The sequence below is a fragment of the Halomonas colorata genome, from assembly GCF_014897985.1.
Lineage (GTDB): Bacteria > Pseudomonadota > Gammaproteobacteria > Pseudomonadales > Halomonadaceae > Vreelandella > Vreelandella colorata.
This window is the reverse complement of sequence record NZ_JABUZA010000032.1, coordinates 1-55,598: the sequence shown is the minus strand read 5'-3', so window position 1 is coordinate 55,598 and position 55,598 is coordinate 1. Positions and strand designations below refer to the sequence as shown.

50 protein-coding genes and 3 pseudogenes are annotated in these 55,598 nt (G+C 56.1%); 18 read left to right on the top strand and 35 right to left on the bottom strand.

The window, feature by feature from the left end:
* The 4 genes from INT33_RS15075 to INT33_RS15060 form a co-directional block, all read left to right on the top strand.
* On the top strand, window positions 1-1,018 hold a 1,018-nt coding region (locus INT33_RS15075; protein ID WP_193063618.1), incomplete at its 5' end, for an ABC transporter substrate-binding protein.
* Window positions 1,015-3,036: an iron ABC transporter permease gene (locus tag INT33_RS15070; RefSeq protein WP_193063620.1), complete on the top strand. Its 2,022-nt coding sequence runs from the start codon at window positions 1,015-1,017 to the stop codon at window positions 3,034-3,036. The genes INT33_RS15075 and INT33_RS15070, both read left to right, overlap by 4 nt.
* The gene (locus INT33_RS15065) at window positions 3,033-4,328 is read left to right on the top strand and encodes an NtaA/DmoA family FMN-dependent monooxygenase (protein WP_192539742.1); all 1,296 of its coding nucleotides are present in this window, start codon (window positions 3,033-3,035) and stop codon (window positions 4,326-4,328) included. The genes INT33_RS15070 and INT33_RS15065 overlap by 4 nt, the downstream gene beginning before the upstream one ends.
* A 4-nt stretch (window positions 4,329-4,332) precedes the next feature.
* Window positions 4,333-5,337, top strand: coding sequence for an LLM class flavin-dependent oxidoreductase (locus INT33_RS15060; RefSeq protein ID WP_192539743.1), 1,005 nt, complete (start codon window positions 4,333-4,335; stop codon window positions 5,335-5,337).
* 310 nt (window positions 5,338-5,647) lie between these two features.
* On the opposite strand, the gene INT33_RS21460 is transcribed toward INT33_RS15060, so the two are convergent.
* The 5 genes and pseudogenes from INT33_RS21460 to INT33_RS15040 form a co-directional block, all read right to left on the bottom strand.
* A complete protein-coding gene (locus INT33_RS21460; protein WP_192539744.1) occupies window positions 5,648-6,241 on the bottom strand; it encodes a GntR family transcriptional regulator in 594 nt (197 codons plus the stop codon).
* A 344-nt stretch (window positions 6,242-6,585) separates the two neighbouring features.
* A complete protein-coding gene (locus tag INT33_RS15050) occupies window positions 6,586-7,587 on the bottom strand; it encodes an IS30 family transposase (protein ID WP_193054202.1) in 1,002 nt (333 codons plus the stop codon).
* A gap of 254 nt (window positions 7,588-7,841) precedes the next feature.
* Window positions 7,842-8,417: pseudogene (locus tag INT33_RS15045) on the bottom strand (ISNCY family transposase); the annotation flags it as partial.
* 34 nt (window positions 8,418-8,451) lie between these two features.
* Window positions 8,452-8,622 (bottom strand): annotated as a pseudogene (locus INT33_RS21190) (IS30 family transposase); the annotation flags it as partial.
* 73 nt (window positions 8,623-8,695) lie between these two features.
* Window positions 8,696-8,971: a plasmid mobilization protein gene (locus INT33_RS15040; RefSeq protein ID WP_225736347.1), complete on the bottom strand. Its 276-nt coding sequence runs from the start codon at window positions 8,969-8,971 to the stop codon at window positions 8,696-8,698.
* Window positions 8,972-9,366: 395 nt separating this feature from the next.
* Between INT33_RS15040 and INT33_RS15035 the strand changes: the two genes are divergently transcribed.
* The 3 genes from INT33_RS15035 (at window position 9,367) to INT33_RS15025 (ending at window position 11,724) form a co-directional block, all read left to right on the top strand.
* Window positions 9,367-9,753: a TraK family protein gene (locus tag INT33_RS15035; protein ID WP_192539748.1), complete on the top strand. Its 387-nt coding sequence runs from the start codon at window positions 9,367-9,369 to the stop codon at window positions 9,751-9,753.
* A 102-nt stretch (window positions 9,754-9,855) separates the two neighbouring features.
* The gene (locus INT33_RS15030; protein ID WP_074211468.1) at window positions 9,856-10,968 is read left to right on the top strand and encodes an RNA-guided endonuclease InsQ/TnpB family protein; all 1,113 of its coding nucleotides are present in this window, start codon (window positions 9,856-9,858) and stop codon (window positions 10,966-10,968) included.
* A 264-nt stretch (window positions 10,969-11,232) separates the two neighbouring features.
* Complete coding sequence (locus tag INT33_RS15025) at window positions 11,233-11,724, top strand: hypothetical protein (protein WP_192539779.1); 492 nt, start codon at window positions 11,233-11,235, stop codon at window positions 11,722-11,724.
* Window positions 11,725-11,761: 37 nt separating this feature from the next.
* Here INT33_RS15025 and INT33_RS15020 read toward each other — a convergent pair whose 3' ends face one another.
* From INT33_RS15020 to INT33_RS14935, 18 genes are all read right to left on the bottom strand, one after another.
* Complete coding sequence (locus INT33_RS15020; RefSeq protein WP_192539778.1) at window positions 11,762-12,691, bottom strand: hypothetical protein; 930 nt, start codon at window positions 12,689-12,691, stop codon at window positions 11,762-11,764.
* 583 nt (window positions 12,692-13,274) lie between these two features.
* On the bottom strand, window positions 13,275-14,414 hold the full coding sequence (locus tag INT33_RS15015; RefSeq protein WP_192539777.1) for a tyrosine-type recombinase/integrase: 1,140 nt from the start codon (window positions 14,412-14,414) through the stop codon (window positions 13,275-13,277).
* Window positions 14,415-15,166: 752 nt separating this feature from the next.
* Window positions 15,167-17,947 (bottom strand): DNA topoisomerase 3, encoded by a 2,781-nt coding sequence (locus INT33_RS15010; RefSeq protein ID WP_192539776.1) that lies wholly within the window; start codon window positions 17,945-17,947, stop codon window positions 15,167-15,169.
* A gap of 509 nt (window positions 17,948-18,456) precedes the next feature.
* Window positions 18,457-18,747, bottom strand: a complete 291-nt coding sequence (locus tag INT33_RS15005) for a hypothetical protein (protein ID WP_192539775.1) — start codon at window positions 18,745-18,747, stop codon at window positions 18,457-18,459.
* Window positions 18,748-18,835: 88 nt separating this feature from the next.
* Window positions 18,836-20,077, bottom strand: a complete 1,242-nt coding sequence (locus INT33_RS15000; protein ID WP_192539774.1) for a DUF7146 domain-containing protein — start codon at window positions 20,075-20,077, stop codon at window positions 18,836-18,838.
* Between the two features lie 135 nt (window positions 20,078-20,212).
* On the bottom strand, window positions 20,213-20,626 hold the full coding sequence (locus tag INT33_RS14995) for a type II toxin-antitoxin system PemK/MazF family toxin (RefSeq protein WP_192539773.1): 414 nt from the start codon (window positions 20,624-20,626) through the stop codon (window positions 20,213-20,215).
* Window positions 20,613-20,855: a hypothetical protein gene (locus INT33_RS14990; RefSeq protein ID WP_192539772.1), complete on the bottom strand. Its 243-nt coding sequence runs from the start codon at window positions 20,853-20,855 to the stop codon at window positions 20,613-20,615. Before INT33_RS14990 ends, INT33_RS14995 begins: the two co-directional genes overlap by 14 nt.
* Window positions 20,856-20,927: 72 nt before the next feature.
* Window positions 20,928-21,221 carry a hypothetical protein gene (locus tag INT33_RS14985; RefSeq protein ID WP_193092296.1) on the bottom strand — a complete coding sequence of 98 codons (294 nt, stop codon included), beginning with the start codon at window positions 21,219-21,221 and terminating at the stop codon, window positions 20,928-20,930.
* A gap of 81 nt (window positions 21,222-21,302) precedes the next feature.
* Window positions 21,303-21,731, bottom strand: a complete 429-nt coding sequence (locus INT33_RS14980; RefSeq protein WP_193067869.1) for a hypothetical protein — start codon at window positions 21,729-21,731, stop codon at window positions 21,303-21,305.
* Window positions 21,732-21,827: 96 nt separating this feature from the next.
* Window positions 21,828-23,909, bottom strand: coding sequence for a VWA domain-containing protein (locus tag INT33_RS14975; RefSeq protein ID WP_193085864.1), 2,082 nt, complete (start codon window positions 23,907-23,909; stop codon window positions 21,828-21,830).
* A 90-nt stretch (window positions 23,910-23,999) separates the two neighbouring features.
* Complete coding sequence (locus tag INT33_RS14970) at window positions 24,000-25,208, bottom strand: DUF3150 domain-containing protein (protein WP_193085863.1); 1,209 nt, start codon at window positions 25,206-25,208, stop codon at window positions 24,000-24,002.
* A 289-nt stretch (window positions 25,209-25,497) separates the two neighbouring features.
* Window positions 25,498-26,541: a YqaJ viral recombinase family nuclease gene (locus INT33_RS14965; RefSeq protein ID WP_193085862.1), complete on the bottom strand. Its 1,044-nt coding sequence runs from the start codon at window positions 26,539-26,541 to the stop codon at window positions 25,498-25,500.
* A 153-nt stretch (window positions 26,542-26,694) separates the two neighbouring features.
* A complete protein-coding gene (locus INT33_RS14960; RefSeq protein WP_193085861.1) occupies window positions 26,695-27,228 on the bottom strand; it encodes a hypothetical protein in 534 nt (177 codons plus the stop codon).
* Window positions 27,229-27,351: 123 nt separating this feature from the next.
* Window positions 27,352-28,296: a RecT family recombinase gene (locus INT33_RS14955; protein ID WP_193085860.1), complete on the bottom strand. Its 945-nt coding sequence runs from the start codon at window positions 28,294-28,296 to the stop codon at window positions 27,352-27,354.
* Window positions 28,297-28,383: 87 nt separating this feature from the next.
* The gene (locus INT33_RS14950; protein WP_193085859.1) at window positions 28,384-28,911 is read right to left on the bottom strand and encodes a hypothetical protein; all 528 of its coding nucleotides are present in this window, start codon (window positions 28,909-28,911) and stop codon (window positions 28,384-28,386) included.
* An 11-nt stretch (window positions 28,912-28,922) separates the two neighbouring features.
* Entirely contained in the window at window positions 28,923-29,957 is a 1,035-nt protein-coding gene (locus tag INT33_RS14945) for an AAA family ATPase (RefSeq protein WP_226940220.1), read from the bottom strand.
* Between the two features lie 171 nt (window positions 29,958-30,128).
* Window positions 30,129-30,482, bottom strand: a complete 354-nt coding sequence (locus INT33_RS14940) for a hypothetical protein (protein WP_193085858.1) — start codon at window positions 30,480-30,482, stop codon at window positions 30,129-30,131.
* A 79-nt stretch (window positions 30,483-30,561) separates the two neighbouring features.
* The gene (locus tag INT33_RS14935; protein WP_193085857.1) at window positions 30,562-31,071 is read right to left on the bottom strand and encodes a hypothetical protein; all 510 of its coding nucleotides are present in this window, start codon (window positions 31,069-31,071) and stop codon (window positions 30,562-30,564) included.
* A 340-nt stretch (window positions 31,072-31,411) separates the two neighbouring features.
* On the opposite strand from INT33_RS14935, the gene INT33_RS14930 reads away from it, so the two are divergent.
* Window positions 31,412-32,164 carry a hypothetical protein gene (locus INT33_RS14930; protein ID WP_193092295.1) on the top strand — a complete coding sequence of 251 codons (753 nt, stop codon included), beginning with the start codon at window positions 31,412-31,414 and terminating at the stop codon, window positions 32,162-32,164.
* Window positions 32,165-32,307: 143 nt separating this feature from the next.
* Window positions 32,308-32,853 (top strand): transglycosylase SLT domain-containing protein, encoded by a 546-nt coding sequence (locus INT33_RS14925; RefSeq protein WP_193085855.1) that lies wholly within the window; start codon window positions 32,308-32,310, stop codon window positions 32,851-32,853.
* A gap of 182 nt (window positions 32,854-33,035) precedes the next feature.
* Here the strand turns inward: INT33_RS14925 and INT33_RS14920 are convergent, their stop codons facing one another.
* The 6 genes and pseudogenes from INT33_RS14920 to INT33_RS14905 form a co-directional block, all read right to left on the bottom strand.
* The gene (locus INT33_RS14920; RefSeq protein WP_193085854.1) at window positions 33,036-33,350 is read right to left on the bottom strand and encodes a hypothetical protein; all 315 of its coding nucleotides are present in this window, start codon (window positions 33,348-33,350) and stop codon (window positions 33,036-33,038) included.
* 93 nt (window positions 33,351-33,443) lie between these two features.
* Window positions 33,444-33,578, bottom strand: coding sequence for a hypothetical protein (locus tag INT33_RS21375; RefSeq protein ID WP_264298942.1), 135 nt, complete (start codon window positions 33,576-33,578; stop codon window positions 33,444-33,446).
* An 89-nt stretch (window positions 33,579-33,667) separates the two neighbouring features.
* Entirely contained in the window at window positions 33,668-33,931 is a 264-nt protein-coding gene (locus INT33_RS14915) for a hypothetical protein (RefSeq protein WP_193092294.1), read from the bottom strand.
* Between the two features lie 74 nt (window positions 33,932-34,005).
* Window positions 34,006-34,128 carry a hypothetical protein gene (locus tag INT33_RS21370; protein WP_264298941.1) on the bottom strand — a complete coding sequence of 41 codons (123 nt, stop codon included), beginning with the start codon at window positions 34,126-34,128 and terminating at the stop codon, window positions 34,006-34,008.
* Between the two features lie 211 nt (window positions 34,129-34,339).
* On the bottom strand, window positions 34,340-34,951 hold the full coding sequence (locus INT33_RS14910; protein WP_193092293.1) for a LysE family translocator: 612 nt from the start codon (window positions 34,949-34,951) through the stop codon (window positions 34,340-34,342).
* 385 nt (window positions 34,952-35,336) lie between these two features.
* Window positions 35,337-36,161 (bottom strand): annotated as a pseudogene (locus INT33_RS14905) (IS1380 family transposase); the annotation flags it as partial.
* A gap of 101 nt (window positions 36,162-36,262) precedes the next feature.
* On the opposite strand from INT33_RS14905, the gene INT33_RS14900 reads away from it, so the two are divergent.
* On the top strand, window positions 36,263-37,642 hold the full coding sequence (locus INT33_RS14900; protein WP_226938610.1) for an IS1380 family transposase: 1,380 nt from the start codon (window positions 36,263-36,265) through the stop codon (window positions 37,640-37,642).
* A gap of 442 nt (window positions 37,643-38,084) precedes the next feature.
* Here the strand turns inward: INT33_RS14900 and INT33_RS14895 are convergent, their stop codons facing one another.
* Window positions 38,085-39,002 (bottom strand): helix-turn-helix transcriptional regulator, encoded by a 918-nt coding sequence (locus INT33_RS14895; RefSeq protein ID WP_193092292.1) that lies wholly within the window; start codon window positions 39,000-39,002, stop codon window positions 38,085-38,087.
* Between the two features lie 285 nt (window positions 39,003-39,287).
* On the opposite strand from INT33_RS14895, the gene INT33_RS14890 reads away from it, so the two are divergent.
* The 7 genes from INT33_RS14890 to INT33_RS14860 all read left to right on the top strand — a co-directional run bounded on the left by INT33_RS14890 (window position 39,288) and on the right by INT33_RS14860 (window position 49,171).
* The gene (locus INT33_RS14890; RefSeq protein ID WP_193073485.1) at window positions 39,288-40,556 is read left to right on the top strand and encodes an MFS transporter; all 1,269 of its coding nucleotides are present in this window, start codon (window positions 39,288-39,290) and stop codon (window positions 40,554-40,556) included.
* Window positions 40,549-42,309: an ABC transporter ATP-binding protein gene (locus INT33_RS14885; protein WP_226940218.1), complete on the top strand. Its 1,761-nt coding sequence runs from the start codon at window positions 40,549-40,551 to the stop codon at window positions 42,307-42,309. The genes INT33_RS14890 and INT33_RS14885 overlap by 8 nt, the downstream gene beginning before the upstream one ends.
* Entirely contained in the window at window positions 42,306-44,129 is a 1,824-nt protein-coding gene (locus INT33_RS14880) for an ABC transporter ATP-binding protein (protein ID WP_193073484.1), read from the top strand. The genes INT33_RS14885 and INT33_RS14880 overlap by 4 nt, the downstream gene beginning before the upstream one ends.
* Window positions 44,126-46,750, top strand: a complete 2,625-nt coding sequence (locus INT33_RS14875) for a TonB-dependent receptor domain-containing protein (RefSeq protein ID WP_193092291.1) — start codon at window positions 44,126-44,128, stop codon at window positions 46,748-46,750. Before INT33_RS14880 ends, INT33_RS14875 begins: the two co-directional genes overlap by 4 nt.
* A gap of 112 nt (window positions 46,751-46,862) precedes the next feature.
* Window positions 46,863-47,147, top strand: coding sequence for a hypothetical protein (locus tag INT33_RS14870; protein ID WP_193073482.1), 285 nt, complete (start codon window positions 46,863-46,865; stop codon window positions 47,145-47,147).
* 187 nt (window positions 47,148-47,334) lie between these two features.
* Complete coding sequence (locus INT33_RS14865; RefSeq protein ID WP_319643935.1) at window positions 47,335-48,585, top strand: MFS transporter; 1,251 nt, start codon at window positions 47,335-47,337, stop codon at window positions 48,583-48,585.
* Window positions 48,586-48,661: 76 nt separating this feature from the next.
* A complete protein-coding gene (locus INT33_RS14860; RefSeq protein WP_193092290.1) occupies window positions 48,662-49,171 on the top strand; it encodes a hypothetical protein in 510 nt (169 codons plus the stop codon).
* Here INT33_RS14860 and INT33_RS14855 read toward each other — a convergent pair.
* The 3 genes from INT33_RS14855 to INT33_RS14845 form a co-directional block, all read right to left on the bottom strand.
* A complete protein-coding gene (locus INT33_RS14855; protein ID WP_193092289.1) occupies window positions 49,145-49,510 on the bottom strand; it encodes a hypothetical protein in 366 nt (121 codons plus the stop codon). The two genes, INT33_RS14860 and INT33_RS14855, sit on opposite strands and share 27 nt — an antisense overlap.
* Before the next feature lie 71 nt (window positions 49,511-49,581).
* Window positions 49,582-49,812, bottom strand: coding sequence for a hypothetical protein (locus tag INT33_RS14850; RefSeq protein ID WP_193092299.1), 231 nt, complete (start codon window positions 49,810-49,812; stop codon window positions 49,582-49,584).
* A complete protein-coding gene (locus tag INT33_RS14845) occupies window positions 49,809-50,489 on the bottom strand; it encodes a site-specific integrase (RefSeq protein WP_193092288.1) in 681 nt (226 codons plus the stop codon). Before INT33_RS14845 ends, INT33_RS14850 begins: the two co-directional genes overlap by 4 nt.
* 151 nt (window positions 50,490-50,640) lie before the next feature.
* Between INT33_RS14845 and INT33_RS14840 the strand changes: the two genes are divergently transcribed.
* A complete protein-coding gene (locus INT33_RS14840) occupies window positions 50,641-51,024 on the top strand; it encodes an RCC1 domain-containing protein (RefSeq protein WP_193085871.1) in 384 nt (127 codons plus the stop codon).
* A gap of 81 nt (window positions 51,025-51,105) precedes the next feature.
* Here the strand turns inward: INT33_RS14840 and traN are convergent, their stop codons facing one another.
* Both traN and INT33_RS14830 read right to left on the bottom strand, forming a co-directional pair.
* Complete coding sequence (gene traN / locus INT33_RS14835; RefSeq protein WP_193092287.1) at window positions 51,106-55,038, bottom strand: conjugal transfer protein TraN; 3,933 nt, start codon at window positions 55,036-55,038, stop codon at window positions 51,106-51,108.
* Between the two features lie 16 nt (window positions 55,039-55,054).
* Window positions 55,055-55,516 carry a TraU family protein gene (locus INT33_RS14830; protein ID WP_226940221.1) on the bottom strand — a complete coding sequence of 154 codons (462 nt, stop codon included), beginning with the start codon at window positions 55,514-55,516 and terminating at the stop codon, window positions 55,055-55,057.
* Window positions 55,517-55,598 lie beyond the last annotated feature (82 nt).

Here is a 55,598-nt window from a genome sequence, read left to right as displayed (position 1 = left end):
AACCGAGTCGCTCTGCGAGCGACGCGCTATCCCTCCCGGCACTAGAAGTACCGGGTATCCCGCGCAAAATCTGATGATGATGTCGAGAAGAAGCTTCGCTTGCGGGCTTGCCGCCTTCGCCGCCTTCGCCGCATCCACGCAAGGGGCTTTTGCGGCGCGCGTCTGTGCGGTGAGCGAACTGGGTGAAACATGCCTGGCGCAGCCGGCGCGGCGGGTGGTGGCGCTTGACCAGCAGAGTGCGGAATTTCTTCTGGCGCTGGGCCTGCAACCGGTCGGAATGACGGGCCCCGCCAATTATCGCCGCTTCACCGGCGATGCCGAGCCCCGGCTTTCGGACGAGGTGACCGATCTCGGTCTGTCTTCCGCACCCAATATCGAATTCATCATGGCGCTTGAGCCGGATCTGATCCTCGGCAGCGCCAACAGCATCCAGAAAAGTCGCACCCTGCTTGGCGAAATCGCGCCGGTGGCGGCATTCCTTTCCTATCCAGCCGGAAAACCCGACCAGATGGCGAATATGGTCGAGACGCTGCGTGCCGTCGCGCGTCTGACGGGACGGGAAGCGGAATGCGGCGATTTCCTCGCGTCTCTCGATGAAACGCTTGCGGAAATGAAGCAAAGTGTCGTCGCGAAAGGGCTGGACAAGCGTCCTGTCGTGCTGGGCAATGTCAATGCCGGCGTCACAGGGGCCGAAATCATGCTCTTCAATCGCAATGCGCTGCCGGCGCAGCTTTTGCAGCGTTGCGGCTTCGCCTATGCCTATGATGACGACCGCTATCTCGAAAAAGGCTTCAACGTCACCACCGCCGAAACGCTGATCGCCTTGCAGGATGCCGATTTTCTCTACATGCCCTTCAATGAGAAGGGTGTGGCCAATCTCATGGCGACGCCGGTGTGGCGCAATCTGCGTTTCGTGCGCGAGAACCGCTTTCAGCCCATTCCCTACCGGCTGATCCACAACGGCCCGCTGAGCGCGCGGCTGTTTCTGCGCGATGTCCGCAAGGCGCTTCTGACGTGAGCGTGCCGCGGCAATGCTTGCGCGAACTGGGCATGATCGGGGCGGGCGTCATGGCGCTCGTCGCCGCTTTCGCGCTCAATATGGCGCATGGCGAGGCCCGGATCGGGGTTGGCGACATCATCCGCTCCTTTGCGTATAATGACGATCTGCTGCGCGACGTCGTCAGCGGCTTTCGCCTGCCGCGCGCCACCATAGGGGTGCTTGCGGGCAGCGCCTTCGCCGTCTCCGGCGCGCTCATGCAGAGCATCCTGCGCAATCCGATGGTGTCGCCGGGCATTCTCGGCATCAGCGCGGGAAGTTTTTTCTTCATTGCGCTGGCCACCATATTCGCACCGGCCCTGATCGTTTTCATGCCCATCGCCGTCGCGGTCTGCGGCGGTCTGGTTGCCGTGCTGATGGTCTATCTGCTGGCGGGCGGGTTTCGCGCCACGCCGCTGCGCATTCTTCTTGCTGGACTGATCGTCGCCATGACGATTTCAAGCATAACCGGCGCGCTGCTGCTGCTCTACGAGAGCGAGGCGCGGTTTCTCATTACCTGGAGTGCGGGTTCGCTGCGGCAGAACGGCTGGAGCAATGTGCAACTCGTCTGGCCATGGATCGTCCTCTGCCTCATTGCGGCTTTCACGCTGTCGCGCGCATATGATATTGCCCGGCTCGGCGAGGATACGGCCAGAAGCCTCGGACAGAAACACGCATTGCTCGTCACCGCGACCCTGATCGTCGTGCTGGTGCTGACGGGCGCTTCCGTCGCCGCCACCGGTCCCATCGGCTTCGTCGGTCTTGTCGCGCCGCATCTGGTCAAGCTTGCGGGGGTCAGACGGCATGCCGCGCTGATACCGGCCGCGGCACTCTGGGGCAGCAGCCTGTTGCTTGCCGCCGACAGCATCACCTACATGCTTGGAAGCCTGACCAGCGCACCGCCCGTGGGGGCCATTACGGCAGCCCTCGGTGCGCCATGGCTTCTGTGGCTCGTCCTGCGCCGCAGCCGGGGCGGGCAGATGAATGCGGCTTCATCGCTCGATTTCGGCCGAGCCGGACATGTTTCCCCCACGATCCTGCTTTTGGCCCTTCTGCTCCTCATCGGCCTCACGCTGCTTGCGGGTCTCATGTTCGTCGGCGGTCTGCCGCTGTCGGGAATGCAGGTCATGCAGGCACTCTCCGGCAAGGCTGCGCCGCTCATGCAGAAGATCGTCTGGGACATGCGTGGCCCGCGTATTCTCGCAGCCTGTCTTGCCGGTGCGGGTTTCGCCCTTGCCGGCGCGCTTTTTCAGGCAGCATTGCGCAATCCTCTGGCGGATTCGTCGATTGTCGGGGTCAATGGCGGGGCGACGGCAGGCATTCTTCTCATGGTGGCGCTGTTTCCCGCAGCAAGCGCGACGGGCATCGGCATGGCGGCACTTGCCGGTGGAATGCTTGCGGCGGCCACCGTCTATATCCTTGCATGGCGCACGAGGCTGACACCGACCTTTCTCATCCTGATCGGCATTTCCGTTTCCGCCCTTTGCGGCGCATTCGTGCAGATACTGGTCATGCAGACCCGCTTTACCGACAATCCGATGGTGTGGCTCATCGGCGGACTTTACGGGGCCAACTGGTCCACGGTGCAGATATTGTTTCCCACGCTTCTTGCCGGTTTCATCTGTGCGATGCTGGTGGCGACGAAACTCGAACTGCTTTCGCTCGGCGACATCACGGCGCGCAGCCTTGGTGCTGCGATCGCGCCCGTCAGGCTCGCCGCCGGAGCGACGGGCGTCACGGTTGCCGCCATCTGCGTTTCGCAGACCGGGCCTGTCGGCTATGTCGGCCTGCTGGCGCCGCATCTGGCGCGGTTTTTATGCGGCCATTCCCTGCGCGCGGTCTTGCCCGTTTCGGTGCTGGTCGGTGCGCTTCTTCTCGGGCTCGCCGATATTGCTGCCCGGCTCGTCATTGCGCCGGGGGAACTGCCCGCAGGCTCCGTCATTGCGCTGATCGGCGCCCCTTATCTCATCTATCTTATCCGCCGGAGTATGCGCACATGAGCCATCCGAACCGACAGCTTCATTTCAATTCCTGTATCGATCATCTCGATCTGGCATGGCGCATTGCGGGGGATATGCCGTCCCGTCTTTTCGATATGCGCCAGCTTGAGGAGCGTGCGCAACTGGCCGAGAAAGGGCTGATGGACGCCATGTTCATCGCCGATTTCTACACCTACCGTCCGGGCTTTTCGCTGGAACCCATAGCCCTTCTTTCAGCACTTTCCACGGTGACCAGGCATATCGGGCTGATCGCCTCCGTTTCGACCACCTATAACGAGCCTTATAATCTCGCGCGCATGTTCGCAGGCCTCGACCGCCTCAGCAATGGCCGCGCGGGCTGGAACATGGTGACGACGGCCATCGGCACGGTCGCCGCCAATTACAGCCGCGACGAACATCTCGAACACGATACGCGATACGAGCGTGCCCATGAGGTGATCGAGGTCGTAACCGCGCTGTGGGACAGCCTCGATGAAGATGCGCTCTCCTGTACGCCTGAGGGCATGCTCCACGCCTCACCCGGGAACGTTCCGGCCCTCGATCATCGTGGAAAATGGTTCGAGGTTCAGGGGCCGCTCGACATACCGCGCCCCATACAGGGCAGCCCGGTGCGCATGCAGGCGGGTTCGTCGCAGGCGGGACGGGATTTCGGCGCACGCTGGGCGGAAGTCATCTTCACCGCCCAGCCGGTCCTTTCCATCGCACAGGAATTTTATGCCGATATTCGCCGCCGCATGGCCGCTTTCGGACGCACGCCCGATCAACTCAATATCCTGCCGGGCCTGATGCCGATCGTTGCGAAAACCCGCACGGAGGCCGAAGCCCTTCTGGCGGCGCGACAGGGCGCGGGTGAAAATGCGGGCGCGCGCATGAAGGAAATGGTCGGCATCGACCTTTCGCAATTGCCGCCCGACGAGCCGATCCCTCTCGATCTGCTGCCCGAGCAGGGATTCACCAACGGAATGCGTGGAAGATCGGATCTTTATCTCGACATGATCCGCAAGCATCGCCTGACCCCGCGTCAGGTGCTGCAACAGGGCGCGCATCTGGCTTTCGCTGGAACGCCGCTTGAGACGGCCGACCTCATCAGCGAATGGTTTACGGGCTTTGCCTGCGACGGCTTCACGCTGATGTGGCCTTCTCTTGAGGCGAATATCCTGTTTGTCGAAGAAGTGGTCCCCATCCTGCAACGGCGCGGTTTCTATCGCACCCGCTATGCGGGAACGACGCTGCGCGACCATTTCGGTCTGGCGCGCCCCGACAACCGGCGCTTCGCTGCAAAGGGACATTGAAAATATGAAACAGCTTCATTTCAATTATATTCTCGGGCCGGAAAGTCTCGCCGCGGTGGATGGCGTTTCCGCGCGTCCCGGCGCTCTCCAAACTCTCCTGACACTGGCGAAACGCGCCGAATCGGGCGGGATCGACGCGCTCGTCTTCAGGGATGCGAACAATGCGGGCCTGGTGCGGGAAGGATGTGCATTCCTTCCATACGAGCCGTTTACGGCTTTTGCGGCGCTGGCGGCTGCAACCGATCGCATCGGTCTTGCCGCCGCCGTCTCCCCGCGCACCAGCCAGCCCTATAACGTTGCGCGGCGGCTTGCGACCATCGATCATATCAGCCGGGGCAGGGCTGGCTGGCACATCACGCCGTCGGCAGATCAGCAACAGGAGCAATATGGCGATTTGAGCCGTCCGCCTGTCGAGGCCGTTGCCGCACGGGATGCGGAATTTCTCGAAGTGGTCCACCAGTTATGGGATAGCTGGTCCCCGGATGCCATCGTCATACGTTCTGACGGGCGAGTGAAAGTCAACGGAGAGGGGAACGGCCCCATCGACCATCGTGGACACTATTTTTCGGTCAAGGGGCCGCTGGACGTTCCGCGCCCGCCGCAGGGCAGGCCGGTCTTGTTTCACAGCGTGGTGACGGAGGATGACATGGATATGGCGGCGCGCTTTGCCGATGTCGTGATTGCCGAGGCGATGGACCTCGAAGCGACCGCAAAATTCGCGGACGAGATGAGCCTCCGCCTGAAAAGCCATGCAAGGGATCGCGCAGACGTGCGGATCATGCCCGTTCTAGGTTCTACCAACACCTGCACCGCGGAAGCTGTGACCGAGAGGATCACCCAGTGGCATGGTGCTGGAATCATTGACGGCTTCAGCCTTGCCGGAACATGCCTGAACGGTTTTATAGACGAGGTCATGCCGCTTTTGCGGCAGGCCGGTATGTTACCGGAAAAGACAGGCCCATCCACCTTGCGTGAGAGGCTCGGTCTGAAAAATTTATACATGGAATAGGTGCACGATCCGGTCCCGGTACCCTCCGCCTGATCCCCTGGCCGATGGGTGTACATAATCTTGCGAAATTACACTCCGACACGCAGCTCTTCCAGAGTCTGTCTGGTTCATTATGACCCAGACAGACTCTGGGTTCTTTTGTTTTCGTTTTTCTTTTCGGGAAAACGGGTTCCACTTTTCCCAGTCTTTCCGTTTACGACCGAAATACACGCCCCTTGCTTCGTATATGTGAGACACGAGGGCGATCATGCAGCGACGGCGGCTGCGCTTGAAGCATGGCCCTTTTCCGTTTCCAAATTTGCCGGTCTCGTTAAATCTTCAGCGCCAGTGAGCGCGCATTGTTGATGTGGACCGTTATCGCATCCATTGCCAATTGCGGAGTGCGCGTTTCAATGGCTTCCAGCACTTTCAGATGCTCTTCCATGACAGGAATGACGCGGCCAGCGATGCGAAAACGCTCCTGATTGATGAGACGCATCTTGATATTGTTGGTCTGATATTTACGCCAAATGATTTCGTTGTTCAGCGAACCGATGATCGTATCGTGCAGGTTCCAGTCGATATGTTCCCTGCGCAGGGACAGCAAGATTTCCGCTGACGCCTCCTGACAGAAAACAGCGACAACTTCCCGCTCAATGAAAAGACGAAATTGAAATGCCTCACGAATGAGATTGAGGTCGACATGCGCGATCTGTAAACCGCGTTGTGGCACCGTCTTGATAAGGCCCTCCACCTCCAAGCGAGGAATAAGCTCCCGTATCGCGCCGAGCGGAAGCCCTGTTATACTGACAAGTTGCCGTTGCGAAACGAACTGGCCGGGATGAAAATCGCCCGCCAGCAAGAGTTTGATGAAACTCTCATATGCCCGATGTCTTGACTGGACTGTCGCGGTCTTATCACTCACTCACGCTTCTCCTGCGGATCGCCAAACATGCACGTCGGCAAAAAATACCTGCCGCCCCATTCAAACCTTGTGCGCAGTAGCCGATTATTCCATACACACAGCATGACATGTTAACGCTAAATCAAACATAGCACAGGTCTGAGTCAGTTTGGCAAACCCATTGAAGAGACTTTTTATATCGTTTTGATCAGCGAGCCTATTTTCCGGTCTGTCTCCTGCAGCAGGATGAAGGCTTCGAATTTGACATCGTGGAACCTTGAGATCTCTCCGCCCTACGGCTCGGGGATTTCCTTGAGGTGGAAAAGTTACCCCAACTGCATTATGCCGGCGGTGAGGGTATCTGATTAAGCTGCTTCCTGCAAAAGTTTAGCAAACACCTCTGCGGGTGTCTTAAATCCAAGACACTTGCGCGGGGTCGCATTGAGCTTATGGGCGAGGGCGGTTAACTGAGCCTGGCTGACCTGCGCCAGATCCGTATTGCTGGGTAAATACCGTCGGATGCGCTTGTTGATGTTCTCAATAGTGCATTTTTGCCAGGGTGAATTTGGATCACAAAACCAGCTTCTTGCCCCCATTCCATCCTCCAAAGCCCTATAACCCATAAACTCGGAACCACGATCAAAGGTAAAACTGCGGCGTGCATGATAAGGCAGCGCTGCAAAGGCCTGAATGATTTTGTTCATGATAGGCTTTGAGTGCCGACTGCTGTTTTTAATGATGACGAAGTAACGACTTTTGCGTTCAACAAGTGTCATGACATTGGCTTCTCCGAGGTCACGATCAAAGATGATCAAATCACCCTCCCAATTGCCGAATTGCAGACGATTGCCAATAAAATCAGGACGTTGATGAATGCGAAACGCTTCTGGAATGCGGGAGCTGCGCGATCTTCTGGTGCCGCGTGGGCAGCGCTTTGTGCGCATCTCGGCCAGATGCTCATACAGCTTTAACCCATATTCTTCCTTTGAGTAAATGAAGCGATAGATCGTTTCTGCGCATAGACGTATCGCGCTCAGACCATGGCTAATCAGTCGGCCGCAGATCTGCTCTGGTGACCAGTGTGCTTCCAATTGTTCAATGACGAACTTGCGCAGCTCTGGGTAACGTCTGAGCTTGCGCAACCGCGTTCTGCGGTCTTTGCTGATGTTGTCGGCAAAAACACTATGATAGCCATTATAGTCTGGAATCTCGGCATCCCAAAAGCTGTTGCGCTTGATCTCGCGATAGATCGTCGAGCGATGACGGCCCATCAGCCGCGCAATATCGCCGAGAGGGAGTTTAAGCTGTTTCAGCTCAAATAACCGGCGACGTTCCGCCAATGTGATCTGTGAGTAGCAATTCGACATCCAATTTCCTCCATGGCTAACCACATGAATTCATTGGCATGTTGCAGTTTAAAATAGAATGTACCCCGGTTATATAATGTGTTTTGGCAAGTTAGGGATACGCTATCTCCAGCAAGATAGAGATGCGACAGGTGCTGACGTTCAGCCCCCATTCCGAGAGGCTGGTCAGAGTTGCAAGCGAGGAATGGGGGCGGGTCGATAGGTGCCCTTCGGCTTTAGCTCTGAGAGTGCCAAATGTCATTGATCTGGCCATTTCACTCCGTCGCAGCCAACCGAGCCAACGCTTTTTCCCGGCGCGCAATAACGTCAGGATCGTTCATGTAAGCGGTGCGCGATTTGCGCTCGCGCTTCTGATACCCGTTCCCGACACTGCCATCAGGCACGCCAAACAAATGGTTCGTCTGACCTGTGCGACGGGGACCGCTCTGGCTGCGTTGCAGTTCCCGGCCTGCCTGCATCTCGGCCACAATCGAAAGCATGTCATCCAGTCGCTTGTTCTCGACAACAGGCGAGCGATGAACAGAACGAAGCTTGTCGAATGTTCTGTAGGGCAGGGTGTCCGTACCATACATGATCTCCAGACGGCCATCCGGATAGTCGCAGACAATCACCTTTTGTCGAGCCAGCCGCTTTGCAAACTCCGTCGGCTCCAGGATGAACAGCACCTTGTCGTAACGCAGTGTCAGTGTTTGCGACAGTGTCCGTACTTCCTTCCGGCACATCGCACCATCGATGTTCTCATGCGCGGCCAGCGGTCGATGCATATCCTTAGGATTGCGCGGCTCCTTGCCAAAACGAGCATTGAAGTCTGCAATATATTCCGGCGTGTGAGGTCAGGCTGAAGCGCGACTTTTCGGTTTGAGTTTACGCAAAACGATGTCTGTTTGCGAAGAGTTTCTGCCGAAAGACTTCTGCAGGTGTTTTGTACCCTAAACATTTGCGCGGTGTATTGTTGAGGCGATGACAGATGAATGCGAGGTCTCGATCACTGAGGGTAAGTGGATCAAGGTCTCGGGGGAGCCAACGTCTTGTGCGGGGTCGGTTCCGGCTGGGGGCGAAATGACACCCTAAGCGGCACACAGCAACGATGAGGCGATTGCGGACTTACTCAAGCTTGGCCGCGTTTCTCTGCGAGCCAAAGTTTCAGCAGCCCAGCGACCCGCCCAAGGTCGCCGTTGACCTTGGCCAAGTCCGCAACGGCGGCCAGGTCAACGACCGACCTTATTGGGGTGTTCAACCCAAGGGCGCGCAGGTAGCCCGAACGGGACATGCCCGCTTCTTCGGCGCGCTCTGTGATGGTCGCTTTCTCGTCGTCTGTCACCCACACCTCTATCGGCTTACCGCGCCGCCGAGGCTGGGCCTTTTCTTTGGTGTTCTCTGGCATTGCCTGCGCTCCTGTTGTTGCTTTTCGCTCTTAGACGCGGCAGCGGCTGTGGGCCTCGCAGAGCAAGATACCGTTGAGCCGAAGGCGAATAAGGGGCGGTGTTGGATGGGGACGGGCTTGCCCGTACCCGTACAACACATATCTTGCCGTCTAGTTCTATGCAATTGTATGCGACAGTAGCTAAACGATCCACCCAGAACCGGCCCAAAGGCCGGAAAAGCCGACGAATCGCATAGAATCGCATATCATCGCGTACAATCGCATTAAATGGCTTGCTCAATCGCATAGAATCGCGTACAGTCGCACTCAATCGCACTGATTCGCGCAGAATCGCATTAGCGTGTATGATGGGCCGTCCGCGATTGAGTCGCGGCGGTCAATAGGAGGAAACAGGCATGGCAGACACGCCTAGCAGCAAGCCCCGCCGGGGCGCGGGACGTGTCGCGTTTCTGGCTCGCCTCGATCAGTTCAAGACGCTGATCGAGGCCGGTAACGAACAGCGCACGGTCTATGACGACTGCGGCGGCGAGGATGAACTAGGTATCAGCTACTCCCAGTTCAACCGTTACGTCGTCCGGTACATCACGGGAGCAAAAGACGATGGACACCAAAGGAAAGGCGCAGGGCAAATCACCCCGCAAAGCCCCTCCCCGGCCGCTACAGGGGCCGCAGGAGGACAAGCAGGGGGCAAGCCTGCCCCAGCAGCTAAACCCGGCTCAAAACGCCCCGGATTCGAGCACAACCCAAACAGCGGAAATAACCGCGACGACCTTATCAGTTAGCGCGGAAAACCTCGTACTTTTAGTGCGAGGATGGATAGCGCGGCGTCCGCCAGGACGCCTTGTGTTTTGCATCCTTACAATATTTCGTCTAAAGTGTAAAGCATGAAAGCCGAACGCGCCTACCAATACCGCTTCTATCCCACGCCTGAGCAAGCAGCCTTGCTGGCGCGGACGTTTGGGTGCGTGCGGTTTGTCTGGAACGCGGTGCTGCGCTATCGCACCGACGCGTTTTATCAGCGTCAGGAAAAGATCGGCTATAACGATGCCAGCGCGTTCCTAACACAGTTAAAGAAGCAGCCGGACACCGCCTTTCTAGCCGAGGTTAGTTCGGTGCCACTGCAACAATGCTTGCGCCATCAACAAAGTGCGTTCAAGCATTTCTTTGCCAAGCGGGCGCGGTACCCCAGCTTTAAATCGAAGAAGCACCGGCAGTCAGCCACCTTTGCCAGTTCGGCATTTTCGTACCGTGACGGGCAGATCACGCTCGCCAAGTGCCGTGAACCGCTAAACATCCGCTGGAGCCGCGACCTGCCTGCGGCACCGAGCACAGTGACGGTATCCAAGGATGCAGCAGGCCGTTACTTCATTAGCTGTCTGTGCAAGGTAGACACTGAGGCGCTGCCAATTACGTTCAAGATGGTCGGTATCGACCTGGGGATCAAAGACCTGTTCGTGACCAGTGACGGCCATCGGGTGAATAATCCCCGCCACACTGCCCGCTATGCCCGAAAGCTAGCGAAGGCGCAGCGGCGCCTCAGCCGTAAGCAAAAAGGCTCGAACAACCGAGCCAAGGCACGGTTAAAGGTCGCTCGCTGTCACGCCAAGATCGCTGACACGCGCCGTGACCACCTGCATAAACTCACCCGCCAGATCGTTAACGAGAACCAAGTGATTGCAGCGGAGAGTTTGCAGGTGAAGAACATGGTCAAAAACCGCCATCTCTCTAACGCCATCAGTGATGTTGGCTGGGGGGAGTTGGTTCGCCAGCTTGACTACAAGGCGGCCTGGGCGGGAAGGCAGTTTGTCCAGATTGATCGCTGGTACCCAAGCTCAAAACGCTGCCATAGCTGCGGCTTTGTGCTGGAATCACTACCGCTGAATGTTCGCACCTGGGACTGCCCAGATTGCGGTACTCAGGGCATCGACCGCGACGTGAATGCGGCCCGCAACATTCTGCAAGCAGGCACCGCGCTATTAGCCGGTGCAGATGGTTGAAAGATCATACCGAGGGGCACTCGGGAATGTACGCCTGTGGAGTTTGTGTAAGACCAGCAGTGCCAAGGCATTGAAGGCAACGAACATCGAAGCAGGAACCAGGAAGGTAACGACCTGGGAATCCCCTTCCTTTCCGCCGCAAGGCGGCAGCGCAAGCTGAGGGAGGGGAGGATGTCAATGCCCAGCTGGAACGAGACATCGGAGGACTTGCATCGCGGCGTGTGTATTACCGTGACAGCGACAGGCGCTTTGATGAGTTGATACATGAGCGCGGCCATTTCAAGGGTTTTCAGTGCTGCACACCCGACCAACAAGATTTCCTGGCGGCCATTGTCCATCATGGCCGAACCGATCAAGGAGGGTAACGTTTTGGAATCGAGAGGCAAGTTTGATGTGGCGTTTGTGCTGGCCGCCGGAATTGCATTGTCAGGGTGTGCGAGCCAGCAGGCGCTTGAACCTGAAAGCCATTCCTTCATGGGAATGCCGTCCGGCTCCAAAGAAGAAGTGGCTGACATGTTCAGAGTGCCGGATCACTGGCCGGATGGTGCGCCAACCAAGGCCATCCATCGAGGAAAGGAAACGGGTGTTTGGCAGCCTGTCGGCAGTACCGAGGGCAGCTGTATCGAATATCGGTTGATCCCCAACGACGAGCGCTACAAAGCACCGGAACAGCCTCATTACTGGGACGGTGCGATGTTCAGGCCGACCAAAGCAAACTGTATTCCTGTCCAGGATCAGTTGCACAGCAGACGCTAACACAAGAGGGAAGCGGCCTGCCGCTGTACAAAGAGACTCAGGCGGCTGACGTTGATCTTTCCGAAGAATAGCGATGCACACTGATGGACGGCAGAAACGGCTCAAAATCGACCCTGGCATCCTTTCGACGTTCGCGCTGATGATTGGCGGGCTCAGAAGGCGGTGTCCGCAGCGAAGGCAGAAGGCCGGTGCGAGGGTCTGGCGCAACAATAATCGGCAATGAAGAGTTGAAAGCCAGCGAACGAGGCGGCGGGACATCATCTATCTCAGCAAAATGCACGTTCGCACGCAGCTGTGGGCTTTGTTTATGCACCAGCGCCAGCGGCTCACCAGGCGGCAAGCTGGCCAGCTTTTTCAATTGAATCTCAATATGCGGCTTGTCAGCCCCGAGCTTGATCAGGCGCTTTTCTGCCTCCGCCATGCTGATTTTGACAATTGACCGGCCTGATGTCTGCCAGCCAATACCGATATGGCGGATCGGATGCTCAAGAACGTACACCGTTCGCACGGTCTTCTTCAGGCTTAGTCTGGCCAACCCAGCGGTATTCAAGTGCTGGCGCAAGTGCTGATACTGGATGCCTATTTCTTCCTTGAGTTGCGATTGCGATGTATAGACGGGTTTTGTCTGCTTTATCTCATCGGCAATGGCCTTGAACGCTTGCTTTTGCTCATTCAGCGTATCAAACCGCTGCCTCAGTTCAGGCGATGCCGCAATCACGCCTGAATGCTTGGAGGTGACAACGCCGGAGGTTCCGGCTTCGTGCCACATGTCCATCAAAACACGTCGTAGCCAATCGCTGTCTGCATGGGCCGCACTCATCGCCCAGGCGTGAGGCTTTTCCTTCTCATACTGCAAACAGATGTCATCGACCGTTTTTACCAATCGACCAAAGCATTCGCTCGCGTCGTGAATCAACCGGAAGCGTCGATGATCCTTATCCAGCGTCTCATGAATGTCGTTTGGCATAGCGCCTCTCCGCTGAAAGTTCGTTTACCTATATCAGTATAGCAAGTCGACCAAGATTTCCCAGCGCCAAAACTGCCTAGAAAACCGTGCTTGCGGGCCGATGGTGCCTACAGGTTGCTTGGTATCGTGAAACTGGGAGCAACCGTTACAGGCTTGAACCCACCCGATTCTTATATAGGGGACATTTCAGGATTCTTATATAGGGGACATTTCAGTTAATTCTGATGGCAGTGTTTTGACCGGACGCGGGCGCGAAGGCGAAACGATTACCGTCGAGCGTGAGGGCGTGAGCCTGGGCAGCGCAACGGTTGCCGCAGGCAATCAGCATCATTTTGAATGAACTCGTCACCAGCGGCGAGGTGTTAAACCTTGAGGCGTCAGGAGGTGCAACGGCAACCTATCTTGTGCCGCCTGGTATCAATGCGCCGGAGCCTCCGAGTAACATCCGCGTCGACAGTAGTGGGGAGTATGCACTGGGTCAAGGGACGCCAGGGGAGACAGTGGTTGGGGAAGACACTGCCGGTAATCAAATTGCTCCTGATAACGCCCAACTTTCTTACAAAATATTGTATTAAGGTGGGTGTCAGAACTTATAACCAAACCGACCTGACTGCAACCGAGCGGCTTTTTCCCGATGATCTTTGGTTTCGTCGAGAACATACCGCTCGGTTGTCACCACCGACGCATGACCCAACACTACCTGAATTTCCCGCATCGACATACCGGCTTCACGCAGGTCTGTTGCACAGGTGCGCCTTAGATCGTGGGGAGCCAGCTGCAAGTTATCCGGTAACATCTTGCGTAAGCGCTCCAGACGATTATTGACGCTGCACAGGCTTAACGGTGTTTTCAGATACTCTTTGGCCGGTGCTTTCTGTTTCACCCAAATAGGATTGAACAGATAGCCCGCGTCACGCCCACGGTACTGATCCAGATACTCATTGAGTCGCCAGGCCACACAATCCGGCAATGTCAGTGTGCGCTGCTTTTGGCCTTTACCCTCAACCGTGATCTCGTTTGTCGCAAAGTCGATGTCCTTGAGCTGGATACTGACCGTTTCCGCACGCCGCAAACCTACCGCCGCCATCATCGCAATCATCAGGCCATCTCGAAAATCACGCGCCGTCGGTTTCTCATCACATAAATCGAGCAAGGCTCGTATGGTCTGGGCGCTATGGGCGGTTCCCGCTCGTTTGGCGTGTGAATAGCGGGCGGATTTGACCTGCTTGATGCGATCCAGGGTGGCATGACTGATCTGATCGAGCATCCAGGCTTCTGTCGCAATGCCCCGTATGACAGAGCGCACGGCATTGCGTTTGGCTGGCGACATGCCCGCGTCACGATAGCTGGCCAGTATCTCGCTGACCACATCCGGCGTCAGCGTAGCCCAGTCCACATAGTCATAAGCAAAGGCTTGATTAGGGTGAAGCGCACGACCGTCACCATTGGGTGCTGCCAGTTTTGGCGGCTGGGGAGCCCCGAGTGCCTTGGTGGCAATTTCGTTAATGAGACTCCGCTTTGAAGATGCGCTCGCGGCGGATTCCTGGTTGCGCAAATGCCGGTGGGCAGGATTCAGACCACGGGGAAACGGCTGGCTCAGATCATGCCGCACCCGAACAGGCGGTGTTTCATAATCCATCAAGCCGGTTGAGGCTGATGCAGGTAACACACCGGCCAGCGCGTTTGACTGGCTCACACCCACGAGCGATTTGTCCTGGTGCATAGCGATTTTCTCCAAAATACAACGGATACCTTATACACGGTATCAGTAAAGGCCGTAATCATCATTGAAGCTCAAGTTTAAAACAGCGGTGGCTAATCTTGTCAGCACGCTGGAACCCCTTTGTTCATGCCATTCTATAACTATATTTAATGCTGGTTAAAGGTAGTTATAGAATCAGCTCAGGTCAACCGGCCCCTGAAACCTGGCGACGATTTTGCTGTAGAGATTCGATTTAGAAAACGGGCTTAGGCAATGCGCATAAAAAAACGCCCGCTGGAGGGTGTGCGGGCGATGTGCTATGGGAGGCACCAGGATGCTGAAAAAGCACCAAAGGAATCGAGGATCAACCATGCAGCAAATCATCATCTGATTGCTGACAACCATGTTACCGGCGATTGGCGTTTGGCTATGTCACCGGAGGCTTGGAAAGCTAAACAGTTTTGCCTGTTTTACGCTCATTGCTTTTATGCCTCTTGATAAAGATATAAAAATCAATGCTTTATAAAAGTAGAAAAATCAGTCGCAAAGTCAAAAAAATAATATAATTTGTTTAATATCAACTATTTAAGGATGAAAAAAAGGTTATCACCGATCCCCATACGCGAATTCTGAGAAAGTTTGCGGTGAATGCCCCTTCAGGATGGCACGTTTGGACGTAAAGCTGCTCCCCAGGTATCTGGCTCAACACTGTGACGGGTAACACCTACCCGAGAAGCAGGTAATATCAAAATCGAGGCTCGATTGCGAAATGATTAAGAATAAAATCCGCGTGTTATAGGTTCTTCGGGATCGTCAGGATCATCAAGGCGCACACGATTGGCGTCAGCCGACGTGCCTTTCTGCCCTTTGCTTGCATCCGTTTTTCCTGATACCGATGGATTGCTCGGCATCTCACCGCGTACCTTGAAGGCAGGCTTGGCCTGATCCTGGTCATCACGCATTCCCATCGAATCGCAGGCATCGCACGCCCAAAGCGGCTTCTTTTTCTTGGACAAGAGGCTCGCGGTTTTCTCGGCACCACAGACCGGACAGGCTGGCCCTGTTAAGGGACTTTTCGCCCATTCGCCGCGTTCCCTGAAAACGCGCCCTGGTGAGCCATCGGTGTCGGCATAACATATCGAATCGCATTGACGGCAGACCAATATAGGATGCTGATCTTTCTTCGTTTTTCCCTTGAAGGTGTGGTGCTCATGGCAGACAGGACAAAGCGGGCCGTCAGGTTGTCGCTCGACTTTTTCTCCCCGAATCACGAACGCTGACCCAGGCGCGCCGTCCTGATCACCGAATAGCGAGTCACAGGATGCTTGCCCCTGGTAGTCCTGACAGCGCCAGAAATAGTTGTCTTTGCCCTTCTGTTTGAAGCGCTGAAGTGGATTATGACACTCTGGGCATTGGGGCGCGTTGGCCAAAGCATTCTCGCGCTGGCGCTGTAGTTCGGCATCGTCATGCGATTTTAACGGCCCCTTGAAACAGGTCGTGGGTTGCCCGTTTTCCGTCCTGAAGTGACACCCACATTCGGGTTCCAGGCATACATAGAAAGTCAGCTGCTTTTTCTGCTTGGTCGTGGCTGTACGTTGGTATAGCGCGTTCCCACAATGTCGACATGAATACTCAGACGCCTTTTCCTTGGGGGCCAGTTCCCTGGCTTGCTTCAGCCATCGTGTTTGCGCGTCAGGCGCGAGCTGCGAGCGAATAAACGCGTCCATTTGCGCCAGAAAAGCGTCCATGGACAGGCTGCCATCTTCCACATTGCGAAGCGCCGCCTCAAAGATACCGGCCATATCCGGTGTGCTCAGTTCAGGCGGCATCAAACGGTAGTGAAACAGCCCGCTAGGCGTCACGCGGATGGTTTTCTTCTCACGCTTTAGGTGTTTGTGTTGCTCGACCAGCTTTTTGACGATACCGGCTCGCGTTGCTTCGGTGCCAATACCATCATTTTCGCGTAAATTCTTCTTTGTTTCAGGGTTTTTGACGAAACGGTGTATATTCGTCATCGCCGTAATCAAGGTGCTATCAGTGTACGGTTTTGGTGGCTTTGTGACCTTCTTTTCACCAAGAATCGACGTGCCTTCGGCCACATCTCCTGTCTGCGTGGCGGGCAAAGATTGATCTTTGTCACCTTCGGCACCGGCATCGTCGTCGTCTTTTGTTTCCGTTACCCCCGCATACACCACTTCGCGCCAGCCCTGTTCGATCCAGACCTTGCCACGGGCAACAAAACGCTCCCCAGAGGCATCCGGTAGTCCCACCTCGATCTGAGTCGCATCATAGAGTGCGTCAGGCATGAACTGAGCGACATAACGCCGACACACCATCTCGTAAATAGACCGCTCCTGCGCTGTCAGGTTGGCCACATCGGCGACAGACACCTTTTCTGTCGGGATGATACCGTGGTGCGCCGTCACCTTCTTGTCATTAAAAGCGCGGGACATGATACCTGGATCGGCTTTCTGGGCCGCCTCCGTCAACGTGTCCAGGTTAGCGCCAACCGCTTCCAGCGTTGCACTGGCGGCACCATGCTGATCGTTCGGAAGATAGCCCGTGTCGGTACGGGGGTACGTCAACAACCGATCCTTTTCATAGAGTTTTTGCGCGATGTCCAATACTGCCTGCATATCCAAGCCAAGTTGCTGGTTGGCGGCCTTCTGCAAGTCGCTTAATGAGTACGGCAGCGGCGCACGCTGTTTTTTGCGCTCGGTTTGCGAGGCCAAAATGGAAACGGCTCCTGGCACCTGGCTTTCCAGTTGCGCCAATACATCAGGGTCAACCAGCCGACCGGCCTCGTCCAACCCTGGCTGTCCGTCTCGGGGGTGCCACTTGGCTATAAACGCCCCGTTACCATGACGAACAGCCAGCTCTACATCGTAGTAGTTGTGCGGGGTAAAATGCTGGATGTCGAGATCACGCTGGGCCACCAGTCCTAATACGGCACTTTGCACACGCCCGACAGATAGTGTGGCCTTAACACCCGCCTGATCCGACAACTTGCTGTACAGGCGGCTACAGTTCATACCCAGCAGCCAGTCCGCCCTGGAGCGCGTGGTGGCTCGTCGTGTCAGATGGGCAAAGTTCGCGTTGGGCTTGAGGTTCTGAAAGGCTTTGCGAATGGGGGACGGGTTCAAATCCGCGATCAGCACACGGCTCACCGGCCCCTGCCAGCCCAGGTACTCGATCACCTCATCAACCAACATGTTCCCTTCGGCGTCCAAATCTCCAGCATTACAGACTTCGCCTGCCCCTTGCATCCCCTTCTTGATCTGCGCCAGCATCTTCTTTTTGCCTGCATCGTTGGGCGATTTCAGCTTCCAGGGATCAGGATGAATCGGCAGGTCGTCTATCGACCAGCGTTTATAGCGCTCGTCATAGTCTTGAGGATCGTACTGCTCAAGGATATGACCCGCACATGCCACGATTCGGTTTTCATCGACCTCGAAAATACCGTCCGCATTCCGCGTGGGGCGTCCAGACGACAAGGCTTCTGCTATAGCTCTGGCGACGTTGGGTTTTTCAGCAATGACCAGGCGTATTGACATGGATTGGCCTCTTAATACTGTGTGGGGATTGGACGGGTTGGCGTCGCATGGCAGTGCTGATCGGCTTCCAGCGCCGCGCACTCTTGAACTCGCCTTTCGTTGTCGCGTCTATAGCGTGAAATGTGATGGCGGTGGCGCTGGATGGTGCTTTCTAGCGCCTCGATGGAGGCAGACAGGGGTGAGTAGGGATAAGGACGGTATCGAAACGGCGCATCCGGCATAAAAAGGCTCCTGAGACTGGTTATCGGATACGCTACAACACTTAGGCGTCAGTCAACGGCTGCGGAGGTAGGAAAAATCGGGGTAAAGGTTTCATCTATTTGTTGATTAATGAGATAGAGTCAGAGTCAATGCTTTCCAAAAAGTGAAAAACCCCAAGCCGGTATGGCAAGGGGTTTCACTTGTGCTTGTCGCTGTTTGCAATGATTCGGTGAGCAATGAAAATCCCGTAAAGCCCAATGCTGCAAAACAGCAAAGTGAATAGGGATATTGTCACATAGAGCGCCATGTTAGGACTCCTTGTTGGCAACCTCATCTGCATGACGGGCAGCGGCATCGAGAACGATAGCCACTACCCAGATTAACGCACCTGCACCTAGTAGCAAAAGGGTCAGAAAAAAGGCGGTCAAACCGCTTCCTGACAGCAATACACTACCTGCGCCAGTACCCAGCACGCCAAGTCCCATCTTGCGAAGGTCTTTGGAGACTTCCAAGAGAGTAGCAGGCGGTACGCTATGCAAAGGAGGGACATTAGCTCCCCCGAGTTTCAGCGCTTTCCAGCGTTTTTTGATTGACTTCATAAGCATTACCTCATTTTTTGAGGGGGTAATGCCCCCACGGGGCGCATTACCCCGTGGGTTGAAATTAAATGTTGCGATAGACCCGCCATCATAAAACTGCCTGATGGATGCTATCTATGAGTGCCTGACGTGACGGAAATGACGGTATGCCGTGTTGCTTTAGCATGTCATTCCAGTCAATGCCTTTGGCATCGTTTGGGATAATGGCATCGGGCAGCATGATCACGACCCTGACACCCTTTTCCTTCATCCGTGCCTTGAGTTGTTCAGCGGCCACTTCACCGGCCCTGGAACGGTCACGATCAGCCCATACGACCAGCGTATGAACGTCAGACGGAGGATTGAAACCGGCCAGCAGCGTGGCATTGACACACGACCATGTTGGAAGACGTGTGGCATTGTACGCGGCAGCAGCCGTCTCCATACCTTCAGCAAGCCCCAGAATACCCCGAGGCATCGCTAAGGGGATGGCCCCGCCGGTCACGCTCATGCCAAGGGGCAGCGCGAGCATCTTGCGGGGATGATCGACATTGGCCTTCCCTGCCCCATCGTGTGACAGGTAGGTACGGTGCAAGGTCGAAATCTGTCCGTGTTCATCCCGAATAGCCGCCACCAAGGCAGGATAATGCCCCAGTACCGCTATCTGTTCCTGGATGATCACCTCACCGGAAGCCGTCACTTCCTGTCGCTCAATGGCACCGTAGTACGCCAGCTCTGGATGAAATCGCACTGAATGGCCAGCGGCCAGTGCGTTCAGCATGGCATCGCTATGCGCAATACCACGGCTACCCAGATAGGCGTTGACGGCCTGCGAGCGAGGATCGGTTAACGCCAGAGTTTCACCCCAAAGCGTCTGCAACCGTTTCCGGTGTTCCTGTTGATTCACTTGCTGTTGTTGCGCCAGCCGTTGCTTGGCCGCTTTCGCCGTTGCCTGTGCATCATGGTTGGCCTGTCGCAGTGCAGAATGCACACGCTTGGGCTGACCTGCATGGCGCTTGCGGTAGGGTTCCATGCCCAGAATTAACGCCACTTCCGTAACGGTCGTGCGAAAATCCCAGTCGTTGAGCCACATCAGCAGTGAAAATCCGTCTGTCAGCGCACCGACATTGGGATCATTGTGAATGCCACCACCGCTTTCATCGAGATCACGGGGAAACAACCGAAAGCCGTCTGTTCCCTCTCCCGTCTTGGGGCAAGGAACATGGCGACCAGGTTTGCCAAGTGCGGGGGCCAACGCGCTGAAATGACTGAGAATCGTCACCCAGCTGCCTCGGGCTGCCCGTTTCACCTCATCGGTTTTGAAAAATTCACTGTCACGATCAATCATCATGGGCGAGTCTCCATTGGTTTTCGGGGCTTCCGAAAACCACCGCGTTGAACGCAGGGGCTTTAGGGAAGCCCCGAAGGGAGACACGCCCCCTCAAGGGAGTCGTTATCTCCCCTGGGGATGAATCATCTTGCGCCGCTACGCCGTCAAAGACGTGTAGCGACGTTGGCGTAGTTCAGGATCAGCCTCTTTGACGACCTCATATAACTCGCGGACTTTATAAATCGGGATGGCACCAGCAAAGCGATAGTGCTGACCATGCCCCATTAAAAAAGCCGGAGTACAAGGCACCCAACGGGCGTTGTCGATCTTGAACTTGGTAGTTTGTTGCAATCCCTGGCCATCATGTAGCGTGTCGATCAGGATTTGCCCACGCAGCACGCTATCGAGCTTCTGCGTAGTGCCAGGTGCGATACACACAGCGCCGTTATCGTCATCCACATCCACAATCAACACGGGCCGATATTTCGGCCCAGGACGATGCGGTGTTTCAGACTCGGGCATCCAGGCGTAAATCACACTGCCAACAAAGTGATGGTTAGACGGCACCATGTCGCACCTCCCGTTGGAAGGGTGACGTGAGTGCGCCGTTGTTCAGCCAGAAGTCGTCACGATCCCGTTCGCGTCGGATGGTCGTCAGTGGTGTACTGATACCTCCCAACTCGCGTGCCAGAATGCGACGGATCAACTGCTCAGGGGTGAGATGCAGACGACGTGCCTGCGAGAGCAGAACGCCATACATGACCTCATGTTCCTGATAGTGAACGGTGAATGTTTGCATAGAGCCTCCAGATCAAAAACGGACGCTCCCTGGCCCCTGCGGGCAAGAAAACGCCCGCATAGGGTGTGTGAATTAACCGGCTTTCAGGTGCTTGTTCAGCAGTGCATCCATCCGGTCTTCCTGGGCCAGCGCTTTTTTATAAGCGCTTTCCCAACTGCGTAATGTCTGTTCTTCACGAAACGTCAGCACGTCACGGCAAGCCGTGTCGTAGCGCTTTCGCATCGCCAGAATCGACAGCATTTCCTGAATCCGCTCTGCCAGTGTGGCAGCAGATTGGCCAGGCATAGGTGTTACCGGCACGCTCCAGGTGATTCGGCCTTGCTGCGCGTCAATATCAATCTGGAGTGTCGAGGGTGAAGTGTTCATGGCGAACCTCATCTGTTATCGGGGAACGCCACCCCAAAAGGGAGCGAGCCCCCTGCTTGGGAAAAGTGGTGATGTCGATGCTTACCAATCTCGGGTCTTCATCTGCTTGGCAGTGAGGATTGTCCGTGACCGAAGGGCATCAGGATCGTCGTAGCCGAGCATGGTGCAGCAGTTCAGAAATGACAGCGGATTGTCCGTGTCATCTGACAGCAACCATTCACGAGCCTCGGAACGAGTGAACTGCCCCGCAAAGGGACTGCCCACTGAATACAGCGATGCTTTCAGGAAATTCTTGACGAAATTCAGGATCACATCATCTGTCCAGAGCTGCTTGTTAGGCGTGAGTTGCGGTGGTGTCTCAGTCTCAACAACGGATAAACGGCTTTCCGTTGGTGCGACATTCTCCTGATCACTGTCATTGGCAGCGGGTTTCAGGAGATTGATACCTACCTCAAGGTACGCCTCATAAAGCAATTCCAATTGAGCGTCATTGTGGCGGCGTATTGCCATACCCACCTCCTTGGAAGGCAGGCACACCACCCCCAGAGGGGGCGATATACCCCCTTCTGGGTGAAGACAGCCACGGGTTGACCGTGACGTAGTGTGTTACTTCAGGATGGCAGCGCGAGCCACATCCATCAGCGTTGCTTCCAGGTCGGCAAGATCATTGACGACCGTGGCGTTGTCGATAAGCCCCGTGATGGCATCATTGAGAATACCGATACCCACGAACTCTACCGATTTTGATAACTCCCGAATGGCTCCCTGGCAGGCCCAATGGTCATTGGGTTCCCCGTCAGTCAGCACAATCATCACCTTGCGTTCCTCGGACGTTTTGCTTAACTCAACGCCGCTGTACCAAAGGGCTTCCGCTAATGCAGTACTCCCCTCAGGGCGTACTGCAAAGCGAGGGAGCGTCTTGTGATTCAATGTTTCGCCGTGGCGTAGCATTGGCGTGATTTCATCGCGTGATGCAAACGCAGTGGCTCCCACGTTGACCCCTTTGATGCGCAAAAGGGCTTGTGTGAGCGCCATACAGGCATTTCTTGCTATCTGAAATGGCATCTTGATCCCCAGTTTTTCACTGGAATCCGCCTCGCCCATCGCGTTTTCAATGTCAGAGGCGTCGATACTGCGCGCTGCCACACTCGGCATGTCAGCATTGGCAACAAACATCGACCCTGACATATCCACCAGGATATGCACGGCGGCATTCGGCTTTTTCACACTGTCCTTGGCACTGAAGATGCGGGTATCCCCCACAGACATCCGTGCTAGGTGCTTTGTGTTAATCCGCTTACCACGACGTGCAGGCCGTACCGGCTGCCGTTGTGTCGCCTCTACCAGCCCCGCTAGGCGGTTCTGGAGCTTATGCGATGTGGCTTGAACATGCGCTTTCAGTGCATGGCCCAGGCCATCCCCATGTTGCTTAACGAGCAACGCATCACCGTTCATGGCGATAGTGCTGCTGTCAGGAATGGTCACAGGATTGGGATTGTCAAAATCCTGATCCCGATTCATATCCGCCCGCAGCGCACTCATGGGGTCTTTGATGTTGTCGTCAGCCGTCGCCGTCAATACAGAGCGGGCATTTTGCTTTGCCGTATCAGCATCAACGTCGCCCTGACGACTTGTGCTGGAGTTCTGGCGGGCATCCCCATTGGGATCATCCGCGCCGTCACCCGTTGCACTATCCTGGTCAGCATCGGTGTCATCACTGTCACCTTGACTGCCATCATCTGCATCCGAGTCCTCATCACCGTCACCACCGCCTGCGTTACCGCTGGCCGTATCATCGGTATCCGTATCATCGGAGGGTGTGTCGCCGCTTTCCCCCGCAGCGTCGCTGCCTTGGGTATCACTACCGTCGTCAGCCTTATCACCATCGTCAGCCGATGTTGAATCATTGCTGCCTTGGGTATCACTACCGTCGTCAGCCTCATCGCCATCGTCAGCCGATGTTGAATCGCCACTTTGTCCCGCGTCATCAGAGCCGTTTTCAGTGGTGTCATCCTGAGAAGAATCATCACTGTCGCTATCCGAATCATCGGGATTGGAGGGGTTGTTGGCTTCTTGTTCCAGCATGTCCATGATCGCTTTGGCAAGTGCCGCTGCCTCACGGGTGCTGGTAATGTCAGCTACCTGCCCAAGCAATCCTTTCAGGCGTATGCGAGCGCCTTTTGCGAATGCCTGAGTCATGGCCTTGTCGGCCTTGTTGAGCGCATCTTTCAGCATGGTCTGCTTGAGATAACGACAACGCAGGTAGTAAAGGCAATACATCTGCAAAATGCCGACCGCAGGCATTTCATCTGAAACGTCCTGCACATAACCGGCTTGCTTCAGGTAGTGCCAGATGGCATCGAGTTCCTTGGCCACGCCTGGGTAGGCAATGACCATTTCCCGCTCGATACGAGCGTCCTCGATGATGTTGGTGAGCGACGCATGGACGCCTGGTTGGCGATGCACCGTAAAATCGGTAAACCGCACATGCGAGGCTTCATGCGCCAGATAGCCCCAGATCACCTCTTTCGGATAATCCGACGAGATGTTGGGAACCACAATGGTTTTCCCGTCCGTATATGCAGAGTTGTCATCGTTGCCAATGGCGACGCTAACACCCAGTTTACGGCCATAGGCCGCTGCGACAATCGGAAGGGCTTTCTGAAGTGTTGAGGCTTGCTTGCTCATTATGTACTCCTAGCATCATGTAAGAGCACACCCACCCCGAACGGGTGAGTATGCCCGTTCTGGGTGGTGAGTCAGGTAGCGCCTTGGTGTTTACCAAGCGCCCCAATCAGCAGACGCAACGTGCTGGGTGTCAGGCGTGGGTGATGGCGCTGGCGCGTCATCATCCTGAGCCTTGTCCCCTTCGGTTAGCGTCTCGGTGGTCGCATCTTCATCATCGGATAGCAGGCTATCCAGATCACCGAACATGCTGTCGAAATCATCTACCTCGCTACGGCCACTGGCAGCTTCCTGGGCGCTATCGTCATCGACTGGCGATGGCGAAGTGCTGTCGGAAACCGGCGCAGGTGCCGTCTCGGTGGATGAATCCGTGGTGGGTTGATCGAGGTCATCACCGCTGGCCGTTGCCTCTGCCGCATCACCGGCATCGTCCTGGTCAGCATCAGGGGTTGTCGCTGTCGCGTTACCACTGAGATAGGTGTGAATCTCGTCGGTGCTCATCACAAGCGCGTTATGCTTGAGTTGAGCCAGGTTGGTGCCTGTTACGCTGGCATCGCCATAAAGGTCGATGGTTTGCTGTAACAGCTCATGCAGGGCATCAAACTTGGCATCAAGGAACGTCAGTCCCCCGACTTTGAACCGCATGTTTTGCCACGTTGCCCTGGTGCGCGGGTCAACTTTCGTGACCGTTGATTTGCCGTACTTGTCGTAGAACTTTCGGGCAGTTTTCTGAATTTCAGAAATCAGCGAATCGCTCATTTCTTCTTTTCCGCCAACGTGTTCTTCCGCACCGGCCACAGGGGCCAGCTGGTAGATTTTGAAGTTGGCAGAGATTCTGTCACGCACGTCTTCAACAGGAAGCGCCGACCGGCGAATTTCCTTGGAAAACCCAGGATTATCATCAATCCAGGCTTCCAGAGACGCGTCGTAAGAAGTTAAGAAATGCTCTTTGGCATCCTCAAACTTCTTGATGAGCGTTTCCAGCTTTGGCACGACCTTGGGGATGACCTCTTGTGGAACGGCATAGCCGCCCATCAGAGGAACCCCGTGATCTGTCACCGTGCTACGGATGGTTTCGCGCAGCGTGCGGAATACCCTGAGCGTGTCAGGGTCGCAGATTTTCTTGTTGCCAATCTGCGCCACCTTGGCGGGAGGCAGCTGACCGCCATCACCAAGACGAATATCCTCGGCTCTGAGCTGGGTTTGGCCACTCCAGACGGAAACATCGAGCTGTACCAGGGCAACCTGATCCAGTGTTTCGGTGTTGGTGTCGGCAGCGGATGTGTTGTTGCGAGTCATCATGTGGTATCTCCAGAATGGAAACGCGCACATAACCCAAGCGACACGCACAACTCTCCCGCAACGGGATGATTGTGTGTCCCGTCGGGTAGGTAGTGCGCTATATGAAAGCCACATAACCGGAATGGTTATGGGAGTCTTGAGGTGTTAACAGTGGGCTGCTAACGAAGTGAAGTCGTGTGTTTTAAGTGCTCGGCAAACACTATGCTCAAAGAGCAACCGTTTTAGTCTATCGGGCCTAATCGCCATCTTCAAGCAAAAAAAAACCCGCCAACGGCGGGTTTCAGTCCGGTTAAAAGAACGCATCGTTAATCACGCGGGTTGGACGGTTGGATTGCTCCACCACCTTCTCGTCGTTGATATGACGGGGCGCTTCTTCTGTCACCGTGATGCGATGGCGCATCGAACTGGATTTACGGTAGGCATCTAGCGCCTGAGTGTCCAGATCAAGCTGATCCTCGACAATCTTGCGATAGTTGACGCTACCTTCCTGCTCATACTGCGTGACCAGCACACCCGCGAACTCGCCGCTTTTGAACTCATCACCCAGCAGGCCCAGCATCGTGTCAGCCAACGGCTTTTGCTGTTCCTGAAGGTGCTTGATACGGGCTTTCATATCGTCAATTTCTTTCTGATATGTCCGGTAGTAAGCCGCTGCTTGCCGCCACTGCTCCGCATCCTCCCCTTCAGGGATATAATGATCCAGCACAGGGTCTTTATCCGGTGCTGACTGGGTTTGTACCTGCTTCCAGAACGTCGCTACGTCGCGCAGCAGTTGCTTGGCAAACGCCGCATCGCGCTGGATTTCAAACGACTTCAGCTTGATGCTGCCATCGTCATCTTCCTTGCCAAATACCAGTGTCCCTTTGGGAGCCAGTACGCAGAGCATCTGGAACTGCATCTGCACCCAATACATGCGATACGCTTCGGATTGCTCCTTTTTAGCGACGATCTCAGCCCAGACCTGTCGACTTGGTGCCTTGATCTCAACAGGGTGATTATCATCGTTGATGCCATCCAAAGATGCCCGCAAGATAGGCGATTTCTTGGACTGCACACACACAGGCAACATCATCGCGCCTGTTTGATTTTCCCATTCAGCGCGGATAGAAGCCTCAAGGGCGTTGCCGCGTTTGACGTTGGGATTTCTGGAAATGTCGGGCGCACTGGCATATCCGGTCTTTTCAGCCCAGAGCTGCCATTTCGACTTGTAAGGACTTTCACCGGCAATGACCACCGCATCTGTCGCGGTAATGCCCTGCCTGCGCCAGTCCAACCAGTCTTGCTCGCCTTGCGTGACATTGATGATATCGAAGTGATGTGTCTGCTGTGTCATGGGATTACGCCTTCATCATATGATCCCCATGAGCACACAAGCCCCCGTGGGGCAATGTGCGCCCACCAGGGGTTTATTGAGTATCGAGTGCCATCGCAAACGCGATAGCCCCGACCAGTGAGGTAATAGAGAATGCCGCCAAAAGCCAGATCATCATGCAACACACCGCCTTTCCTGGAGGTGTGAGCGACGTGACAATAATGCCTGATAGCGCTTCTCGCCTTCTTCAAAGGAGAGCATTCCACTATTGATCTGCTGCAAAATCGACGTGATTTCGCAACCGAGTTGCCATGTTGATGTCGCGCTGAGTCGTACCAACGCCCCGTTGTCCAGCCGGTGAAACCCCGAATGAATCAGCTCATCCAGCGTCTCGACGGCACTGTTAAAACAGGCATGGCCATGAAACCCGTTATCCGCGTAATACTGCGCACGAAAAACGGAAGGATCAGTCGGATCAACCAGAATGGTCGCCCATTGCTGGATCGTTTCGTTGTACAGCTCAACGCCGCACAGCTTTCCAACATCTCCTTGGCAGTGTTCACGCACCGCCCGCCAGGCGTTTTCAAACTTTTCAGCGCGCATTTCACGCGCAAAAGCTCTCATTGCTGAACAATTTAACGCTCTGGCCTCATCCATCATGTCCTGGTAGGACTGATAGACAGAGTGGTGCAAAGGAAATAGTGCCATGGTGTGCCTCATGCAATGTCATGCGGACACACCCTCCCCAGACGGGAGGATATGCCCGTCTGGGAAGGTGAGTTGAGCCGGAGGCTCAGGTGTGAAAACGCTTACGCTACATCGTCAGACTGATCAGGTGCCGGAGCCCCCCTCTGCATCATCGGATGAAGCCGCTTGCGCCGCGTTGTCTGAATCGCTGTCGTCGTCAGTGCCAAGCGGTGAGTGCATAAGCTCTGATTCCGTCAGGTCGTTCACAAAACGCTTTTTAACCGCGTCGCCCAGGTTAGGATGCTTTTGCACCCACTCCATTGCGGCACGCCAGCAGTGCTTGGCTTCAGCTCGCGCCAACAGCTGCTTGCGCATATTGTGTTCACTTTCGCTTAACTCACTGTCATCAGCGGGCGGCAAAAGTGCGGAAGAAGGCGAACTCGGCGTGATGTCGACTTCACTCCCCTCCTTAGCACGGTTATTGCGGATGTTTTCGGCCTCATCGGCGTCGTAGACACCCGAGAAACCAAACGCCATGCGAATGGCCTGGATCAAGACCTTGTGGCGGTGCATACGCTTGGTATGCGTTTGCCATGGCCCTGACCGGCCCTTGCGCGGCGGCTTGTACACTTCATCCAGATGCTCGCGCACCGTGATGGAGGTCATGCCTTTGATGTGCATGGTGCATTCGATCCATTCATAGCCGTCTACTTCTGCTCCAGGCATCCGTAACATGTTGTCGGAATACCGGAACTCGTAGCCCTGATAATCAGGCTGGCGGCGCAGGATGGATACCCAGCCATCCACACCGATCACGGGGATAATGCCGCCTTTATCGGGGAAGGCATAAATCTCCTTGGTCAGTGGGTTTAACCCATACTGTTCAGCAACGATGCAAAGCATCATCAGCTGTTCATTGGTGGGCTGCTGGCCGTAAGGCACCTTGAAACAGTCGTTTTTCAGCACGTTCCACAGTTTTTCTGGCTCGACATTCCCCAGACGTTCCGCCATGCGGACAAGCAAGGGTTTTTCGTTATCGCCAGTTGACTGCGAAGTGTGCTGCGGCTGTTGCTGGATAGGTGATTGCATCATGGATTCCTTCTTTCAGAATGAAAAAAGGGGCATCACCTATCCCCTGGGGGCATCGGTGATACCCCGTCAGGGTGGTGTGTCTAGTTAAAAGAACGCATCCGGTATTCGCGTTGAACGAATATCAAGGGGTTCTCCTGCCAGACCGAGTTGGATGGCCTTGTCTAGCCGATAATCGTGCAGTTGTGCGTCTGAGACGCCGCCTGTACGCATCACAGCAGAAAGGTCACTCCAGCTACGTCGCGTGTCAGGCAACAAGGTGCCTTCATCGTCGCTGAACTGGATTTGCGGCTCATTCTCCAGGCGAAATGTCTGGTGAAAGGTGTTGCTGATTGCTATCAGGCCAATGAGTAAGTCAGCGTCCTGGGGCAGCGTCAGGATGCCACTGCCCGTCATATCATCGGGACAGATGATGTTGGAGCCAAACTGATCTCCCAGCCAGATAACAGAGGCGTCACGTCGCAACAGCTCCCCCTTCTCAGGGGAGCATGTCAACGACAATACCTCGGCGACTTCTTGACAGCGCTCCCAGAGCACGTCCAGGTACGCTGTCATATTGGGCTTGTCGATCATTTCTGACGCCCAATACACCGCTTTCGTGTTCACAAGCGCCATAAGCCTTCTCCTTAGTCATGCCATTCGGGAAAAATAGCATTGCACAGCTGGAGGATGGCTTCACACTCATGATCATTCAGGCGGCGAAGATGCGCCATTTGCAGTGCATAGGACAGCGCGTTGCGTTCACCGTCAGCATTGATGCTGCTACGGAATTGAACGGCAAGTTGCGCCCACAGCACCATTTTGCGTGTCGAGAGCGGTTCAGACATGGCGACTTTCTCAGTGCCAAACTCCGTGTCGACGGAAAGCGTCTGTTCCCCTTTGAACACCTCGCGCACTTCATTCGCCACATCAATCATGGCGTCGTGGATCGCCTCACCAAGCTCCGGTGCGACTTTCGCAAGAATGTCTGCCTCGACCTCTTTGCTGGGATAGTCAACGGTCATAAACCGATAACGATCCATGGCGGCCATATTCTGCATGGCGATACCGGCATACTGCCCTGTATCGTCACCATTACCCATGGAGTTTGCTGTAGCGACAATGCGGAATCCAGGATGCGGGTAAATCACCTCACCTGCATTCTGCGCAATCACCAAGGGTCGACCTTCAAGAATGTCATTCAGGCCGGTCAATTCTGCCGGTTCCATCATGTCAATCTCGTTGAGTACCAGAACATGCCCCTCCTTCATGGCCAGCGCCAGCGGGCCATACTGGAATTGCATTTCAGGCGGCGCACCAGGCGTTGTCGACATCATGGCGTGATAGCCCACAAGGTCAGTCATCTCGGTGCGGCTGGTGCAGGTAATCTGCTGTACGGGCCAGTTCAGGCGGGCGCAGACTTCCGTGATCAGCGAAGTCTTACCCGTGCCTTTATGGCCGGAAATGTACAGCCCCGTATTCAGCGGGTATTCCAGAAACGCCAACGCTTCCCTGAGTTTGTCCTTACGGAACACATAGGTATCGTTGCGAGTTGGAATAGAAACGTGGTGGGGATCAGCATATCCTTTGACCGAGAATCCTTTTGGTGCGTCGATCCCGAAGGTATCAGCGACAGCGAAAGAAGTGACGGCCTGGAACTGCTCAGTTTGCATAGCGGTCATGATGGTTTTCCTCATAAGAATGAAAAAACCCTGTCACGACACACACCACCCCCGAGGGGCGGTGTATGCCCCAACAGGGTAGGTTGCTATTGCACGTCAGCCGAGATTGACAGCGTGCATTGAGTGCGTCTGTTTATTTAGCGTGTTCAGCAACACGTTGAAGGTTTGACCTTACTGGTAAGGGTTGTAGCCTTCGTCCGATGCGTCATCAGCACGCGATGATGATGATGCAGCATGAGCGGGTGTTGAGCGCTCGCTACTGCCTCGGCGCATTTTTTTCCACTGTGCGTAGGAAAGAAACGCTGCCAGGCAGACGATAGCCGCAATCCCCATTCCCAAGACCATGCGTAGGCTCTCGGTATTGGCGATGCCCCAGTCATGAAGCACCCAGGCGTAGGTGTGATCCGTCAGATAGAGATTATCATCCACCCAGTTTTGCAGTGTGGGGTTCAGATCAATCCCTTCTTCTTCGACTTCCTTCAGCCGACGCCTCATGTTTTCAACCCTTTCCTCTGGGGTCGACATAACGCTCTCCATAAGCTCGATCCAGCGGCGGTGAAGCACGCTGGCGTGTCATCATGTCGAAAATGTCATGCCCAGCATGTCATTTCCGGTTGTAGAAAAAACCCGTGGCGGTGACTGCCTCCTGTCCAAGTGAACGCGATAGATCGCCTTGGAGATAGTCAGACACATCGCACTGAAATTGTACTAGAGCCTCGCCTTGACGCTGACGCTTTGCAGCGAGCGCGTTGGCGGAATCCTCGAACAATCCTTTAGTAACAGGTTTCATCAAATCACGCACCGGCTTGCGGTGGGTGAAGTCTGAGCGACGACGTAAAATCGTCGGAATGTCATAGATTGCCAGTTCATCGTCAGAAAGCGAGGGGTTGGCATTCTGTTTTTGCGTAGACGCCGGTTCAGGGGTCGTCTCGACAGGCTTGGGCGTTTCCACAGGGGTTGCACCGCTGGGCTTGTCGTCCTGCGAATCCTCATCTGCGAAAAAGGACAGGAAGCGAACCGCTGCCAGGCCAATCACGCATAGTAGCACTACCAGCAAAAACCCTTGAAGGAATGCAGGCAGGCCAAGATGGAAATGAGGGACGTAAAGTGTCATGAGTGTATCTCCTGATGAATTGCATGATGCAATACGAAGACACACCATCCCCATGCGGGAATAATGAAATCTCCGCATTACGGGGGGGAATGAAACACCGACGAACGAATGTCGTGGTGGTGGTGCGAGGCTAAACCGTGAAGACGGATAGCAGATGAAGTCGTGTGTTTTGAGTGCTCGGCAAACACTATGCTCAAAGAGCAACACAACTACTTTAGCGGCTAGGCGATCAGCCTTCAAGCGAGCTTTTCACAATTGCTCGAAAATCAAGGCTTCAGAAGCCCTTGGTAGCGAGGGGCTGCTTTTAAGCTGGGGATGGCAAACCATCAATGGAGCTTTTATGACCGACACCAAGCCGCAACATGTCATTGAGATGACACCTGCCACCTCTGATCTTTCTCGCCCTGTACTGCACCGCAATATGGCGCTTTACTCACGGGAAGCGCAGCAGGTCGCCCGACGCCTGCTGGATCGGGTGGGCTACAGCCTGTTCTCGATTGAGGTGATTTTACAATTGATTGCCGATGCGGATGATATTGATAAGGTTGAAGACATCATCGTGCAGGACATCCAGAAATCCGGCACCGTGCTGACGGATGAATGCAAGCGACTCGAAAAGCTGATGGCGGATGCGGGACTCTCTGAAGCGGATGTCCCGACCTATACGCGCCCTGCCGAGGTGCGTATGGAAATCAGCTCACCGCTCGTTGTTCATTACGGTCAACTGCTCATCTTGCTCGATGAAGTGATGAAGTTACTGCATACACTCTGGCTGAACAGCGCCATTGATAAGCGCCAGGATCGTCTGGCCCGAAAGCAATGGACGCAGCATCTCAATAAGCTGTCGACACGCATTATCGAAATTGAGCGGCGAACGCGAAAAAAGGCCAGGGCCAGCGGCAAGCAAGACGACGTGGCCAAGACCGCGCCGGTAAGGTCACGCCAGAAAAATCAAGCTGAAAAAGAAGCAAACGACGCTGGTGAGGCATCGCCGTCTGACACCTCGACCGTGGATGCCCCCAGCAACAACGACGAAGAAACCGATCCACCGGCGTCTGGTGAACAATCCCGCGAAACAGCCGCCACCGCGTAATACCCCTTCTCCCCCTTCTCCAGAACGCCGCATGTCGCTTCCGACATGGGGCGTTTTATTCACGAACGCCACCTATTTCGCACTGGCTAGGCCAGTCCAACGTCTCGGATACGATATCACCAGACCCCTTTGGAGAGCCTACAATGCCCAATGCCTACCGACTTGCAACGATTATCCTGTTACTGCTGGCCCTATCGCCGCTCGCCCATGCCGATCAGGCGTACCTGGCGTGCCTTACGGACGAATTGAAAGGCTCAGAGGCCGCTTATGACGAATATGTGTCCGCGCTGAATGAGACGACCACCCTGTTCGACATTGCACCGGCCATTATGGTGGCCATCAAGCTGACGGAATCAGGCCGGAGCCTCAATGCCAATGTCACCAACCACAACAACAACGGCACTATCGACCGTGGCTATTACCAGGTCAATGCCGATGTCTGGCTGCCGGTCATGCGTGATCTGGGGCTTCAGGTTTCCGGCGAGGATATGCACGATGTCCGCAGCAACTCGCTGATGGCAGGCTGGGTGTTGCGCCGCCAGCTCAATCGTTTTCCTGACTCACCGTACAAAGGCGTAGGTCACTACCATCGCGGCGGTGGCACCAGTGATCATGCCAATGCGATTCGCTCGCGGTACATGAGCAAATTTATGGCGCATTTAAGGCGTCTGGCAGCCCGTTGCCATTAACTCGGCTAGGGCGCTCTATTGCTGGTGTCATTATCAGTAATTGATGCGACATAAATTATGTTGTATCAATTGCTTACGCTAAGGTTTTCACAATATAAAGCGACAAAAAAGCTAGAATTTGCTGCGACTGTCCAGCGAGACTTTAGTAATTGGCGCGACGAAGGCACCAGTAGCCTTTTCCATCAAAGTCGGTGTCGTGTCGTTAAAGACATATCGTTCTCGTCGCTTTTGCTAACTTTCAACCCTTTTGTTTCTATTTCATGCTCTATAATTTTGGATTCAGCGTTAAGCTTTCGTGCCCGTGCTATTGATTCCTTTCCGATATATCTTCTGACGTTAATCTCATTACGTGACCAGTCTCGGTAAGATATCACCCATGTGTACAGCAACCACACTGCAAAGCCAAATAGTCCAAAGGCAATAATGCCGACTATAATTTCTAAGTAAAACAGCGTGGAAAGCAGCCCATTTAGTGCAGGGCTATTAAATTGGTTCATAACATTACCTTGATCAGTTGTTACCGGCTTTTTCGGTTAGAGAAAGGGATGCTCCCCCACCGGCATAATAGGTCGCCTCTAGCGAACCATTTTTCAAAAGATTATTAGCCCTGGTGCAAGACACCCCCTGGTATTCCCAACGCCACTCATATTGCCAACAGGTTGCGCGAGGCTGTTCACCTGCTGTTCACCTGCTTTAATCCGCTCGATCACTTCCTGTTGCTTCATGGGTTTTCCTTTGTTAGTGGTTGATTTCGGCAGCGGCCCACTTGAGCCGCTATTGAAAGCCCCCTAGCGCCAGCCAGGGGCTTTTCCTATCAGTTAGCAGTTTCCGCGAATGTGCGTTCCAGCCAGGTCGCATCAACGGTCTCAACCGTGGTTGCACCGTCTCCAGCAGTGAGTGCTTTGACGATCTTTCGGGTCCACTCCTCGTTTTCTGCCATCTTCGCCTGGGCCGCCCTGAGAGCCTCCCTGGCCTGGGCCTTGTCTTGGCCAGGAAGCATTGCCATCGCGGCTTTAGCTTGACCCTGGAGCCCTTCGAGAGCCGCATACGCTCCCTCTGGCAGTTTTCGATGTGTCATGTCCTCTCCTTTTCCTATGACTTTTTCCTATATTTACCCGTTTGGATCAAAAACGAGATTTTGAAACTGTTTTCTTAACTCATGGCCGCGTGCTGTAGCCCACCTTGGAGGAGCAGACAGAAGCTCAGTAGCACCATCTGAAAAGAGGTGAAATTCAGCATGGCAGCACTGGCAATCAGCAGGCCGTAAAGGATCATCAAACTCTCTTACAACAGTGATTTGCACAGCAACGATGCTTTCACAGTTAGGGCAACACACAGACATTTCGTCGCTTTCTGGCCAATGGTTATTCATTACATCAACTCTCCCATATCAGCTAACTTCTTCTTTAGGGGTGGTTTTTAGTCATTTGCACGCTTTTCATTGCCATATCTACTCCAACTTAAGGCCAACATATATAGGCCGGAATCAACCAAAAATTACGACCCCGCCAAGAACTAATAAGACAATTGAAACAGCAAGCCTCCCATGCTTTTCGTAGTTATCACCCCCGAGCAGATGGTTTTTTATTTTGGATGAGATCAATACGATCAGAACATCTCCTAGCGACATAACCAGATTGGCGAGAGTTCCAATAACAAACAGCATCAGGACAGGATTGTCAGCTTCTTGAGGAAGAAACTGGGGAATGAATGCGAGATAAAATAGCGAACTCTTAGGGTTCAGCACCTCTACAAGAGAGCTCTCCTTAAAAGAGGATGGTCGAACACACGCCACCTTGCCAGCTTCAAATTCATGCGCCCAGAATTGATATAGCTTACGAAAACCTAGATATAGAAAATAGCCACCACCTGCAAAACGCAAACAATCAAACAACACTGGACTGGTGAGCAAAAAGCTGGCTACTCCGGTCGCAGCAATTATCACATGCACCTGCGAGCCACAGAAAACACCAACCACTACCCTGAAGCCCGCAGCTCTCCCCTCCGCCACGGTTCTTGAGATCGTGTAGAGCATCGCCGGCCCCGGCACAAATACAAATACCAGGCAAGAGCTGAAAAAAAGCATGTAATTTCCCATGGCTATAGCTCATCGCCTACTACAATTCCAAGATTTTTACTATAGCTCCTGATCTCATCTCTTACAGAAGCTATATCAGCTTTGCACAAAGCTGGCATCATAGCCCTAACGTAGTCATTTATTGCAGTGTCTCGGTCAAATATATCTTTATCCTGATCCTGAATCCGTGATGCCGGCGTCGACACTTTCCCTATCGCCGTCAGCGAGCATTTTTTGACCTCCGATTCCGTCTCAACCGCCGAATGCATCTCTGCCATGGCCAACCATAGCGGCATCGGCCGGCGACGATGACCCGTTTGCTCATGCATTGCTACCCGCCGGGTACGGTGATGCTGGCTGCCGGTGACCGTCAGCCCTCTGCGTGGTGCCTTTGTCCGACAGACGATCAGCATGGCGTGCCTCGCGGATAGCGCAGGCGGCTTCGCAGGGTGTTCAACACCGTCATGCGTCCGATGTCCTGCCCGAAGTCGAGGATGATCTGCCGCGCCTTTTGAACCACGAGCGCCGCACGATGCACCAGCTCTTGTAGCACGGTGCGGATCCGGCGCCGCTTGGCGGGATGGCGCACCGGGCTCAGCTCGCCGGTCATGCCCAGCTGCCCCATCAGCCGCAGGATGTTGTAGGCCAGCTGGGCGAGGTGCAGGATCAGATCGTTGGTGGCGAACTTGCCCGACGGCAGCCGCTCCAGGTCGAGATCGGTCTTGATCTCACTGTGGAATTGCTCGTGGGTGGCATGCGCCTGGTAGCGTTTGATCACCGCCTCCGGCGCCTCGTCCAGGCTGGTCCACCAGCCTTCCAACTCATAGTCCGGTTCGAGCAGCAACTGGCCATCGCGATCGGCGGTGCGCTCGACCAGGCGCATCACGCGTTGGACGACGTATTCGGTCTTGTTGTCGTCGTGGATCGAGACGGTCTGCGGCCACAGCGCCTGGCGCTTGCCAGGACGCAGCTCTTCCCAGTAGTCCGCCGCCACAGCCAACCAGGTATCCTGATCGGCCGTGGCCGAGCCGCGCGGGTTCCATTTGACGACATAGTCGAGCCGGCGCCCCTCGTCGGCAAAGACCTGGCGCTGCTGTTCGAGAAGCGCCAGGTGCGCCTGGCTGTCGAAGCCGCTGTCCTCGCGTAACAGGATCGGTTGCTCGGTCAGGCCTTGGGCGCGAGGCAGTACCCGCTCCAGGAAGGCGTTGCTCTCCTTCATGGTGTGCTCCCGGCTTATTCATGAGGCCAACCTGAAAACGAAGATAGCGGATGGTATTCTCTTGAAAATTCAGTGTGTTCCGCCAAGAACCTGAACCGAGAGAGCCATCCGCTATGGGTGAAAGCCTATCCACCTGGACGCCCTCGTGCAACGGCTCCGTCCGTGTCGAGCTGAGCGGCCAGCGTACTACCAGCGACAGCGGCGCTCTGCTGCTGCGTGAAGCCCTCGACAACAGCGGCGTGATCGAGGCCCTCGACGACAACCTGGTCGATCGACGACACCCACTGCGTATCCGTCATTCGCTGGCCAGCCAGCTACGCACCGTGGTCATGCAGCGGGCGATGGGCTGGATCGACCTGAGCGACACTGACACGTTGCGCCGTGATCCGCTCTGGCAGTTGGCTTGCAGCGATGCACGTGGCATGACGCCCCTGGCCCAAGAGCGGCCGTCTCAAGCCACGCTGTCGCGGTTGCTGACCTGTCTCGGGCGCAACGACAACATCGATACCGTGCACGAAGGCCTGCTGCGGCTGGTGCTCTGGCGCCTGACCTCGCTGAAGAACGGTGAGCGTCCCAAGCAGCTGACGCTGGACATCGACGGCCTGCCGATCGAGGTCCACGGCCACCAGGGTGGTTCGGCCTATCATGGCCTGTACGGGGCCCGCATCTACTCGCCGCTGGTCGCCTCACTGGCCGAGACCGGTGACATGGTGGGCGGCCTGTTGCGCGAGGGTAACGCTGGCCCCGCCGAGAACGCCGATACCTGGATCCCGCACCTGGTCAGGCGGCTCAACGAGAGCACCGGAGCCCAGGTTCGGGTGCGCATCGACGCCGGCTTCACCGACAACGACACGCTGGAGGCCCTGGAAGAGCGCGACATCGAGTACCTGGGCCGGCTGCGCAGCCACACGGGTCTGCAGAAGTTGGCAGCGCCGCACCTGAAGCGGCCACGAGGCCGGCCGCCCGAGCAGCCTCGGGAGTGGTGCCACGACCTTGAGTACCAAGCCGGTTCCTGGCCGGCGCCACGGCGCGTGGTGTTGGTGGTGCAGGAACGCCCCGATGATCTGCTGCTGCATGCCTTCTTCCTGGTCACCAACCTCGGCAAGTTCGACTGGCCGCCGGAGAAGGTTCTGGCGCTCTACCGCAAACGCGGCAGCGCCGAGGCGCACATGGGCGAAGTGAAGTCAGCGCTCGACGTGCACCTTTCGTCGACCGATCGCGGCGCCTCCACCATCCAGGACGTGATGGCCCGCAACGAGGTGAGCCTGCTGCTGAGTCTCTACGCCTATCAGGTGCTACATGGCCTGCGCTGCCTGCTGGAGCGGCAGACCCGGCAAGGCTGGAGCCTGAGCCGGATGCGCGAGCAGGTGCTGAAGGTGGCTGCCACGCTGATGCTGCACGCTCGGCGCATCACGGTTCACCTCGGCGCCGCCGCCGACAAGTGGTGGCCGACGCTGCTGAAGGGACTGCCGAAGTTGACCGCACTGAGCTGACGCTCCTGCGAGACCACTGCAGCACCTGGACTCAAGCGACCGCAGCGGCGGCCGGCGGTCACCGCTGCTTTGCCGGTCGCCATTGATTACCAAGAGCTATAAGAGAGCTGTAATAAGACGCTTTTGGGCATTATTTGGCGGCCACTCGCGTCGAAGATAGCGATCCTGATGAGCAATGCCGCCAACCAGTACCTTCAGGCCGCCCGACCAGGGCCCTCGTGAATGAGGCGGGTTCACAGGACCTAGCGATTCCAGAGGGATCTACTGCAGGCTACCCAATGCCATTGGCGGCTATTGAGAATGATTACCAAATACAATAAGGCGCGCTAACAGTTTCAACAAAAAATTTGACTTTTCGCGGATATTTGTTCGCTGCAACATTCCCACAGGCGCACGACGCCACCGAGGGCTCTGGCGTGGGATCTCGCAAGGGAGAGGTAAATCAGCGCTGGATGAGCGGGGCGTCGTCCGCCTGTGGGCGCACTCTGGGGCTGAGGCCCATGGCGCATTGCTTGGGCGTGATGCCGGTATGGCTGCGGAACATCCGGCTGAAGTGGCTGAGATGAGCAAAACCCACCGCAGCAGCGGTGTCGGTCACTGATGCGCCGCGCCGCAGCATAGTGATGGCGGCATCGATGCGGATGCGAATCAGGCAAGCATGAACGGAGGTGCCAAACATGGCCTGGAATCCTGTTTGCAGGCGGTTTTCATTGATCCCGACGGCGCGCGCCAGGGATGATACCTTCCAGTCGTCGCTATAGGAGGCCTCCAGCATGGCGCGGGCTTCGATCAGGCGACTACGGTCACTAGGAACCGGTAGGGCAACTTCCCGGTGCGTCATGTTCTCGTGCAGAAAGCAGGCAATGGCTTCCAGTGCCTTGGCGCGCATGAATAGATCCCGGGCAATGCAGGTGCCGTCATAGCCGCAGCCCAGGCCGAGCAGATCGCAACCCACCCGCTGCAAAGCGCTGGACGCTGGCATCACACCCAGGAAAGCATCGACATGGCTCTGGTCACCATTGGCGGTAAAGACCCGTCGGCGCAGATCATCCATCCGCAGACCGGTCAGTCTGGCCATGGAGTCCTGCGGCAGGTGAATGCAGACCATACGAAACGCGCTGTCGGATAGGCCGTCGAGCACATCCCAACCTGCAGTGTGCTCGCCGGTGGCCATGAGAATGGCCGAGCCCGCGCGGGCGTCGATCACCGATCCGTCATCAATGGCGGCCTGCATTCGACCTTCGAGCAGGATATTGATACTGAATGCGGGTGGTCCTTCTGCACGGAAAGCCCATTTGCTGCCGGGCCGCCCGTTAATGCAATTAATGCACAGGCCTTCGCAAGGCTGGTAGCTGCGCATGATGCGACTCCAGCTTTCATCTATGCCTGAAAGGCCATCTGCTTCCAGCTTACCCGGGTCCAGACTTGAACTGTCTGGCAGCGCATTTTGCGTCCTCACGATAAATATTTCCTGAAAACATCAAATTTTTAATGGAAACCGATAGCGCCACCTGCATATGGCCGTAATGATACTCATTCTAACTATATATGCAGATTTTTGTCGAATACGCAAGATCAGCACTGGCAATTGGGTTTTACCCGCACATTGCCGGATTTTTATCCAGGCCCCGGACCTTGAACATTTATGCCAAGTTTTACCCATGCTTTTCCACGCTTACGAGCGTGGCAGGTTTTGCCGGCAATCGCCGGCATCTACATCAGCCAGACCATCATCACCGCATTGACCACCCAGGCACTGCCCTCGCTGTTGCGCGATGCCGGAGCCTCCCTGCAGGTGGCCGGACTGACCGCCTTACTGTGGATACCCTGGGGCATTCGGTTCATGTGGGCGCCAACGGTGGAGCGCTGGCGTCTGCCTGCCGGGCAGCTGCAACGTCGCTCGCGCACGCTGATCATCGCCGGCCAAGTGCTGATAGCGGCCATCTTGCTGGGTTTAGGGCTGATTGCGCTGAGCGGGCACTTGTCACTTGCAGGGCATGCCGGATGGATTCTGGCTGGATTACTGGTGGCGGCCATGGTGGCAGCAACCACCGACGTTGCCAGTGATGCCTTTACTGTTGAACAGCTCGCCAGTCAGCAGCGCGGCTGGGGCAACGTTGCGCAGGTGGGCGGCAGCTATGTGGGGGCGATGCTTGGCGCGGGCGGTGTTCTGCTGGTGGCCGGAACGGTTGGCTGGCCGCAGGCGTTGATGGCGGCGGCGCTGGCGATTGTGCTGTTGAGCCTGCCGATGTTGTTGCTGCGCGAACCACCGCGCAGCGAAGCGCTGGCGATCAGTCATCGTCCTAGCCTGATGCATGCGCTACGCCGTCCGGAAATCCGCAATGGTTTGCTGTTATTGCTGCTTTCCAGTGTTGGCATTCGCCTGACGCTGGGAATGTTTGGCCCTTTCATGCTTGATCGGGGCATGACGCTGGAGCAACTCGGCTGGATGTTCGGTTCCTTGCATATCGGTGCCGGCTTGAGTGGTGCGGTTCTCGGCGGCTTGCTGGTGCGTTTCGCGCCAGGCTGGCGCGCCGTGTGGATCGGCGTGGCTTTGAAGGGCTGCGTGCTGGCCGCCTTGACCCTGGCGGCTCCGGTGGCATCCCTGCCGGTGCTGATCGTACTGGTCGGCTCAATGTTCGCCGTCGTGGGCTTGCTGTGGGTGGCGTTGTATTCGGCGCTCATGGGACTCACCTCGCCACTGCAGGCGGGGGTGGACTTCACTCTGTTCCAGAGCGCCGATGCATTGCTGGCCATGGCTGGCGGTGTAAGTGGCGGTTGGCTGGCACAGCATTTGGGCTACGAGGTGTGTTTTGGGCTGGCCGCCGCGTCGACGGTGATTGCTGTATGGGTGATCAGGCGTAAGGCTCCCGGCCTGGAGGACCTAGAGCCGGGGCAGGCACAGTATGCGTAAGGTAGATCGGGTGGATACCCCCGGCGTCTGGTCCATCATGCGGCCGGTGCAGGGCCAGATCCGCTTTGCGATGGTGCTTGCTGGGCTGGCTACGGCGGCTACGCTGGGCACTTTGTGTGCGCTGGCCTGGGCCGTGCATGAACTACTGCAGCAACCAGGGCAGTGGCCTTTGCCTCCCCTGCTGTTGGCAGTGGTGCTGACGGTGCTGGCTTATGTGCTGCGGCTTGCCGGGTTCAAGCAATCGCATTACGCGGCGTTCCGTCTGGAAACGCGCCTGCGCACCGATCTGGCCGAGCACCTGGCGCGGTTGCCCCTGGGCTATTTGCATCAGACCGGCTCGGGTGCTCTGGCCAAGGTGATGATGGATGATGTGAAGGCGCTGCACATTTTTGTCGCCGATAGCACGCCACTGTACGCCCGTGCCTATGTGGCGCCGGTACTGACCTTTGCGCTGCTATGGGTGCTGGACTGGCGTCTCGCTTTGACGACTGCGGTGGTACTGGCAGTAGGCATCGGCCTCGCTTCGTTGGCCATGCGCACCAATGCGGATATGACCCAACGCTATCACCTGGCAAGCGAAAATGTCAGCAAAGCGGTGGTGGAATACGTGCAGGCCATGCCAGTGGTGCGCACCTTCGATACCGGCACCAGTACCTTTCGCCGTTACCAGGATGCGCTCAATGCCTTCGTCGACGTGACGCTGCACTGGTATCGCATTGCGGGACTTTCCTCACGTCTGGCACAGATTCTCGTCAGCCCGCTGCCGGTGCTGGTGTGGCTGGGTGCGTGGCTGGTTAGTCGCGATGCGATGACAGCCACTACTTGGCTGACGGTGCTACTGGTGGGCACCGGACTGGCCGAATCGCTACTTCCGCTGATGTCGCTCAAGCATCTGGTGGCCAAGACCCAGATGAGTATCCACCGTATCCACGAGGTGCTGGCCGAGCCGGACCTGCCCATACCGAATATGGCCCAGGCAAGGGTTCCGGGCGATGCCAGTGTGCGCTTCGAGCATGTGGATTTCCGCTACAGCGAGGACGGGACTCTGGTACTGCAGGACATCAGCTTCGAGGTGCCACAGGGCAGTGTGACCGCGTTGGTCGGCCCCTCTGGTGCGGGCAAGACGACCGTCGCACGGCTTATCCCCCGCTTCTGGGATGTGAGTGCAGGCAGCATCCAGGTGGGTGGCGTGGATGTACGAGAGATGCTGCCGGAGATATTGATGCAGCAAGTGGCCTTCGTGTTCCAGGACACCTTCCTGTTTGCCGACACGATCGCCAACAACATTCGGCTCGGGCTGACGGGAGCGACCATGGATCAGGTGGTGGACGCGGCCCGGGCGGCTCAGGTGCACGATTTCATCATGACGCTACCCCTTGGCTACGACACACCGGTCGGTGAGCGCGGCGTCTTCCTTTCCGGTGGTCAACGGCAACGCATCACCATTGCTCGCGCCATTTTGCAGGATCGCCCCATTCTGGTGCTGGACGAGGCTACCGCCTTTGCCGATCCCGAGAACGAGGCGGCGCTGGTGGCGGCGCTCTCACACCTGATGCGTGGCAAGACGGTGCTGATGGTAGCGCACCGGCTGTCGACCATCCGCGATGCGGATCAGATTCTGGTGTTTGACAAGGGCACGTTGCAGGAGCAAGGCCGACACGAGCAGTTGGTGGCGCAGAACGGTGTGTACGCGCGGCTGTGGCGCAACTATGAACAAGCACAAGACTGGGCATTAGCTGGAGGACGAGCATGAGCGCCCCACAACACATCGCGCAAGCCGCGTCGCACATTACCCCGCTGCGCGAGACCTGGCGTCTATTGATGCAAGCGGCGCGCAGTCGAGCGCCACAACTGCGCGCCAGTCTGATCGGGCTATGCGTGGCTGCAGCCGTGCAGGGGCTGGCTCTGGCTTGCCTGATGCCCTTGTTCCAGGCGCTGATACCGAATCCCGAATGGTCTGCGGCATTTCCGTGGCTGCTGACAATGATGGGGCTGATGCTGGCCACTGCTGTCATTCGCTGGTGGGCGCAGGGATTCGACTACCGCGGCGACATGGTGCGCAATACCCATGAATTGCGTAGTGAACTGGGCGAGCAGTTGCGCCGCATTCCGTTGGAGATGCTGCAGGACAAGCGTGCCGGCGGTGTCAATGCGACGCTGTTGGGCAATGTGGACGAAACCCTGAGCTATACGTTGACGGTAGCCAACATGATGGCTACCGCCCTGGTCACACCGATTGCAGTGGCTCTGGCAGCGCTGTGGTTCGACTGGCGTCTGGGGTTGCTCCTGCTGCTGGTATTTCCTCTACTGATTCCGCTGTATCGCTGGCGGCGTCCCGCCTACGGTCGTGGCATGCGCATGCTGGTCGAGGCCAACGAACGGGCCAGCGCTGACATTCTGGAATACACCCAGGGCTTGCCGGTATTGCGTGCCGCCTGCTGCGTAGGTGAACGGGCCGAGCGGCTGCAAGCCAGCGTCAAGCATCTGGAAGTAATCCAGACCATCGGTGAAAAAAAGGGCGCCAAGCCAAATCTCATTCTTGCCACGGTGATGGAACTGGCAATTCTTTCTGTGGTGTTCGTCGGCACCCTGTTCGTGGTGCAAGGCACGCTGGACGTGGCCATTCTGGCTGCGCTGCTAGTGATCGTCGTACGCTTCGGAGAACCGCTGGCCACCTTCGTCCTCTATGCCAAGATCATTGACCTGATTGAGTCAGCGCTGGGGAAAATCAATGCCATGCTGCGTATCAAACCGTTGCAGCAGCAAGTTCCCATCCAGACTCCACAATCCTATGAAGTGCGTTTCGAGGACGTCGGGTTCAGCTACGCCAGGGCCGGTGAAGCCACGCTGAGCGAGCTGAATGCCCAGTTGCCCGTCCACAGTCTGACTGCGCTGGTTGGACCGTCCGGTTCGGGCAAGACCACGGTGACGCGCCTGCTGATGCGCCACGCCGATCCGCAGACGGGACGTATCACCATCGGTGGTGTCGACGTGCGCGCCATCGCGCCTGAACAGCTCAACGCACTGATCTCGGTGGTGTTCCAGGACGTATACCTGTTCGACGACACCATTCTCGCCAATATCCGCATGGCCCGCCCCGATGCCAGCAATGAGGAAGTGGAGCGCGCCGCCCGCGCCGCGCATTGTCATGACTTCATCTCTCGCCTGCCCGCTGGCTACGCCACCCGCGTAGGTGATATCGGTGGACGGCTGTCCGGGGGCGAGCGCCAGCGCATCAGCATCGCCCGCGCCATTCTCAAGAACGCGCCCATCGTGATCCTGGACGAACCTACCGCCGCACTGGATACCGAAAGCGAGGTGGCCGTGCAAGCGGCGATCGATGCCCTGGTGCGCGACCGCACCGTGATCGTCATTGCCCATCGCCTGTCCACCATCGCCGCAGCAGACCAGATCCTGGTGATCGACGGCGGTCGGATGGTCGAGTCGGGCCAGCATGCCGAGCTGTTGGCGAGCAATGGGCGCTACGCCTGTATGTGGCAGGCCCAGCAGAGTGCCAAAAACTGGCATGCCGGGATGGCCCGATGTCCTGACGAAGAGGCGTTCGTATCATGAGAAAAGCGATCAAGCCATCGTACCTTGAGGCCAGAAACCGCCTGGACGCGATAGGTTTAAAGCCAACGCTGGCGCGCATCACCGTGTTGCAAGTTCTGCTCGAGGCTCCTGAGCACTGGAGCAATGCGCGGGATGTGTACAAGGATCTGACCCAGCGTGGCGAAGTCATCAGTCTATCCAGCGTTTATCGCACCGTTAGCGAAATGCTGTCCTTCGGGCTGCTGCTGGTGCAAACAGATCTGGATGGCAAGCGCTACTACCGCATGAATATCAGTGAGCATTCGTCCTTGCATTGGGTGCACTACAAGGACGCCGAACAGCCGTTGCCATTCTTTGATGAAACCCTGCGCGAACGGCTCGCCGAAGTCTTGTTCAGCGCGGGGTTATCGCTCGATGACACGCCCATCACGGTCCATGTCGCGTCGTCCCAGCTGGATATTCCCACCCCTTCCTGTCGCGAGCATCGGCGCACACCGTCGAGCGCTGAGCATTTTTCTATCGGAGATAACCCCATGCCCCCCTTCAGGCTTCGCCTACTCAGCTATGCATTGATTTCCCTCACTGCTGTGGGATGTCTGGGTGCTGCTCATGCACAAGACTCTCTACAGAACGAAGACGATGTTTACGCCCTTACCCCCGTCGTGGTGTCGGGCAGCAAGCGTAACGAAACTCTGGAGCGGTTCAATGGTGCCGTCAGCGTGGCTGATCGATTTGTTCTGGAAGACGCGCAGGTGGAGTCCACCTTGGAGTTGGACCGCGTTTTCCCCGAACTGTATATGTCGCACAGCGCGACCTTCCTCTTTCCGATCATTACACTGCGCGGTGTGACATCGGCGCAGGATTTCTATAACCCGGCACTGACGGTCTATGTGGACGGCGTGCCTCAGTTGCCGATCTTTGCCGCACAGTCGCTGCTGGGCGTTGAGCAGGTGGAGTTGCTCAAGGGGCCGCAAGGCACGTTGTATGGTAAGAGCGCGCAGGGCGGTGTGCTCAACATCGTTACGCACAAACCTAATAACACACCGGAGTTCGTTGCCCGCGGCGGTGTTTCCAGCCGCGGTGGCTATCAGTTGCAGGCTGAAGGCTCGGGGCCATTGGTGCAGGATCTATTGTATGGCTCTGTCTCCTTGCTCACCAATGACGTCAATGGTGATGTGCGCAGTGATGTCATCGGCAGCAACCGCCTGGGCGGCGTGCGTTCGCGCGCCGGCAACGCCAAGCTGAGACTGGCGCCAACCGGCAGCCCTTGGGAACTGGGGCTATCCGCAGGGCGCGACTGCGCAACGGGAGATCAGGAGGTATATACCCTTTATGATGATTACAAGTCCCGCAGGGCTTATGTGCTGCCGGACCTGCCGCACGCCTATCGGGATTTCTATCAGCGACGCTGCGCCAACAGTTTTTCTGCCACCGGGCAATATGATTTCGATATCTGGCGTCTGAGCGTTATTGCCAGCAGCCAGCGAGCTGACACAACACGCCGCTGGCCATTGGACGCCTACTTCCCGCAGTTTGCCGAGGACTGGAAGCAGAACACCCAGGAAGTGCGCATAGCAACGCGCAGGGCCGAGGACGGTGAGCAGCAGCCTCGCGCCTGGGATGCCGTGTTCGGCCTGTATCGGCAAGAAGTGGATCTATCCAGGGGGTATCAGTTTGATATGGTACTGCCCAGCTTCTACCGCGTGGTGGACTCAAACTCAAGCAATCGTAGTGAATCGCTGGCGGGTTATGGTGACGTAACCTGGCATCTGACGTCCAAGCTGGATCTCACCACAGGGCTGCGCTTCTCCCGCGATGAAGCCAGAACCAGCTTTCAAGGCGACCAGATGGGCACTGCTTTTCAGGGCAGAGCTTCGGGCAGCCAGAATACCTGGCTCGGCCATATTGCCGCAGGCTATCAGTTCGCCCCGCAATGGCGCGGCTATGTCAATGTGGCTCAGGGTTACAAGCCGTTGGGCTATAACCTCGCGCCATCGAACGTGGAGGATGCCAAAGGCTATGGCCGCGAGCGCTCGATCAGCTATGAGGCAGGAGTGCGCTATACGGGCCGGGACGTGCGTGCCAGCATGGCCCTCTATCGTGTGGACAGCAAGGACGTCCAGCTCTACGGCGACGGCGACTTCGGTTACCAGACGTTGAAGAATGTCGGTGATACCCGTTCCCTGGGCGTGGAATTCAATACCGAATGGGATGTCTCCCGGCAATTGACGCTGAGTGCCGGCGGCTTCATCAATGACGCCACCTTCCGCCGTTTCGAGGATTCCAGCACCTGCACCGGCTGCAAGGACAACGACGTACCCATGGCGCCCCGGTATGGTCTGACCCTGTCGGCCAAGGGCAATGTGCCGGTGGGCCAGACGATCCTGCGACCACAACTGACAGTGCGCCGCACCGGAGCGCATTACTTCGACAGCGCCAATACATTGCGTCAGAGCGCCTACACCCTGGTCGATGCGGGGCTGGCCTGGAGTCCGACCAGCAACCTGGAATTGATGCTCTATGCGCATAACCTGACTGACAAGGCGTATCGCTCTTATGGGTTTTCGTACGGGGCGACGGGAAACTTCGCGCAGGTGGCACCGGGCAGGACCGTCGGGCTGACGGCCACTTATGCCTATTGAGCGGGCTACAGTATCTATCGCCGCTCGTGGAGAGCGGCGATCCCTTGCCATCAATATGTCGGAGCTGTGACCCAAAGAATAGAAATGTTTTTATTAAATTGGTAAGCAAACAATGGATATGGAACGGGCAGTTAATGTCTCCAAGCTTGATTTAAATGGTCAACCATTACTGAAGAGCGCCATGCAATCGTTGGAGTTTGGTCGTGAGGTCGATATCGTCCATTCACAAGCTGGCTTGAAATCCAGCTTGGAGCCGAAGGAACGCCGAACACGAATCACTGCCTGTAGGTTGATAACTTGGATTGGTCAGCTGCTTTTGGGCATCGCGCTCTTTTCAGCGGGTGTTGCCCTGATGATTCCCTTGTTTCTATGGGCCATGGCGCAGCCCTTGGTTTGAGAGCTCCAAGCTGCTGCGCTACCACTTGCTTGTATTTGATGCTTCAGATTGAGGCAGTAATAAACCACCAAACCGAGCTATAGGAGCGGTATGCCATGCATGAGAGAACGATCAATCTCCCCACACTGGGAGGTAACGGAACTGCATCGTCACATCAATGGCAACCACTACGCTGCGAGCTTGAATCATGAGTCCGTCGAAAATGGCGCTTATGACGTCAAAACAACACGCTGTGCGGCGTTCAGAGGTTTTCAACATGAAGCCACTGATGGTTGCCTATATGGCCTGCACCATGGCGATGATGGCATTCGTGTCGCTGCTCGGGCCGATCGCGCGATCCCTGCAACTTTCCGCATGGCAAGCCGGTGCTGTGGTCACTGTGGGAGGTGTTCTTTGGATGCTGTTTTCGCGGCCTTGGGGTGTGTTGAGTGACCGTCGCGGACGGCGAACTGTGCTACTGAGCGGAGTTGGTGGGTTCATGCTGTCCTACTGGGCGATGTGCGCTTTACTTGTCGTAGCACTACAAGTATTGCCCGCTGCCAGTCTCGTGTTCGCAGGGCTGCTTATTACACGCGGGGCGATCGGGGCCTTCTATGCCGCTATCCCGGCGACCGGCCAGGCGCTGGTCGCCGATCACATGGCGCCGGAGCAACGTGCTGGGGCCATGGCTTCGCTCGGAGCCGCCAATGCGATTGGCCTGGTCATGGGCCCAGCATTGGCGGCTGGGCTGGCCCGATACGGTTTGGGCTTGCCGCTGTATGCTACGGCAGTACTTCCCCTGCTGGCCTTCGGCATCCTGTGGCGACAGCTGCCCCGCAACGAGCAACTCGTCGGGTCATCATCAGAAGCGCTCGGCTTGGGGGATGCACGGCTGCGCATGCCGATGATCGTGGCCTTTGTCGCGATGTTCAGCGTTGCAATCGGCCAGATCACAGTGGGTTTCTTTGCCATCGATCGTTTGGGGCTGGAGCCGGGCCCGGCTGTGCGCGCTGCCGGAATGGCGTTGACGCTGGTTGGTATTGGTCTAATTGCCGCACAACTGGTGGTGCGTCGGTTGCACTGGGCGCCACAACGGCTGATCCGTGTCGGCGCTCTGGTTAGCGCCGTTGGCTTCGGTGCCGTTGCCTTGGCAACAACACAGTGGATGTTGATGGGCTGCTTTTTCGTCGCAGCAGCCGGGATGGGCTGGGTATTCCCGGCTTTCTCGGCACTGGCCGCCAACGCTGTGCAGGCACATGAACAAGGTGCCGCTGCTGGTTCTGTTGGTGCAGCCCAAGGCTTGGGCATCGTGCTGGGGCCACTGATTGGTACTTTGCTCTACGAAGTTGGACCCGGTGTCCCTTACATGCTGGTGGGTGTGCTGCTGGCATTGGTGGCGTTATTGAGGACGTTCAATTCTCCGGCCCAAAGGCCGCGTCCTTCGAAAACGCCACTGTAGGCATTGATCAACCACCAAACCGGTGAAAAACCTGCGAGCGGGTGATAGCCGGATTACTCAGTCCGAGGAAATACCGATGGCAAAAGATGACGCAGATAAAGCGGTTGGCACTAGCTTGGCCCAAAGAGGTCTTGGGCTTCTGGAGCAGGCATGGGCTTCTCAATGGGCATTACGGCTAGCCTGTGCCGTGTTGTTCCTGGATATGGCCATGATGCTCCGTGTCGGCCGAGGGTTGTGGCAGTGGTCCGCTGGCGATATGGAATTGCTGCGCGATGTGGGCTGGCTTTCGCTCGTTGTTGTCGCCTTCAGCCTGTCTGTTGCCATTGTGCTCCCGGTTGTTCTTTTTGTGCTGCGTCCGTTGGCGATCTACATCTGGTACGGGCTCGTATCGCTACTCCCCTGGCTATTTAGACCTGACGTTCGACTTTATCAGCGTGGGATCGGATATGTGCCAGCTCAGGCCTTACGAGATGCAGCTTTGCGTGAAAAAGATCCGTTTTTGTTCCGCTTATATGAGGAGTACGAACAAACGAAAGAAGCTGGTAGAGTTTTCCTTGTATTAATGATCTTCTGGTTTTTTATTTAGTACCGTTTCAACGCTAGCGTGCTTGTACTCGTAATCAGCATTGTCTAGCACATCGCGTACAACTTCGGCGGCTAGGCGTTTTAGGCTTTCTGTTGCTTCACTGCGGGCAATTTCTTCATAACGCTTAACCACCCCCTGCGGAACGATCCCCATTTTGGTATCAATCCACTTGATCTCTTCCCGCTCATTTGTGTGCCAGCCAATACGATTCTCTGACCACTGAATATGGCCGTGGAAGTGGCCGCAACGTGCCTGTGAACCATCATCACTCCAAACAACACGCCCAGCGCGAAGCTCTTGTTGGTTCTCTGGTGAAATGCAGTGCTGTAGCTTTGCCATTGCGGATTTCCTTGATTGGTTACTATGGGCTTAGTATGAAATATATTTCCCATTCCGTCAAGAAATATATTTCACTCATTCGACGCCATTGGCAGACCTCTAGCCGCATCATCGTAATATCGCGGACGGTCAGTATCAGCGATAATTTGCATGACGCGCCGCTTGGTCATTCCCCAGCGTTCACTAAGCATTTGCGGCGTCCATCCCCTGCTTTTCAACTCTGAACGAAACGCCTCTGGCGTCATTGGCACCAGTTGATTAACTGCCACATTCAATCCTCTTTGCTCGGAAATATGTTTCATACTAACGCCAGTTCAAATGCACGTCTAATGGTTTGTTGATCTACTGAAAGGTAGGGCTTTGTGTGGTCTAGCTCTTGGTGCCCTAAAACAGCCTGTACTGTTTCAACGTCCCGTGTCGCTGCCAGCACCCTTGCAGCAAGCGTTCTACGCCCGCTGTGACTCGATCCTAGCTTTATGCCAGCCTGTCGGTAGAGCCTTGAGATTGTTTGCTGTAGAGCGTCACAGGCGCGATATTCTTTTACGCCGGTGTCTAATACACGGCGCTTAATGGCTAACTCAAAAGAGCGGCCTTTGTGCGTCAACACCAGCTTTGAGTGAGGTAGAAAGCCCCTGTAAGTCCCATCTGACGATACACCCCAGCCACGGGCGCGACGCTCGGCTAGCCAAGCATCTATCGCGGCGGTGCATTTGGCGTTCGTTAAATGGATATTGCGCGCCCTGCATCCTTTAGTGATAGCTGCACGCAAATAAACTTCCTCACGAATAGCGCCGCTTTGATGCAAAACGTCATCTATGCGGAGTAGCGCTAATTCAGTGACCCTAATCCCCGTGGTGTGCGTTATCCATAAAAGCATTTGGTCACGCTGGGGCATACGTCCAGTTACACCAGCTACACGAATGAGGTGGCGAAACTGGCCTTGCCGAAGTGATGTTGCTTGGCGTTTGGTGGTGGTCATAAAGCCTCTCTGTCAGGATTCGCGGGGAATCGTTATTCATCCTGAGAGAGTCAACGTGAAGTCTCCTAACAAGCCTAGCACTGGCAATCACGCTTGTTCACGGAAAATGGGATAGCCGGTTCGTCGCAGCATTTAATGAACCGTCGCAACAATTACTGAAAATGACAGCTGGGGCGACAACAGCCAGGGCCAGCTTGGCGATGGCACTACGACACCGCAGCTCGGGCCAAAGAAGGTCAGTGGTTTTAATCGGGTGGATGACGTGTTGGTGGCAAGCCGAACAACCTGCGTGCTGTTTCAAGGCAATTCGGATTATATCTGTATTGGAGCGGCGCTTGGTGGCGGCGTGGGTGGTATAGATGGCATTAATCGCAATATGACCAAGTTCAGCGGCCATTTTAACGATACTTATAATCACTGGTGCGTCACTAATAACAACGGGTTGCAGTGCAATGGCCAGAACGGCTACGGCCAGCTAGGCGATGGCACCAATACAAGCCGTAGCAGTCTTGTCACCGTCGAAGGCAGCCAATAACCGACACGCAAAGCGCTCGATAGAAAAAGGCCGGTGCTCGCAAGCACCGGCCTTTTCAATTCACAAATAAGGCGACTTCCCTTACCACGCCGGTAGCGTCGCGTTATCGTCGGCATCGCGTCGAATATCGTCAACATCCAGCCCGTTAAAGCGCTGCTCCGTTCGCTCACGCACAGCGGCACGATTACCTTCATGATTAAACGGGTTTTTCTCGTTCATCATGGCTTCGTTTTCGTCCGTATCCATGCCCGCCATCATATCGACGTTGGGCGTAATGTCGTGCGCATCCAGCATACCAATCCATTCACTCAGGTCGATATTCTCCCAATCCAGATTGGCAAACTCCTGCACACTAAAACCATTACATTGCGGGTTTTCCGCAGAACCAAACGTCGGCTGGGCTTGCTCATTGATAATTCGCGCCAACGGCGAGGAATAGCAGCAGTAAGACTGACGTTCCGTAAGACACAGCCCCAGCGCTGTCTCAGAGCTGCAATACGAGCCAACGTACACACACGTCTTCATATCGCGTTGAGCCGCCAGTTTGAAATCATCTTCCGTGCATTCCCAGATGATCTGTATGGCGAGCATGGTCATGGTGTACACCGTGTACGCCGTTGTCAGCAGGCTAAGCGCCTGCGCCCCGCTGGCCCCCAGCATTTGCTCGGAGAACGTCGCCTGCGCTCCTTCTGCCGATAAACCAGCTCCCGCTCCGCCTGGTGCCAGGCCAGTGCCGGAGGCCGCCCCGATATCCCCAGCGAGCTTACTGACCCCTTCTTTAACAAAGGACACCGCATCGTCGTAGAACTGCGTTACGGGTTCAGTGACAGGGTTGACCGACCCCATGACACCTTCCGCCGCATTGATGACAGGCTCTTTGACGGCCTCAAAGGTATTCATCACCGGATCGCGCAAGGACGTATAGGAGCCTTTTACAGCGCCGGATACGCCACCCCCTTCCATGCTGGTAATCGCCGCATCCAGACGGGGCATGGCGGTTACAGCCCCCAGATAATCACCCAGATTGATGTCAGCAGGCTGGTCACAGCAGTCATGGCCGTGAATGCTTGCGCCGATGGGGCGGCGACATTGATACTCATCGCCCTGGAACACATGGCAGTTTACATCCATTTCTCCCGTGGGAACCCCGTTCTCATCGACGCCGGTACAACTCATATCCGTGGCCATCTGTTCAACGGCCTGAAGCATACTGGCGGCCTCGGCAAACTCAGCCGTGGTGGAAGACTCCTGATCAATATCCACACAATCCTCACCGGCGCAGTTCAGCATTCCTTCGCAGTCGTACACCTCCCTGACAGTCGAGTTCGCTACTGATCCCACTTCCCCGCATTCATAGATGTCGCTCTCCACATAGCAGAAGCCTTCATGGCCTGCCGCCCCTTCTACACAGCGCGTTTCGATAAATTGGCATTGCGGATCAGCTTCTAAATCGCCGCAAGTGTTGTAGGTCAATTCCGCTGATTCAATGTCTTCATTCTCGTACTGCTGCGTATTGCCATAGATATCCTGGTAGGCGTCGCTTTCCCCGAGCCACATTTCGGCATTACCGTCGGTAGCCGTGTTGTATTCCGCGTGACCGTCCCAGCAATAACGCCCCTGGCCATCCGATACCGCCGGTGACACTGTATGGGGGGACTGATAGGGGTCGTCAGGATACATATAATCAAGTACAGCCAGATCATCCGGCCCTATCGTTCGCGTTCCCCAAGGCGAGCTGATCGACCGGCTGCCCCCTTCGGTACATGTCCATTCAGCAGACGTGAAATCATCGGACTCGACAATGCAGTACGAAATATCCTCATCGGATGGAAAATGCTCAAACGTCTGGGCCATATAAAGCCCATCGTACTCAACAGAAAATGACAACTCAGGCGGCGTGGGGGTTAGACAGGTACTATAGGAGCGCGAGCAGGTGTCCCCACTCAGGCTCCAGCCGTCGACGGTGTAGCCACCATGACCAGGTACATCATCAGATAAGTGCGAACAAGTGTAGTGACGATCTTCAATTTTGGGTGTTGTCGTATACACCGGATTGCCGTCCTCATCCGTTCCTGTCTGCTGACGGCAGGTATCGCCATAAGAACTGTAGTCCTCGGGGCAGTAGTATGAACTATGGGTATATTCGGCACTGGCGGATTCAGGATAGGTGTCGCGTTCTCCCTGAGCGTTGATCGTGGTCGTCCAGTCGTTGTCACGGGTGGGCCAGCCAACAATGGACACGGTATTACCGTAATTGCGTGTCACATCTGTCAGGCTGACATTAGCCTCGATGGTCGTGGCCGCATTCGGTGGCTGATAGGTATAGGTACGGTTATCAAAACACCCTTCAGAGAAGCTATTGCCACCGGATTCGTCCAGAATTTCCACCTCACGCTCCATATCGCATGAATCGAGCGTCAGGACGTTGTGACACGAACGCACGTCACTGAGCGTATAGTCAATGTCGTCGCCGGTATGCTCCACTACATACTCCGGTTCACACTCCGCAAAGGCTTCCGGCAAGATGTCCGGTAGATCACAGTCGAAACCGCCCTGACCGCCGCCGCATTCATAGGTATGGCGCTGTATATTGCAGCTGGCGTCGTCGTCATCACTGCCTGCCGAGACACATTCGGTACTGATCAGCGAGCATTCACGTCCTTCCAGAGCCTCCTGGCAAGCCGGTGCGCCTGCGGTGTCAGGCGGTGTATCAGGGGCAGATACCTTCACCGCTTCGCACAGGGGCGATACGCCTGGAAATTGAGCCTCAGCGCCGAAATGATGGTCACACACCTCGACACTTCCGGCGACGGTGCAGCCGTTTTCGTTCAGCTCCGGCATACGCGTACACTGGACGTTCATACTGCTGTCACTGGCCTGTTCCGCACATAAACTCGATGACCAGCCTTCGGACTCAATCACCAGCGACGGGTCGTACTCGATGCGCACGCGGGCGTAGGCTTCCCCCAGCCCACCTACAGCATTGATCATGTGAAAATTCACCACGTCATTTTGCAGCTGACTGGTGACATTGGTGCCTGGATACAGGGTATGCGATGAGCTGCGTTCACAGCTTGCCGAATCATTGAACCATCCGCTATTCCATCCATGCGGCGACTGCCAGATCAAATTGTCCGTGTAGTTATAGCCCCCGCCAGAAAAATCAGTCACTTCACCGGAATTGGCGGCGTCCGCCGTATCCAGATGGATGCGCAGATGATCGTCATACTCAATTTCCGCCAGCGTCGCGCTGGTGACAGCTTCAGGATAGAGAATACGAAACGACACGTCGTTGCGATAAATCGCACAGTTCTGCCCCTGATCATCCCGATAGTTATCACCCTGCTGACCAATCCAAACGTCCACACACCCCTCCCCGCAAGTAGCGATGTTGTGTGGGCCGCTTATGTGTTCAATCAAGCCTGCACTATACGCGTGTGTGGCGTCACAGCTCGTTCCACGACTGGCCCCCTGGTCACAGATCAGCTGCTCGGTGGCCCCGCCCCCACCACTGGCACAAAGCGCAGCGGCCTGATCAGGGTTTTCCATGGCATTCAGCAAGTCATCGGCACTGTTAAACACGGGATCACCGCTTAAATCCGGTGCTTGCCGATGGGCCTGTTCTTCCGCACTGAGAAACGCACCGGCTTCCGGTGAGCGGTCGTCGCTGCTTTCTGAACGGTAGGCATTGGCCGTGTTACGCCCCAATGTGGCCGCTGCATCTTCGGAGTTGCCCGCACTTTCCAGTGCGTCAGGATCAGGAAAAGCCCCCTCAAAGTTGGCATTGTCACTTTCATCGACAAAAAACTCATCCGGCGACAGTTCCTCGCCGTCACTTTTAAACTCCCTGGCCCAGTCGCCCAAGTCCTGACCGTAGCGGCTGCTCTGCTCAAAGGTAAGATCATCATCGACACCAGGAGCATCGGGAATAGCCTGAGCCGTCACGATCAGGGGTTGCAGCACCATCAGGAGTGACAGCCCGATAGCAACCGTTTTTCTAATAGGTGGCGTCATCACAATATTAGCTCCCTTACAGGTTTCGGCAGCAATCTTTCCAGCGCCAGATCATGTACACCGGATCGGCTTTACCTGGGACAAAACGGCCTGCGCCCCAGCGAATCGGTGACTCACCAAACGCATGGGATTCCGACGTTTCAGGGTTGTAGTAGAAGGTGTTGAATTTGTACTGGCTTTTCGGAATCATCGGCTCGGTTGTGGCACCACAGACGGCTTCACTGCCCATTGTCCGTTTCGCCAGGCCACGCCGATGCAGCGTTGCCAGTACGCGGGCTTTCTGAAGACTGGTGTTCTCGATGGTATTGCCTGTGGTGGTACTACCGCTGAATGGGTACATGCTGCCCCAGGAGCCTGCACACCAGAACATAGAGTCGATAGGGTTGCCTGCGGTTGACGACACAGCATCGGCGCTACAGGCCATCTGTGCGGGCAAATTCGCCACCGCTGCGGATTCGGGGTAAGTAAACGAGCCCAGGGTGTCACTGCTGTCCCATAAACATTAATAAATGAAAAAGCCTGGATCCAAGTGAGTAAAATGAGAGTGCGACCAAACACTC

Coding starts and splice junctions, on each gene's coding strand:
- INT33_RS14860 (WP_193092290.1), top strand. CDS start 48,662: ATGGCAAAAGATGACGCAGATAAAGCGGTTGGCACTAGCTTGGCCCAA.
- INT33_RS15010 (WP_192539776.1), bottom strand. CDS start 17,947: ATGTCAATACGCCTGGTCATTGCTGAAAAACCCAACGTCGCCAGAGCT.
- INT33_RS14990 (WP_192539772.1), bottom strand. CDS start 20,855: ATGCAAACATTCACCGTTCACTATCAGGAACATGAGGTCATGTATGGC.
- INT33_RS14900 (WP_226938610.1), top strand. CDS start 36,263: ATGGGTGAAAGCCTATCCACCTGGACGCCCTCGTGCAACGGCTCCGTC.
- INT33_RS14975 (WP_193085864.1), bottom strand. CDS start 23,909: ATGAGCAAGCAAGCCTCAACACTTCAGAAAGCCCTTCCGATTGTCGCA.
- INT33_RS15065 (WP_192539742.1), top strand. CDS start 3,033: ATGAGCCATCCGAACCGACAGCTTCATTTCAATTCCTGTATCGATCAT.
- INT33_RS14985 (WP_193092296.1), bottom strand. CDS start 21,221: ATGAACACTTCACCCTCGACACTCCAGATTGATATTGACGCGCAGCAA.
- INT33_RS14910 (WP_193092293.1), bottom strand. CDS start 34,951: ATGGGAAATTACATGCTTTTTTTCAGCTCTTGCCTGGTATTTGTATTT.
- INT33_RS14970 (WP_193085863.1), bottom strand. CDS start 25,208: ATGATGACTCGCAACAACACATCCGCTGCCGACACCAACACCGAAACA.
- INT33_RS14945 (WP_226940220.1), bottom strand. CDS start 29,957: ATGACCGCTATGCAAACTGAGCAGTTCCAGGCCGTCACTTCTTTCGCT.
- INT33_RS14850 (WP_193092299.1), bottom strand. CDS start 49,812: ATGAAACATATTTCCGAGCAAAGAGGATTGAATGTGGCAGTTAATCAA.
- INT33_RS14865 (WP_319643935.1), top strand. CDS start 47,335: ATGAGTCCGTCGAAAATGGCGCTTATGACGTCAAAACAACACGCTGTG.
- INT33_RS14935 (WP_193085857.1), bottom strand. CDS start 31,071: ATGACACTTTACGTCCCTCATTTCCATCTTGGCCTGCCTGCATTCCTT.
- INT33_RS15030 (WP_074211468.1), top strand. CDS start 9,856: ATGAAAGCCGAACGCGCCTACCAATACCGCTTCTATCCCACGCCTGAG.
- INT33_RS14855 (WP_193092289.1), bottom strand. CDS start 49,510: ATGGCAAAGCTACAGCACTGCATTTCACCAGAGAACCAACAAGAGCTT.
- INT33_RS14845 (WP_193092288.1), bottom strand. CDS start 50,489: ATGACCACCACCAAACGCCAAGCAACATCACTTCGGCAAGGCCAGTTT.
- INT33_RS14940 (WP_193085858.1), bottom strand. CDS start 30,482: ATGTCGACCCCAGAGGAAAGGGTTGAAAACATGAGGCGTCGGCTGAAG.
- INT33_RS15020 (WP_192539778.1), bottom strand. CDS start 12,691: ATGCCAAACGACATTCATGAGACGCTGGATAAGGATCATCGACGCTTC.
- INT33_RS14920 (WP_193085854.1), bottom strand. CDS start 33,350: ATGAACCAATTTAATAGCCCTGCACTAAATGGGCTGCTTTCCACGCTG.
- INT33_RS15050 (WP_193054202.1), bottom strand. CDS start 7,587: ATGTCGAATTGCTACTCACAGATCACATTGGCGGAACGTCGCCGGTTA.
- INT33_RS14885 (WP_226940218.1), top strand. CDS start 40,549: ATGCGTAAGGTAGATCGGGTGGATACCCCCGGCGTCTGGTCCATCATG.
- INT33_RS14960 (WP_193085861.1), bottom strand. CDS start 27,228: ATGGCACTATTTCCTTTGCACCACTCTGTCTATCAGTCCTACCAGGAC.
- INT33_RS15005 (WP_192539775.1), bottom strand. CDS start 18,747: ATGAAGTCAATCAAAAAACGCTGGAAAGCGCTGAAACTCGGGGGAGCT.
- INT33_RS14995 (WP_192539773.1), bottom strand. CDS start 20,626: ATGGTGCCGTCTAACCATCACTTTGTTGGCAGTGTGATTTACGCCTGG.
- INT33_RS15035 (WP_192539748.1), top strand. CDS start 9,367: ATGGCAGACACGCCTAGCAGCAAGCCCCGCCGGGGCGCGGGACGTGTC.
- INT33_RS15040 (WP_225736347.1), bottom strand. CDS start 8,971: ATGCCAGAGAACACCAAAGAAAAGGCCCAGCCTCGGCGGCGCGGTAAG.
- INT33_RS15015 (WP_192539777.1), bottom strand. CDS start 14,414: ATGCACCAGGACAAATCGCTCGTGGGTGTGAGCCAGTCAAACGCGCTG.
- INT33_RS14980 (WP_193067869.1), bottom strand. CDS start 21,731: ATGGCAATACGCCGCCACAATGACGCTCAATTGGAATTGCTTTATGAG.
- INT33_RS15060 (WP_192539743.1), top strand. CDS start 4,333: ATGAAACAGCTTCATTTCAATTATATTCTCGGGCCGGAAAGTCTCGCC.
- INT33_RS14915 (WP_193092294.1), bottom strand. CDS start 33,931: ATGACACATCGAAAACTGCCAGAGGGAGCGTATGCGGCTCTCGAAGGG.
- INT33_RS14925 (WP_193085855.1), top strand. CDS start 32,308: ATGCCCAATGCCTACCGACTTGCAACGATTATCCTGTTACTGCTGGCC.
- INT33_RS14870 (WP_193073482.1), top strand. CDS start 46,863: ATGGATATGGAACGGGCAGTTAATGTCTCCAAGCTTGATTTAAATGGT.
- INT33_RS14895 (WP_193092292.1), bottom strand. CDS start 39,002: ATGCGCAGCTACCAGCCTTGCGAAGGCCTGTGCATTAATTGCATTAAC.
- INT33_RS21370 (WP_264298941.1), bottom strand. CDS start 34,128: ATGATCCTTTACGGCCTGCTGATTGCCAGTGCTGCCATGCTGAATTTC.
- INT33_RS14880 (WP_193073484.1), top strand. CDS start 42,306: ATGAGCGCCCCACAACACATCGCGCAAGCCGCGTCGCACATTACCCCG.
- INT33_RS14875 (WP_193092291.1), top strand. CDS start 44,126: ATGAGAAAAGCGATCAAGCCATCGTACCTTGAGGCCAGAAACCGCCTG.
- INT33_RS14930 (WP_193092295.1), top strand. CDS start 31,412: ATGACCGACACCAAGCCGCAACATGTCATTGAGATGACACCTGCCACC.
- INT33_RS15000 (WP_192539774.1), bottom strand. CDS start 20,077: ATGATGATTGATCGTGACAGTGAATTTTTCAAAACCGATGAGGTGAAA.
- INT33_RS15025 (WP_192539779.1), top strand. CDS start 11,233: ATGAGCGCGGCCATTTCAAGGGTTTTCAGTGCTGCACACCCGACCAAC.
- INT33_RS21375 (WP_264298942.1), bottom strand. CDS start 33,578: ATGAAGCAACAGGAAGTGATCGAGCGGATTAAAGCAGGTGAACAGCAG.
- INT33_RS14950 (WP_193085859.1), bottom strand. CDS start 28,911: ATGGCGCTTGTGAACACGAAAGCGGTGTATTGGGCGTCAGAAATGATC.
- INT33_RS14890 (WP_193073485.1), top strand. CDS start 39,288: ATGCCAAGTTTTACCCATGCTTTTCCACGCTTACGAGCGTGGCAGGTT.
- INT33_RS14955 (WP_193085860.1), bottom strand. CDS start 28,296: ATGCAATCACCTATCCAGCAACAGCCGCAGCACACTTCGCAGTCAACT.
- INT33_RS14965 (WP_193085862.1), bottom strand. CDS start 26,541: ATGACACAGCAGACACATCACTTCGATATCATCAATGTCACGCAAGGC.
- traN (WP_193092287.1), bottom strand. CDS start 55,038: ATGACGCCACCTATTAGAAAAACGGTTGCTATCGGGCTGTCACTCCTG.